55 protein-coding genes and 1 tRNA gene (2 of these 56 cut by a window edge) are annotated in these 56141 nt (G+C 66.9%); 35 read left to right on the top strand and 21 right to left on the bottom strand.

Going from position 1 to position 56141, the window contains the following annotated elements:
• A protein-coding gene (locus ACKY0W_RS19210) for a WS/DGAT/MGAT family O-acyltransferase (RefSeq protein ID WP_409435382.1) crosses the window boundary here: on the top strand, positions 1–181 show its 3' portion. The gene continues 1235 nt to the left of window position 1, outside the view; 181 of the gene's 1416 nt are visible here — the last part of the coding sequence; its start codon lies off the left edge, out of view; the stop codon is at positions 179–181.
• Positions 182–184: 3 nt separating this feature from the next.
• On the opposite strand, the gene ACKY0W_RS19205 is transcribed toward ACKY0W_RS19210, so the two are convergent.
• Complete coding sequence (locus tag ACKY0W_RS19205) at positions 185–1738, bottom strand: succinic semialdehyde dehydrogenase (protein ID WP_409435381.1); 1554 nt, start codon at positions 1736–1738, stop codon at positions 185–187.
• Between the two features lie 42 nt (positions 1739–1780).
• Positions 1781–2530: a hypothetical protein gene (locus tag ACKY0W_RS19200; RefSeq protein ID WP_409437854.1), complete on the bottom strand. Its 750-nt coding sequence runs from the start codon at positions 2528–2530 to the stop codon at positions 1781–1783.
• A gap of 161 nt (positions 2531–2691) precedes the next feature.
• On the opposite strand from ACKY0W_RS19200, the gene ACKY0W_RS19195 reads away from it, so the two are divergent.
• Positions 2692–3126 (top strand): DUF6636 domain-containing protein, encoded by a 435-nt coding sequence (locus ACKY0W_RS19195; RefSeq protein ID WP_409435380.1) that lies wholly within the window; start codon positions 2692–2694, stop codon positions 3124–3126.
• A 52-nt stretch (positions 3127–3178) separates the two neighbouring features.
• The gene (locus ACKY0W_RS19190; protein WP_409435379.1) at positions 3179–3673 is read left to right on the top strand and encodes a ricin-type beta-trefoil lectin domain protein; all 495 of its coding nucleotides are present in this window, start codon (positions 3179–3181) and stop codon (positions 3671–3673) included.
• Positions 3674–3700: 27 nt separating this feature from the next.
• Here the strand turns inward: ACKY0W_RS19190 and fadD17 are convergent, their stop codons facing one another.
• Entirely contained in the window at positions 3701–5218 is a 1518-nt protein-coding gene (fadD17, locus tag ACKY0W_RS19185) for a long-chain-fatty-acid--CoA ligase FadD17 (protein ID WP_409435378.1), read from the bottom strand.
• 29 nt (positions 5219–5247) lie between these two features.
• Here fadD17 and ACKY0W_RS19180 point away from each other — a divergent pair, with 29 nt between their 5' ends.
• Positions 5248–5748: a nuclear transport factor 2 family protein gene (locus ACKY0W_RS19180; protein ID WP_409435377.1), complete on the top strand. Its 501-nt coding sequence runs from the start codon at positions 5248–5250 to the stop codon at positions 5746–5748.
• 69 nt (positions 5749–5817) lie between these two features.
• On the opposite strand, the gene ACKY0W_RS19175 is transcribed toward ACKY0W_RS19180, so the two are convergent.
• Complete coding sequence (locus tag ACKY0W_RS19175; RefSeq protein WP_409435376.1) at positions 5818–6915, bottom strand: acyl-CoA dehydrogenase family protein; 1098 nt, start codon at positions 6913–6915, stop codon at positions 5818–5820.
• A gap of 35 nt (positions 6916–6950) precedes the next feature.
• A complete protein-coding gene (locus ACKY0W_RS19170) occupies positions 6951–8129 on the bottom strand; it encodes an acyl-CoA dehydrogenase family protein (protein ID WP_406759652.1) in 1179 nt (392 codons plus the stop codon).
• A 193-nt stretch (positions 8130–8322) separates the two neighbouring features.
• On the opposite strand from ACKY0W_RS19170, the gene ACKY0W_RS19165 reads away from it, so the two are divergent.
• The 13 genes from ACKY0W_RS19165 (at position 8323) to ACKY0W_RS19105 (ending at position 20575) form a co-directional block, all read left to right on the top strand.
• Positions 8323–8517 carry a ferredoxin gene (locus ACKY0W_RS19165; protein WP_024442226.1) on the top strand — a complete coding sequence of 65 codons (195 nt, stop codon included), beginning with the start codon at positions 8323–8325 and terminating at the stop codon, positions 8515–8517.
• 79 nt (positions 8518–8596) lie between these two features.
• Positions 8597–9508, top strand: a complete 912-nt coding sequence (locus tag ACKY0W_RS19160) for a 3-oxoacyl-ACP reductase (protein ID WP_409435375.1) — start codon at positions 8597–8599, stop codon at positions 9506–9508.
• 240 nt (positions 9509–9748) lie between these two features.
• A complete protein-coding gene (locus ACKY0W_RS19155; protein ID WP_046286802.1) occupies positions 9749–10513 on the top strand; it encodes an ABC transporter permease in 765 nt (254 codons plus the stop codon).
• Positions 10510–11352 carry an MlaE family ABC transporter permease gene (locus ACKY0W_RS19150; RefSeq protein WP_406759650.1) on the top strand — a complete coding sequence of 281 codons (843 nt, stop codon included), beginning with the start codon at positions 10510–10512 and terminating at the stop codon, positions 11350–11352. Before ACKY0W_RS19155 ends, ACKY0W_RS19150 begins: the two co-directional genes overlap by 4 nt.
• Before the next feature lie 12 nt (positions 11353–11364).
• On the top strand, positions 11365–12564 hold the full coding sequence (locus tag ACKY0W_RS19145) for an MCE family protein (RefSeq protein ID WP_409435374.1): 1200 nt from the start codon (positions 11365–11367) through the stop codon (positions 12562–12564).
• Positions 12564–13601 (top strand): MCE family protein, encoded by a 1038-nt coding sequence (locus tag ACKY0W_RS19140; RefSeq protein ID WP_409435373.1) that lies wholly within the window; start codon positions 12564–12566, stop codon positions 13599–13601. Before ACKY0W_RS19145 ends, ACKY0W_RS19140 begins: the two co-directional genes overlap by 1 nt.
• Positions 13588–14646 carry a virulence factor Mce family protein gene (locus ACKY0W_RS19135; RefSeq protein ID WP_409437853.1) on the top strand — a complete coding sequence of 353 codons (1059 nt, stop codon included), beginning with the start codon at positions 13588–13590 and terminating at the stop codon, positions 14644–14646. The genes ACKY0W_RS19140 and ACKY0W_RS19135 overlap by 14 nt, the downstream gene beginning before the upstream one ends.
• Positions 14643–15977, top strand: coding sequence for an MCE family protein (locus tag ACKY0W_RS19130; protein ID WP_409435372.1), 1335 nt, complete (start codon positions 14643–14645; stop codon positions 15975–15977). The genes ACKY0W_RS19135 and ACKY0W_RS19130 overlap by 4 nt, the downstream gene beginning before the upstream one ends.
• Positions 15974–17161, top strand: coding sequence for an MCE family protein (locus tag ACKY0W_RS19125; protein WP_409435371.1), 1188 nt, complete (start codon positions 15974–15976; stop codon positions 17159–17161). The genes ACKY0W_RS19130 and ACKY0W_RS19125 overlap by 4 nt, the downstream gene beginning before the upstream one ends.
• 6 nt (positions 17162–17167) lie before the next feature.
• On the top strand, positions 17168–18865 hold the full coding sequence (locus tag ACKY0W_RS19120) for an MCE family protein (protein WP_409435370.1): 1698 nt from the start codon (positions 17168–17170) through the stop codon (positions 18863–18865).
• On the top strand, positions 18862–19533 hold the full coding sequence (locus ACKY0W_RS19115) for a mammalian cell entry protein (RefSeq protein ID WP_409435369.1): 672 nt from the start codon (positions 18862–18864) through the stop codon (positions 19531–19533). Before ACKY0W_RS19120 ends, ACKY0W_RS19115 begins: the two co-directional genes overlap by 4 nt.
• Positions 19512–20018, top strand: a complete 507-nt coding sequence (locus ACKY0W_RS19110) for a mammalian cell entry protein (protein ID WP_409435368.1) — start codon at positions 19512–19514, stop codon at positions 20016–20018. Before ACKY0W_RS19115 ends, ACKY0W_RS19110 begins: the two co-directional genes overlap by 22 nt.
• 17 nt (positions 20019–20035) lie before the next feature.
• Entirely contained in the window at positions 20036–20575 is a 540-nt protein-coding gene (locus ACKY0W_RS19105; protein WP_409435367.1) for a hypothetical protein, read from the top strand.
• Between the two features lie 82 nt (positions 20576–20657).
• On the opposite strand, the gene ACKY0W_RS19100 is transcribed toward ACKY0W_RS19105, so the two are convergent.
• Positions 20658–22226, bottom strand: coding sequence for a trehalose-6-phosphate synthase (locus ACKY0W_RS19100; protein ID WP_409435366.1), 1569 nt, complete (start codon positions 22224–22226; stop codon positions 20658–20660).
• Complete coding sequence (locus ACKY0W_RS19095; RefSeq protein WP_109403096.1) at positions 22227–22400, bottom strand: hypothetical protein; 174 nt, start codon at positions 22398–22400, stop codon at positions 22227–22229.
• 99 nt (positions 22401–22499) lie between these two features.
• On the opposite strand from ACKY0W_RS19095, the gene ACKY0W_RS19090 reads away from it, so the two are divergent.
• On the top strand, positions 22500–23432 hold the full coding sequence (locus tag ACKY0W_RS19090; RefSeq protein WP_409435365.1) for an enoyl-CoA hydratase: 933 nt from the start codon (positions 22500–22502) through the stop codon (positions 23430–23432).
• A 159-nt stretch (positions 23433–23591) separates the two neighbouring features.
• The gene (locus tag ACKY0W_RS19085) at positions 23592–24470 is read left to right on the top strand and encodes an SDR family oxidoreductase (protein ID WP_409435364.1); all 879 of its coding nucleotides are present in this window, start codon (positions 23592–23594) and stop codon (positions 24468–24470) included.
• Between the two features lie 20 nt (positions 24471–24490).
• Here ACKY0W_RS19085 and ACKY0W_RS19080 read toward each other — a convergent pair whose 3' ends face one another.
• On the bottom strand, positions 24491–25366 hold the full coding sequence (locus ACKY0W_RS19080) for an NAD(P)-dependent oxidoreductase (protein WP_409435363.1): 876 nt from the start codon (positions 25364–25366) through the stop codon (positions 24491–24493).
• Between the two features lie 61 nt (positions 25367–25427).
• On the opposite strand from ACKY0W_RS19080, the gene ACKY0W_RS19075 reads away from it, so the two are divergent.
• Positions 25428–26288: an SDR family oxidoreductase gene (locus ACKY0W_RS19075; RefSeq protein WP_409435362.1), complete on the top strand. Its 861-nt coding sequence runs from the start codon at positions 25428–25430 to the stop codon at positions 26286–26288.
• 1 nt (position 26289) lies between these two features.
• Here ACKY0W_RS19075 and ACKY0W_RS19070 read toward each other — a convergent pair whose 3' ends face one another.
• Positions 26290–27306, bottom strand: coding sequence for an Lrp/AsnC family transcriptional regulator (locus ACKY0W_RS19070; RefSeq protein ID WP_409435361.1), 1017 nt, complete (start codon positions 27304–27306; stop codon positions 26290–26292).
• 98 nt (positions 27307–27404) lie between these two features.
• Here ACKY0W_RS19070 and ACKY0W_RS19065 point away from each other — a divergent pair, with 98 nt between their 5' ends.
• Positions 27405–28835, top strand: coding sequence for a M28 family peptidase (locus tag ACKY0W_RS19065; RefSeq protein ID WP_409435360.1), 1431 nt, complete (start codon positions 27405–27407; stop codon positions 28833–28835).
• A complete protein-coding gene (locus tag ACKY0W_RS19060; protein ID WP_409435359.1) occupies positions 28832–29845 on the top strand; it encodes an alpha/beta hydrolase in 1014 nt (337 codons plus the stop codon). The genes ACKY0W_RS19065 and ACKY0W_RS19060 overlap by 4 nt, the downstream gene beginning before the upstream one ends.
• Before the next feature lie 42 nt (positions 29846–29887).
• On the opposite strand, the gene ACKY0W_RS19055 is transcribed toward ACKY0W_RS19060, so the two are convergent.
• Complete coding sequence (locus ACKY0W_RS19055; RefSeq protein ID WP_409435358.1) at positions 29888–32125, bottom strand: molybdopterin-dependent oxidoreductase; 2238 nt, start codon at positions 32123–32125, stop codon at positions 29888–29890.
• Between the two features lie 178 nt (positions 32126–32303).
• On the opposite strand from ACKY0W_RS19055, the gene ACKY0W_RS19050 reads away from it, so the two are divergent.
• The 3 genes from ACKY0W_RS19050 (at position 32304) to ACKY0W_RS19040 (ending at position 35036) form a co-directional block, all read left to right on the top strand.
• Positions 32304–33149 carry a histidine phosphatase family protein gene (locus ACKY0W_RS19050; RefSeq protein ID WP_409435357.1) on the top strand — a complete coding sequence of 282 codons (846 nt, stop codon included), beginning with the start codon at positions 32304–32306 and terminating at the stop codon, positions 33147–33149.
• A gap of 41 nt (positions 33150–33190) precedes the next feature.
• A complete protein-coding gene (locus tag ACKY0W_RS19045) occupies positions 33191–34120 on the top strand; it encodes an alpha/beta hydrolase (protein ID WP_409435356.1) in 930 nt (309 codons plus the stop codon).
• 100 nt (positions 34121–34220) lie between these two features.
• The gene (locus ACKY0W_RS19040; protein WP_409435355.1) at positions 34221–35036 is read left to right on the top strand and encodes a 2-keto-4-pentenoate hydratase; all 816 of its coding nucleotides are present in this window, start codon (positions 34221–34223) and stop codon (positions 35034–35036) included.
• Between the two features lie 67 nt (positions 35037–35103).
• Here ACKY0W_RS19040 and ACKY0W_RS19035 read toward each other — a convergent pair whose 3' ends face one another.
• Positions 35104–36702, bottom strand: a complete 1599-nt coding sequence (locus tag ACKY0W_RS19035) for a flavin-containing monooxygenase (RefSeq protein WP_409435354.1) — start codon at positions 36700–36702, stop codon at positions 35104–35106.
• Positions 36703–36844: 142 nt separating this feature from the next.
• On the opposite strand from ACKY0W_RS19035, the gene ACKY0W_RS19030 reads away from it, so the two are divergent.
• The gene (locus tag ACKY0W_RS19030) at positions 36845–37621 is read left to right on the top strand and encodes an SDR family oxidoreductase (RefSeq protein WP_409435353.1); all 777 of its coding nucleotides are present in this window, start codon (positions 36845–36847) and stop codon (positions 37619–37621) included.
• 129 nt (positions 37622–37750) lie between these two features.
• Positions 37751–38602 carry an IclR family transcriptional regulator gene (locus ACKY0W_RS19025; protein ID WP_409435352.1) on the top strand — a complete coding sequence of 284 codons (852 nt, stop codon included), beginning with the start codon at positions 37751–37753 and terminating at the stop codon, positions 38600–38602.
• Positions 38603–38617: 15 nt separating this feature from the next.
• Here ACKY0W_RS19025 and ACKY0W_RS19020 read toward each other — a convergent pair whose 3' ends face one another.
• A complete protein-coding gene (locus tag ACKY0W_RS19020; RefSeq protein WP_409435351.1) occupies positions 38618–39697 on the bottom strand; it encodes an acyl-CoA dehydrogenase family protein in 1080 nt (359 codons plus the stop codon).
• A 157-nt stretch (positions 39698–39854) separates the two neighbouring features.
• Here ACKY0W_RS19020 and ACKY0W_RS19015 point away from each other — a divergent pair, with 157 nt between their 5' ends.
• Positions 39855–40892 (top strand): hypothetical protein, encoded by a 1038-nt coding sequence (locus tag ACKY0W_RS19015; protein ID WP_409435350.1) that lies wholly within the window; start codon positions 39855–39857, stop codon positions 40890–40892.
• Here ACKY0W_RS19015 and ACKY0W_RS19010 read toward each other — a convergent pair.
• Complete coding sequence (locus tag ACKY0W_RS19010; RefSeq protein WP_409435349.1) at positions 40872–42290, bottom strand: wax ester/triacylglycerol synthase family O-acyltransferase; 1419 nt, start codon at positions 42288–42290, stop codon at positions 40872–40874. The two genes, ACKY0W_RS19015 and ACKY0W_RS19010, sit on opposite strands and share 21 nt — an antisense overlap.
• Positions 42291–42559: 269 nt before the next feature.
• Here ACKY0W_RS19010 and ACKY0W_RS19005 point away from each other — a divergent pair, with 269 nt between their 5' ends.
• Genes ACKY0W_RS19005 through ACKY0W_RS18990 form a run of 4 tightly spaced genes read left to right on the top strand, consistent with a single transcriptional unit; the run spans position 42560 to position 46036 of the window.
• A complete protein-coding gene (locus ACKY0W_RS19005; protein ID WP_409435348.1) occupies positions 42560–43567 on the top strand; it encodes an alpha/beta hydrolase in 1008 nt (335 codons plus the stop codon).
• Positions 43564–44361 carry an SDR family NAD(P)-dependent oxidoreductase gene (locus tag ACKY0W_RS19000; RefSeq protein ID WP_409435347.1) on the top strand — a complete coding sequence of 266 codons (798 nt, stop codon included), beginning with the start codon at positions 43564–43566 and terminating at the stop codon, positions 44359–44361. Before ACKY0W_RS19005 ends, ACKY0W_RS19000 begins: the two co-directional genes overlap by 4 nt.
• Entirely contained in the window at positions 44361–45119 is a 759-nt protein-coding gene (locus ACKY0W_RS18995) for a glucose 1-dehydrogenase (protein ID WP_409435346.1), read from the top strand. Before ACKY0W_RS19000 ends, ACKY0W_RS18995 begins: the two co-directional genes overlap by 1 nt.
• Positions 45120–45175: 56 nt before the next feature.
• On the top strand, positions 45176–46036 hold the full coding sequence (locus ACKY0W_RS18990; protein ID WP_409435345.1) for an alpha/beta fold hydrolase: 861 nt from the start codon (positions 45176–45178) through the stop codon (positions 46034–46036).
• A 34-nt stretch (positions 46037–46070) separates the two neighbouring features.
• Here the strand turns inward: ACKY0W_RS18990 and ACKY0W_RS18985 are convergent, their stop codons facing one another.
• The 3 genes from ACKY0W_RS18985 to ACKY0W_RS18975 all read right to left on the bottom strand — a co-directional run bounded on the left by ACKY0W_RS18985 (position 46071) and on the right by ACKY0W_RS18975 (position 48438).
• Positions 46071–47324 (bottom strand): hypothetical protein, encoded by a 1254-nt coding sequence (locus ACKY0W_RS18985; RefSeq protein ID WP_409435344.1) that lies wholly within the window; start codon positions 47322–47324, stop codon positions 46071–46073.
• A gap of 242 nt (positions 47325–47566) precedes the next feature.
• Positions 47567–47641 (bottom strand) — tRNA-Thr (locus tag ACKY0W_RS18980).
• A 53-nt stretch (positions 47642–47694) separates the two neighbouring features.
• Positions 47695–48438, bottom strand: a complete 744-nt coding sequence (locus ACKY0W_RS18975) for a hypothetical protein (RefSeq protein WP_409435343.1) — start codon at positions 48436–48438, stop codon at positions 47695–47697.
• A gap of 108 nt (positions 48439–48546) precedes the next feature.
• Here ACKY0W_RS18975 and ACKY0W_RS18970 point away from each other — a divergent pair, with 108 nt between their 5' ends.
• Both ACKY0W_RS18970 and ACKY0W_RS18965 read left to right on the top strand, forming a co-directional pair.
• Positions 48547–49266, top strand: a complete 720-nt coding sequence (locus ACKY0W_RS18970) for a response regulator transcription factor (protein ID WP_406759622.1) — start codon at positions 48547–48549, stop codon at positions 49264–49266.
• Between the two features lie 63 nt (positions 49267–49329).
• Positions 49330–50793 (top strand): sensor histidine kinase, encoded by a 1464-nt coding sequence (locus ACKY0W_RS18965; RefSeq protein WP_409435342.1) that lies wholly within the window; start codon positions 49330–49332, stop codon positions 50791–50793.
• A 3-nt stretch (positions 50794–50796) separates the two neighbouring features.
• On the opposite strand, the gene ACKY0W_RS18960 is transcribed toward ACKY0W_RS18965, so the two are convergent.
• Entirely contained in the window at positions 50797–51201 is a 405-nt protein-coding gene (locus ACKY0W_RS18960; protein ID WP_409435341.1) for an HIT family protein, read from the bottom strand.
• Between the two features lie 111 nt (positions 51202–51312).
• Between ACKY0W_RS18960 and ACKY0W_RS18955 the strand changes: the two genes are divergently transcribed.
• The gene (locus ACKY0W_RS18955) at positions 51313–51843 is read left to right on the top strand and encodes a YceI family protein (RefSeq protein WP_409435340.1); all 531 of its coding nucleotides are present in this window, start codon (positions 51313–51315) and stop codon (positions 51841–51843) included.
• A gap of 126 nt (positions 51844–51969) precedes the next feature.
• Here ACKY0W_RS18955 and ACKY0W_RS18950 read toward each other — a convergent pair whose 3' ends face one another.
• From ACKY0W_RS18950 to ACKY0W_RS18935, 4 genes are all read right to left on the bottom strand, one after another.
• The gene (locus tag ACKY0W_RS18950; RefSeq protein ID WP_409435339.1) at positions 51970–53097 is read right to left on the bottom strand and encodes an NDMA-dependent alcohol dehydrogenase; all 1128 of its coding nucleotides are present in this window, start codon (positions 53095–53097) and stop codon (positions 51970–51972) included.
• 144 nt (positions 53098–53241) lie between these two features.
• The gene (locus ACKY0W_RS18945; protein WP_409435338.1) at positions 53242–54483 is read right to left on the bottom strand and encodes a cytochrome P450; all 1242 of its coding nucleotides are present in this window, start codon (positions 54481–54483) and stop codon (positions 53242–53244) included.
• Between the two features lie 78 nt (positions 54484–54561).
• Positions 54562–55302, bottom strand: a complete 741-nt coding sequence (locus ACKY0W_RS18940; protein ID WP_409435337.1) for a glucose 1-dehydrogenase — start codon at positions 55300–55302, stop codon at positions 54562–54564.
• A 44-nt stretch (positions 55303–55346) separates the two neighbouring features.
• Positions 55347–56141, bottom strand: partial view of a diacylglycerol kinase gene (locus ACKY0W_RS18935; protein ID WP_409435336.1) — the 3' portion only. The gene runs 288 nt beyond the window's last position; only the last 795 of its 1083 coding nucleotides appear in the window; its start codon lies off the right edge, out of view; it ends in the stop codon at positions 55347–55349.

Raw genomic sequence — 56141 nt, 5'->3', positions numbered from 1 at the left:
GGTCATGGACGTGGCGCTGAACATCACCTGCTTCTCCTACCGCGACCATCTCGACTTCGGATTCGTGACCACGCCGGAGGTCGCCGAGGACATCCACAAGATGGCCGACGGGATCGAGCCGGCGCTGGCCGAGTTGGAGCGCGACATCGACCGGGGGAAGAACCGCACCGGCCGGCGCTGACCGCTAACGCCCGGGCAGCGCCTGCACCACGCGGATCATCGGGGTCAGCATCTTCTGCCACAGCGGGCCGGAAATCCCCAGCGGCGGGTCCAGATTCAGGATCCGGGCGGTGGAGACCGTCTGCGATTCGGTGTACTTGAGGATCCCGTCGGCACCGTGGCGGCGGCCTACCCCGGAGGCTTTCATGCCGCCCATCGGCGCGGCGACGCTGCCGAAGGCCAGGGCGTAACCCTCGTCGACATTGACCGTGCCGGACTTGATCCGCGCGGCGATCGCCTCACCCTGGGACTTGCTGGCGGCCCACACGCTGGCGTTCAGCCCGTATTCGGTGTCGTTGGCCTTGGCGATGGCCTCTTCGACGCTGTCGACGGGGTAGATGGAGACGACCGGGCCGAACGTCTCGTTGCGCCCGCACTCCATCTCGTCGGTGACATCGGTCAGCACGGTCGGCTCGTAGAACAGCGGCCCGATGTCGGGGCGGGCATTTCCGCCGGCGATGACCTTGGCGCCCTTGGCCTTCGCGTCGTCGACGTGGTTGGAGATGGTCTTGATCTGGTCTTCGGAGATCAAGCTGCCCATGTCGGCGGTGAAGTCGTAGGCGGCCGAGAGCTGCATGGCGCGCACCTGCTCGGCGAACTTCGCGGCGAACTCGTCCGCGACATCGCGCTCGACGTAGATCCGCTCGATCGAGATGCACAACTGCCCGGCGTTGGAGAAGCAGGCGCGGGTGGCGGCTTTCGCGACCTCCGACAGGTTGGCGCCCTTGGTGACGATCATCGGGTTCTTGCCGCCCAGTTCGGCGGAGAAGCCGATCAGCCGGGAACCGCATTGCTCGGCCAGGGTGCGGCCGGTGGCGCTGGAGCCGGTGAACATCAGGTAGTCGCACTGCTGCACGATCGCGGTCCCGACCACCGACCCCGGGCCGGGCACCACCGCGAACAGGTCGCGCGGCAGGCCGGCCTGATACAGCAGTTCGGCGTTGGCCAGCGTGCAGTACGGGGTCTGGCTGTCCGGCTTGACCACCACCGCGTTGCCCGCCAGCAGTGCGGGGATGGCGTCGGAGATCGACAGCGTCATCGGGTAGTTCCACGGCGCGATCACGCCCACCACGCCCTTGGGGTGGTGGTTGACCACGGTCTTGACGACGGCGGGCAGCAGCCCCGGCACCCGCTTGGAGGCCAGCAACTTGGTGGCCTGGCGCGCGTAGTAGCGCGCGTTGAGCATGATGTCGAGGATCTCTTCCTGGGCAGCCGAACGTGCCTTGCCGGTCTCGGCCTGGCAGACGTCCATCAGGAAGTCCCGGTTGGCGATCACCAGATCGCGGTAGCGCTCGATGATCGCGCTGCGCTCCTTGACACCGCGCGCCGCCCAGATGCGCTGGGCCGCGCGGGCCTTGGCGAATGCCGCCGTCACGTCCTCGGCGTTGCCGACCGGGATGGTGGTCAGCGGCTTGCCGGTGAAGACCTCGTCGATGGTCTTCGACTGCCGCGCGTCGATGTCATCGATGGCGGACAGTTGGCGCAGCCGGTCGAAGTCTGCGGCGGATGGGGCGGGCATGGTGAACTCCTACTGGCGGGTAACACGTGGTTAGCGGCCAACCTACCCCGCGCAGCGGCCACCCGGTAGCTCGGCGGCATGGGCACTGAGCCACTGGGTCATCTGGTTGAGCGCCGCGATCCCGGATCCGAAGCTGCCGTCTTTGGGCTCGGCGGCCAGCGCCACCGCGAGCGACCCGGCCGGCGTGCCGACGATGCCGAACTGCCGCACCAGATACCCGCTGCCCTGGCCGGGACCCCAGCCGCCCTTGGTCGGCGCGCCGATGCTGGCCAGCCCCCAGCGCTGGTCGGGAACGGTGTTGCGCATCAAGCTGTAGACGGGCGCGGCGGCGGGCATGCACGGCAGATGGGCGGCGAACACCGCTTGACGAGCCAGCGGCCACTGCGTCTGGCCGAAGGCGCTGAATTCGGGACGCAGCCGTCGGGATTCGACCGCGGTGCCGGTGTCTCCGCCGGCCCGCAGAACGGCCTGCACCTGCTGGGCGGCCTGGGGCGCCGGCCCCAGCGAGGACCACAACTGCTCGGCGGCATCGTTGTCGGATGCCGTGACGGCCTTGGCGGCCAGGTCCTGGGCGTTCGGGCGGTTGGCGTGCAGCGCCGCGATGGCCAGCGGGACCTTGATGGTCGACCAGGCGACGCCGTTCTGCAGGGAACCGAGCGTGCCTACCTGGTTCTGGCCGACCGGGGCATAGGCGATGCCGACGTTGGCCGGGATGGTGTTGGCCAGCTGCGCGAAGCTGGTCTGTAACGGCTCTGCGGTGGCGGGGGAGGCCAGGGCCAGGGGGAGGGCCATGACGGTGGCCAGGACTGCGACGAGCACGCGGCGGGCAGCAGGCATTGATTCAGTATTGCGCGCCGGGTGGCCGGAATGGGGGCGGCGCGGCGGGTGGCCGCTGAGGTGAATCATCGGACGAAATCGCGTACTTTTTTCCCGCACGCGGATATCGTCGCGGCATGCGACCTTCCGTCGGCGCCATCGCGGTAGCAACCGCGGCTCTGACCTCAGTGATTATCGGCGGTGCCCCTGCGGTCACCGCCCAGCCGGACATGCACTTCTTCGAGTCCCCCAGCGGAAACATCGCATGCCTGGCGGATTCGGACTCGGTTCGCTGCGACATTCAGGACCGTGATTGGTCGCCGCCGCCGCGACCGTTGGACTGTGCCAGCCAGACCGGGTACGGGCAGGGCATCGTGCTCGAGGTCCACGGCAAGCCCAAGTTCGTCTGCGGCGGCGACACCACCTTCGGTGGTGACGCCCGCGTCCTGCAATACGGCGATCGTGACGCGACGACCGCCTACACCTGTGTCAGCGAGAAGTCCGGTATCCGCTGCGAAAACCGTGACGACCACGGATTCGCGATCAGTCGCCAGTCCTACGAACTGTTCTGATCGCGGTTGGTTGCGGCGCTCGGTGGCCGGCGCCAAACAGAGGGAGCGAACAATGCATCGGCTGCAGCGAATGGGCGGAGTCGGTCGGGTTTTTGCCGTGGTCGCCGCGGTGCTGTGCGTCGCGGTGGGGATCGCTGGTGTGGCGGCCGCCGACGACACCGTCCGACTGAGCAGTCGGCTGGGCGATTTCTGTCTCGACGCTCCCGGAGCGGACTACTTCACCGCGGTGGTGATCAACCCCTGCGAGGACTCTGACTCCCAGCGCTGGTATCGCAACGGCCGGCAGCTGCAGAACGTCGCCTTCCCGGGCGGATGCCTGATCAATCCGGCGGTCACTGTGAATCCGTCGGGCGAAGGTATGTTCGCGCACCTCGGTCCATGTGTCGCAATGGCGCCCCAGAACTGGAACGTCGACCCGAATGGCCAGGTGAAAAACGACACGGGCTGGTACTGCCTCACAGTCCTCGGCGGACCAGGGCCGGGAACGTGGGTCTCCGCCCGCTACTGCAACGGCGATCCGAATCAAGGCTGGGACGTCATCTCCTGACCCGGCTGGCAGGGGGTCGGACTGCCGCTACCGCGAGATCCGGAACACCGGATCGGCGCACCCGGTGCCCTCGGCGGTCAACACCCGCTTGAGCACCTTGAACGTCTCGGTGCGCGGCAATTCCTCGGCCACCCGCACATACGACGGCCACTGCTTGGGTCCCAGGTCGGGCTGCTCGGCAAGGAACGCCTGAAACTCGTCGGCGTCGAACGAGGTCCCTCGGGCCAAGACCAGCGCGGCCATCACCTGATCACCGACCGTGGGGTCCGGGATGGGATACACCGCGACCTGCGCGACGGCATTGTGGCGCAGCAGGATCCGCTCGATCGGTGCGGTGCCCAGGTTCTCGCCGTCCACCCGCATCCAGTCGCCGAGCCGGCCGGCGAAGTAGGCGTAGCCGGCTTCGTCCCGATAGGCCAAATCGCCGGAGTGGTAAATCCCGCCGGCCATCCGCTGCGCCTCGGCCTCGGGATCGCGGTAGTAGCCGCGGAATTGGCCGCGCCCACTGGCATTCACCAACTCGCCGACCACCCCGGGCGGACACTGCACGCCGGTCTCGACGTCGATGATGGTGTTCCCGTCGATCAGCGGCCCCAGCGCGCCGGCCGGGGTGTCCGGAGTGCGTCCGATCGCCACCCCGCCCTCGGTGGAACCGAAGGCGTCGATCACCGTGCACCCGAACCGAGCCGCGAAGCGCTCCAGGTCCCGGGGTGCACCCTCGTTGCCGTAGAGCAGTCGCAACGGGTTGTCGGCGTCGTCGGGCTGTGCCGGAGTGGCCAGCACGTACGACAGCGGTTTGCCCACGTAGTTGGCGTAGGTTGCGCCGAAGCGGCGCACGTCGGGAATGAACCCCGAAGCGGAGAACTTGCGGCGCAACGCGATCGACGCGCCGGCGGCCACCGCCACCGACCAGCCCGCCATCACCGCGTTGGAGTGAAACAGCGGCATCGACAGATAGCAGACATCCGAGGTTCCCAGGCCGAACCGCTGCGAGAGCATCAGCCCCGGGAACGCCGCCTTCCACTGGGTGCAGCGCACCGCCTTCGGGTCACCGCTGGTGCCCGAGGTGAAGATCAGCATGAACAGCTCGTCGGGGCCGGCCTGCCGGAAGGTCACCGGTGTGTCGGCATGACCGGCCAATTCCGATTGCCACGAGGGTGATTCGACATCGATCATGCCGGGAACCGTGACGTCGGTGGTGTTGTCGGCCAGCACCAGCTGGCAATCCGCATGGGCTACGTCGCGCTCCAGGGCCGCGCCCCGGCGGGTGGGGTTCAAGCCCACCGGCACGATGCCGGTCAGCGCCGCCGCCACCAGCATCATCGAGAAGAACGGCGTATTGCCCAGCAACACACCGACATGCGGTGGCTTGTCCGGATCGAGCCGGGACCGCAGCGCAGCACCGAGCCGGGCGCCCGCCGTGATGTGGTCTCGCCAGCTGACGAACGTGTCCTCGTAGAAGACACCGCGATCGTCCACCTCGGCCAGCGCGGCCAGCATCGCTGTGACGGTGGACTGTTCGTCAATTTGGGTGGGTGCTGACATGGTGATCAGATTAGTGTTGCAATAGAGCGGTGACTGACTTCGACGCCATAGCAGCCCTGAAAACCATCGCCGACATCGACGCCATCAAGGGAGTCAAGTACCGCTACATGCGGGCATTGGACACCAAGCACTGGGACGACTTCGCAGCCACCCTGGCCGAGGACGTCACCGCCGCCTACGGCCAGTCGATGGGCAGCAAGCACACCTTCGCCGACCGTGACTCGCTGGTGGAATTCATGCGGAACTCGCTTCCCGGCAACGTCATCACCGAGCACCGCGTCAACCATCCCGAGATCACCCTCACCGGCCCGGACACCGCCACCGGTATCTGGTACCTGCAAGACCGCGTGATTGTGCCCGACGTCAACCTGATGCTGATCGGGGCGGGTTTCTATCACGACACCTACCGCCGCACCTCCGACGGCTGGAAGCTCAGCCACACCGGCTACGACCGGACCTACGACGCCACCGTGGCCCTGACGGACCTGCCCGGGTTCAAGGTGACGTTCGGAGATGCGCTGAACCGCTGACGTACCCCCGCCCGCTAGGTACATGGCGGCGACCCGCGGCGCGTGACTTCGTCGCGCTTGCGATCGCCGCTAGGCCGGGGTTTCGGCCAGTTCGCGGCCGATCGCCAGCAGCGCTCCGGTGGCGCCGCCAAGCGCGAATTCAGTCTGCTTGGCGGCCAGGAAGTAGCGGTGGATCGGGTGGTCGATGTCGATGCCGACCCCGCCGTGAATGTGGACGATGCTGTGCGCCACCCGGTGACCGGCCTCGGCCGCCCAGAATGCGGCGGTGGCCACCTGGGTGGTCGCGGGCAGACCCTCACTGATCCGCCACGCCGCCTGGGTCAGCGTCAGGCGCAGCCCCTTGACGTCGATGTAGCCGTCGGCCAGCCGCTGCGACACCGCCTGGAAGCTGCCGATCGGCTTGTCGAACTGCTCGCGCTCGCGGGCGTATTCGGCAGTCAGGGCCAGGCCGCGCTCCAGGACGCCCAGCTGGTAGGCGCTGTGGCCCAGGGCCGCCACGCTGATCAGGTGGTCGAGTACGTCGGCGCCGCCGACCAGGCGACCGGCCTCCACCGTGACCCCGGACAGCTCCAGATGGCCAACGCTGCCCCGTCCGGTGGTGGCCAGCGAGGTCACCGTCACGCCAGGGTCGGAGGCGGCGATCAGGAACACCGCTGCGCCGGAATCGGTTTCGGCCGCCACCAGGAAGGCGTCAGCGATCGAAGCGAAACCGACCTGGGTGCGGGTGCCGGTGAGGCGGTAGCCGCCGTCGGCCGTCGCCGCCCGGACCGGGCCCTCGCCCATGTCGCCGTCGAGGGCGACGGTGAGGATCTTCTCGCCGGCCACGGCCGGGACGCCCCAGGCCTGCTGCAGTTCGGCTGAGCCGAACTTGGCCAGCGTCTCGGCGGCCAGCACCACCGACTCCAGGTAGGGCACCGCGGCCAGTTGACGGCCGAGTGCGGTCAGGATCGCCGTCTGCTCGAGCACGCCGAAACCACCGCCGCCCAGCGACTCGCTCGCCGCACTGGACACGACGTCGGCGTCGATCAGCTTGCGCCACAGCTCGGTGTCGAAGCGCTGCTCCAACGCGTCGAGCTCACGCTGGCGCTCCGGCGTGCACACCGCGTCCACGATGGTGCTGACCAGACCCGAAAGGTCGTCAGATGCTTCGGTAGTGGTGAAGTCCATGGGTACTTGCCTCCAAAGTCCTTGGGGTAATTGGGTCAGCGGTTACGGGGCAGGCCCAGGGCGACCATGCCGATGATGTCGCGCTGCACCTCGTTGGTGCCGCCGCCGAACGTCAGGATCAAGCAGGCCCGGTGCATCCGCTCCACCCGGCCGCGCAGCAGTGCGCCGGGGGAGTCCTGGCGCACGGTGGCGGCGGTGCCGAGCACCTCCATCAGCAGGCGGTAGGCCTCGGTGGCCAACTCGGTGCCGAACACCTTCGCCGCCGAGGCGTCCGCCGGGGACGGCGCAGCCTTGTCAGTTGAGGCCAGCTCCCAGTTGATCAGCTTGAGCACTTCGGCCTTGGCCAGCACCCGGGCCAGGTTGAGCTGAACCCACTGTGAGTCGATGATCCGGTTGCCGTGGGCGTCTTTGGTGTTCTGCGCCCATTCGCGGACCTCTTCGAGAGCCAGCAGGATGGGCTGCGCCGAGACCAGGGCAACGCGCTCGTGGTTGAGCTGGTTGGTCACCAGCTTCCAGCCCGCGTGCTCTTCGCCGACCAGGCTGGTCACCGGCACCCGCACGTCCTGGTAGTAGGTGGCGCTGGTGTCCGGGCCGGCCATGGTGTGGACCGGGGTCCACGAGAAACCCTCGGCGGTGGTGGGCACGATCAGCATTGAAATCCCGCGGTGCTTCTTGGCTTCCGGGTTCGTCCGTGCCGCCAGCCACACGTAGTCGGCGTAGGCGATCAGCGACGTCCACATCTTCTGGCCGTTGATCACGTAGTCGTCGCCGTCACGGACCGCGGTGGTGCGCAGCGAGGCCAGGTCGGTGCCGGCGCCCGGCTCGGAGTAGCCGATCGCGAAGTGCAGCTCGCCGGCGGCGATCTTGGGCAGGAAGAACTTCTTCTGCTCTTCGGTGCCGAACGCCATGATCGTCGGCGCGACGCTGTTGATGGTCAGGAACGGCACCGGGGCACCGGCGATCGCGGCCTCGTCGGTGAAGATCAGCTGCTCCATCGGCGAACGCGCCTGGCCGCCGTACTCCTTCGGCCAGCTCAGCGTCAGCCAACCGTCGTGCCCCATCTGGGCCACGGTCTCGCGGTAGACGTTGCCGGTGCCGTACTCGCCCTGGGTCGAGCTGAGGGCTTCACGACGCTCCGGCGTCATCAGCGTGGTGAAGTAGGACCTCAGTTCGCTGCGCAGCTCTTCTTGGGCCGGCGTGTAGCTGATCTGCATCAGGGGAGTCCTTCGCTGGTGATCGGTGTCACGATAAGATTCTGGTTCGACAGCCCGTTGTAACACGTTCTAGTCCCGGGGTCCAACGGCCCTAGCGGCTCGTGTGGGAACGCTGTCGGATCGTATGGTGACACTAGTGGATGACGGCGGCCGGAAACGCTCGGTCGGCGCAGGGCTTTTACAGGAGAATGTCATGCGAGTTGAGGTAGATCTGGATCGTTGCGAAGGCAACGCGATTTGCGTCGGAATCGACCCCGACCTGTTCGATCTGAACGATGACGAGCAGGCAGAGGTGAAACTCGCCCCGGTCCCCGCCGACCGGGAAGCCCACGCTGAGCAGGCCATCGCCGAGTGCCCGCGGGCCGCGCTGCGCCGCGTCGACGACTAGCCTCCCCCTAACAACGACTAGAGGTATTCATAACCGCCGGTGACGATGAGTGCGCCGGTGACGCAAAGGAGCGGCGTACATGACTGACAACGCGATCGATCTGACCGGCAAGGTCGCAGTGGTGACCGGCGCAGCCGCCGGCCTTGGCCGAGCTGAGGCGATCGGGTTGGCCCGCTCCGGGGCGACGGTGGTCGTGAACGACATCGCTCCGGCGCTGGAGTCCTCCGACGTCATCGAAGAGATCGCCGCGGCCGGCGGTAAGGGCGTGCCGGTGGCCGGTGACATCAGCCAGCGGTCCACCGCCGACGAGCTCGTCAGCACCGCCGACGGGCTGGGCGGGCTGAACATCGTCGTCAACAACGCCGGGATCACCCGCGACCGGATGTTGTTCAACATGTCTGACGACGACTTCGATGCTGTTATCGCAGTGCACCTTCGTGGACACTTCCTTTTGACCCGCAACGCGGCCGCCTACTGGCGTCAGAAGGCCAAGGACTCCGAAGGTGCCGTGTACGGCCGCATCATCAACACCTCTTCAGAGGCCGGCCTCATGGGTCCGGTCGGGCAGGCTAACTATGGCGCGGCCAAGGCGGGGATCACCGCGCTGACGCTCTCGGCTAGCCGGGCGCTGAGCCGCTACGGCGTCTCTGCCAACGCGATCTGCCCGCGGGCCCGCACCGCGATGACCGCCGATGTGTTCGGTGACGCCCCGGAAGGCGCTGCGGGAGATGTCGACCCCTTGTCGCCCGAGCACGTGGTGACCTTGGTCCGGTTCCTGGCATCCCCGGCCTCGGCTGCGGTCAGCGGTCAGGTTTTCGTGGTCTACGGACCTGAGGTAACCCTGATGGCCGCGCCGACCGTCGAACGTAAGTTCAGCGCCGATGGGCAGGCGTGGGATCCGGCCGGACTGTCCGACACGCTGGCCAATTACTTCGCCGGCCGCGATCCGGCGCGGACTTTCTCGGCGTCCGAACTGATGTCCGGCGATTAGAACAAAATTAGAACGCGTTATAGCGAGGCGTGGGTCACAATGCACTGTGACCAGGGCGGATATCTCAGGAATCTCGCTGAAACGTGTCCTTTGACACTGAGAACGTGTTCTAGTTAGTATGATCCGGCTCACGTGAGGCGGCGTCTGAATTGCACGAATGACGCCGATCGCACGAGGTTGCCGGATACAGTTTTGCGACCACCGATGCCCCGGAAGCCCGACCTGAGGGAAGGACGTGTCTTGATCGAACAACTCACGGTTCCGGCTCGGGCCGTGGGCGGGTTCGTTGAGATGTCCCTGGAGACGTTCCGGGCCATGTTTCGCAGGCCCTTCCAGTACCGCGAATTCCTCGACCAGACCTGGATGATCGCCCGGGTGTCGCTGCTGCCGACGGTGCTGGTCGCGATCCCATTCACCGTGCTGGTGGCGTTCACCCTCAACATCCTGCTGCGTGAGATCGGCGCTGCCGACCTGTCCGGCGCCGGTACCGCGTTCGGCACCATCACCCAGCTGGGCCCGGTGGTGACCGTGCTCGTGGTGGCCGGCGCAGGCGCGACCGCCATCTGTGCTGACCTGGGTGCTCGCACCATCCGCGAAGAGATCGACGCGATGCGGGTGCTCGGTATTGACCCGATCCAGCGGCTGGTGGTACCTCGGGCCCTGGCGTCGACGTTCGTCGCATTGCTGCTCAACGGGTTGGTGTGTGCGATTGGTCTGGTCGGCGGCTATGTGTTCTCGGTCTTTCTGCAGGGCGTCAACCCCGGTGCCTTCATCAACGGGCTGACCGTGCTCACCGGGCTCGGCGAGCTGGTGATGGCCGAGATCAAGGCGCTGCTGTTCGGCACGGCAGCCGGCCTGATCGGCTGTTACCGCGGACTGACCGCCAAGGGCGGCCCTCAGGGCGTAGGCAACGCGGTCAATGAGACCGTCGTCTATGCCTTTATTTGTCTGTTCGTCATCAACGTCGTCATGACCGCGATCAGCGTCCGGGTGTTGGTGAAATGAGTTACGACGCCACGTTGCGGTTCCGGCGGCTGTTTCGCGGACTGCCCAAGGCCGTCGACAACTTCGGCGAGCAGGCGCTGTTCTACGCCGAATCGATCCGGTACGTCCCCAACGCGCTGACCCGGTACCGCAAGGAAACCGTCCGGCTGATCGCCGAGATCACCATGGGAACCGGCGCGCTCGCCATCATCGGGGGCACGGTGGGGGTGGCCACCTTCCTCACCCTGGCCTCCGGTGGCGTGATCGCGGTGCAGGGCTTCTCGTCGCTGGGCAACATCGGCATCGAGGCGTTGACCGGCTTCTTGTCGGCGTTCCTCAACGTGCGGATCGTGGCGCCGGTGGTTGCCGGGATCGCACTGGCCGCCACCATCGGGGCCGGCACCACCGCCCAGCTCGGCGCCATGCGCGTCGCCGAAGAGATCGACGCCGTCGAATCGATGGCAGTACATGCGGTGTCCTATTTGGTGTCCACGCGTTTGGTGGCAGGTCTGATCGCGATCATCCCGCTGTATTCCCTGTCAGTGCTGGCCGCGTTCTTCGCTGCCCGGTCCACCACGGTGTTCATCAACTCGCAGTCACCGGGCCTCTACGACCACTACTTCGACACCTTCTTGATCCCCACAGATCTACTGTGGTCCTTCCTGCAGGCGATCATCATGTCGATCGCGGTGATGCTGGTACACACCAACTACGGCTTCAACGCGGCCGGCGGCCCCGTCGGCGTGGGCATCGCGGTCGGTCAAGCCGTGCGGACCTCACTGGTCGTCGTCGTCGTCATTACGCTGTTCGTTTCACTTGCCGTCTACGGCGGCTCCGGCAACTTCAACCTCTCGGGATAGCAGGGATCAAGCGTGGACACGGGATCGAGGCGTACCCAGGTACGGATTGCTGCGGCAGTCCTCGGTGCGATCTTGCTTGCCGCCACCGTGTTCACCTACCTGTCCTACGTGTCGGTCTTCAGCTCCACCGACAAGGTCACCGTCACCTCACCGCGCGCCGGCCTGGTGATGGAGCAGGATGCCAAGGTCAAGTACCGCGGGATCCAGGTCGGCAAGGTCAAGTCGATCAAGTACCAGGGTGACCAGGCCAAGCTCCTGCTGTCCATCGACAGCTCCGCGATGCATCAGATCCCGTCGAACGCAGCGGTTCACATTGCCGGCAATACCATCTTCGGGGCCAAGTCGGTGGAGTTCGTTCCGCCGCCGGTGCCCTCGGGTGCGACGCTGCGCAACGGCGCGAACGTTCAGGCGTCCGACGTGCAGCTGGAAGTCAACACGCTGTTCCAGAAGCTGACAAACCTGCTGGACAAGATCGACCCGGTTCAGCTCAACGGGTCGGTCAGCGCGCTGGCCGAAGGATTGCGGGGCAACGGCGACAACCTGGGCGGGCTGCTGTCGGGGCTGAACAGCTACCTCGGAAAGCTCAATCCGAAACTGCCCCAGCTGCAGTCGGGCTTCGCCAAGACCGCGATCGTCGGCAACATCTACGGAGATGCCGCCCCGGACCTTGCGACGACCTTCGACAACATCCCGACGATCAGCAAGACGCTGGTCGACCAGCGGGAGAACCTGAGCAAGGCGCTGCTGGCAACGACCGGACTGGCCAACAATGGTTACGACACCTTCGCTCCAGCGGCCGACGATTTCATCGCCGGTGTCCAGCGCTTCCGCGCCACGAGCAGCCTGTTGGCCGAGTACTCCCCGGAGTTCGGCTGCCTGTTCAAGGGAATTCAGAAGGCCCTCGAGCGTTTCGGCCCGTCGCTGGGTGGCACCAAGCCGGCGCTGTACGTGCAGTCCAGCTTCATCCCGGGCGCACCGGCCTACACCTACCCGGAGAGCCTGCCGGTGGCCAACGCGACCGGTGGACCTAACTGCCGCGGCTTGCCGGACATCCCCAGCAAGCAGTACGGCGGCTCCTGGTTCCGCTCACCGTTCCTGGTGACCGACAGTGCCTACATCCCGTTCCAGCCCAACACCGAGGTCCAGTTCGACGCACCCTCCACCGCGCAGTTCCTCTTCAACGGCGCCTTCGCGGAACGGGATGAATACTGATGAACTCGCGCGGCACGCTGATCAAGGTCACCGTCTTCACCATCGCCATGCTGCTGGTGTCGGCCGGTCTGGTGGTGGTGTTCGGCGAGTTCCGCTTCGCCTCGAATCACACCTACCACGCGGATTTCTCCAACGCCTCCCGGCTCAAAGGCGGCGAGGACGTGCGGATCGCCGGCATCCCAGTGGGCACGGTGAAACGCGTCGAGTTGACGCCGGACAACAACGTCAGTGTCACCTTCGACCTCGACAAGCGCTACCAGCTCTACGACTCGACCCGCGCGGTGATCCGGTACGAGAACCTGGTCGGTGACCGGTACCTGGAGATCGCCTCGGGCGCCGGCGAAATGCGTAAGCTGCCGCCCGGCAGCACGATCGCACGGGACCACACCCAGCCGGCCTTGGACCTCGACGCGCTGCTGGGCGGGATGCGTCCGGTGCTCAAGGGGCTGGACGGCAAGAAGATCAACGAGATCAGCAGCGCGCTCATCGAGCTGCTGCAGGGTCAGGGTGGTGCGCTGTCGCAGATGCTGGCCAGCACCAGTTCGTTCACCACCACGCTGGCCTCCCGTGACCAGCTGATCGGCGACGTGATCAACAACCTGAACACGGTGCTGACCACTGTCGACGACAAGAGCGAGCAGTTCGACGCCACCGTCGACCGACTGCAGCAGCTGATCACCGGTCTGGCGCAGGGCAAGGATGCGATCGCCGGGGCTATCGGCCCGCTGTCCTCCGTGGAGAACGACCTCGCCGACACGCTGCGCCGCACCCGGCGGCCGCTGCAGGGCGTGATCGAGAACGCGCGGCCGCTGGCTACCGTTCTGGACAAGCGCAAGCAAGAGCTGAACGACGTCATCGACCCGTTGGAAGAGAACTACCTGCGGCTCAACGCGCTGGGCGCCTACGGCTCCTTCTTCAACATCAACTACTGCACAGTCGCGCTGAAATTCAACGGTCCGGCCGGCAGTGACATCACCTTGCCGATGGGTGGCCAGAACGACACGAGCAAGGGGAGGTGCTCTCCTGTCAAAAATTGACGGCGTAAACCCGGTTCGCACGGGTCTGCTGGGCATCGCACTTGTGGCCTGCCTGGTCTTGGTGTCGTTCGGTTACACCAGCTTGCCGTTCTGGCCGCAAGGCAAGACGTATCATGGCTATTTCGCCGATGCCGGTGGCATCATCCCCGGTAACGACGTGACGGTGTCCGGGATCCGGGTGGGCAAGGTCAAGTCGGTGGCGTTGGCCGGGGCCAGCGCGAAAGTGGACTTCACCGTCGACCGCAAGGTCCGGGTAGGGGATCAGTCGCTGGCCGCCATCCGCACGGATACCGTGCTGGGCGAGAAGGCACTGTCGATCACTCCCGCTGGTGCCGGCTCGGTCACCTCGATCCCGCTCGAACGCACCCGGGCGCCGTACACGCTCAACAACGCGCTGCAAGACCTGGGCGGCGATGCTCGTGATCTCGACAAGCCACGATTCGAAGAGGCCCTGCAGGTGCTCACCGACTCGATGCGCGACGCGACCCCGCAGCTGCGGGGAGCCCTGGACGGCGTCACCGCCCTGTCGCGCAGCATCAACCGCCGCGACGAAGCGTTGGGTCAGCTGCTGACTCACGCCAAGGTGGTTACCGGTGTGCTCAATCAGCGTGCCGACCAAGTCAACCGGCTGGTGCTCGACGGCAACCAGTTGTTTGCTGCCCTCGATGAGCGCCGGCAGGCCCTAGCCGCGCTGATCGGTGGCATCGACGATGTGTCGCAACAGCTTTCCGGATTCGTGACCGATAACGAGAAAGAGATCGGTCCGACCCTGAACAAGCTCAACCTGGTGCTGGACAACATGATCGAGCGCAAAGACCGGATCGCCGGCGCTCTGGAGAGGCTGCCCGGGTACGCCACCACGCTCGGCGAGGTGGTGGCCTCGGGTCCGGGCTTCCAGATCAACCTGTACGGCCTACCACCGCCCACCATGTCGGAGGTCATGGTCGACATGTTCTTCCAGCCCGGCAAGCTCCCCGACAGCCTGGCCGACTACCTGCGCGGGATGATCTCCGAGCGCACGATCATTAAGCCGAAGTCACCATGACGCGCCGAACTTCACGTCTCGTCCTTGCCGGGCTGCTGGCGGTACTGCTGGCCGGCGCCGCATACGTGGTGCTGCCCGCGCAGCGCAGTTACCGCATCACCGGCTACTTCGCCTCGGCGGTGGGCCTCTACCCTGGCGACGACGTCCGGGTGGTTGGGGTCCCAGTGGGGCGCATCGAGTCCATCGAGCCGCGGGCCGAGAACGTCAAGATCACCATGACGGTGAACAAGGACGTTCCGCTGCCCGCCGACGTGCGTGCCGTGTTGATGGCGCCAAATATCGTGTCGGCGCGCGTCATTCAGCTGGCCCCGGCCTACACCGATGGCGAGAAGCTGGCCAACGGTGCGGTGTTGGGCGAAGACCGCACCGCCGTGCCGGTCGAATGGGACGAGGTCAAGCAGGAGCTGACCCAGCTCAGTGCGCAGCTGGGACCCGAGGGGGGCAAGCTCAACGGCGCACTGAGCGCATTCGTCAACCAGGCCGCCGACACCTTCGACGGCAAGGGTGACTCCTTCCGCAACGCCCTGCGCGACCTGTCGGCTACCACCGGCCGGCTCGGGGACTCGCGCACCGACCTGTTCGGGACCGTGAAAAACCTGCAGGTTCTGGTGGACGCGCTGTCGGGCAGCAACGAGCAGATCGTGCAGTTCACCGACCATGTCGCCGGCGTGTCGGCGGTTTTGGCAGACAGCTCGAAGGATCTGGACGTCACACTGGGCACCCTCAACCAGGCATTGCGTGATGTTCGGGGCTTCCTGCACAACAACAACGACGCATTGGTCGCACAGGTCAACAAGCTTGCGGAGTTCACCAAAACACTGTCGGATCAGAGTGAGAACTTCGAGCAGGTTTTGCATATCACCCCGCACGGCCTGGTCAATTTCTACAACATCTACAACCCGGCTCAGGGCACGCTCGCCGGCCTGCTCTCGCTGCCCGACTTCGCCAACCCGGTGCAGTTCATCTGCGGCGGTGTCTTCGACATCGGTTCGGTGCCGGACAACTTCAAGCGGGCAGAGATCTGCAAGGAGCGGATGGGGCCGGTCATGCGTCGCTGGTCGATGAACTTCCTGCCGTTCTTGTTCCACCCGATCAACTCCATAACCGCCTACAAGGGCCAGATCATTTACGACACGCCTGCCACCGAGGCCAAGGCCCAGACTCCGGTGCCCTACCTGAAGTGGCTGCCCGCGCCGGGCGTCACACCGCCGAGCACCGAGGACGTCGCCGCACTGTTCCTGCCGCCGCCTGCGCCGGGGCAGCTGGGCAAGGCGCCCGGCCCGACGGGGCCGGCGCAACCCGGTGCCGGCGCACCACGGGAGGGCGGATGAGCGTGAAGTCTCTTCCCGGCGCGCTGCGACGGGTCGGCAGGCGAGGCGCGGTGCTCGGCGCCGGGGCGCTGGTGTTGTCCGGTTGTCAGTTCGGCGGGCTGAACTCGCTGAACATGCCGGGAACCGCGGGCCACGGCCGCGGTTCCTACAGCATCACGGTGCAACTGCCGGATGTCACTACGCTGCCGCAGAATTCGCCGGTGATGGTCGATGACGTGACCGTCGGCAGCGTCTCTGGCATTCGGGCGGTGCAACAGCCCGACGGCAGCTTCTATGCCGCGGTCAGGCTGTCGCTGGATGGCAATGTGCAGCTGCCGGCCAATGCCACCGCGAAAGTGGCCCAGACCTCGTTGCTGGGTTCCCAGCACATCGAGCTCGCCGAGCCGACCGACCAATCTCCGGTTGGCAGACTCGTCGCTGGCGATGAGATTCCGCTCAGCCGTACCGGGCGCTACCCCAGCACCGAAGAGGTGTTGTCGTCACTGGGTGTGGTGGTGAACCAGGGCAATCTCGGTGCGGTGCAAGACATCACCGAAGAGGCCTATGCCGCGGTCGCCGGTCGGGCCGGTACTTTTGCCGAGCTGGTGCCCCGGCTCGCCGAACTCACGGCGTCGCTGGATCACCAGGCGCGCGACATCATCGCCGCCGCCGATGGTCTGAATCGGGTTGGGGCCACTCTGGCCCGCAGCGCGCCCAGCCTGGCGCGGGCCCTGGACACCATGCCCGCCGCGCTGCAGGTGCTCAACGACAACCGCAGCAATATCGTCGATGCGTTCGGTGCACTGCAGAGATTGGCCGTGGTCGGGTCTCGGATCTTGAGCGAGACCAAGGAGGACTTCACGGCCGACATCAAGGACCTTTACCCGGTCATCAAGGCGTTCGCCGACAACGCCAACGAATTGGTGACGGCGTTCCCGTTCATCCCGACCTTCCCGTTCCCGTCGATGTATCTGCGCAACGCCGTGCGCGGCGACTTCCTCAACGTCTATGTCACCTTCGACATGACCCTGCGGCGCTTCGGCGAAACCGTGTTCACCACCGGCGGTTTCGACCCGAACATGCCGCACATGCATGACGTCCTGAACCCGCCCGACTTCTTGATCGGTGAGATGGCGAACCTGTCCGGACAGGCGGCCGATCCGTTCAAGATCCCGCCCGGAACGGCTGTCCACTATGAGGAATGACCTACGATGCTGACCCGCCTCGTCCGAATTCAGCTCGGGATCTTCGCCGTGGTCACCGTGCTCGCCGTCGGTGCGATCTCGATCCTCTATCTGCATGCGCCGAGCCGGCTGGGCATCGGCACCTACAAGGTGACGGCCGACTTCATCGGCGGCGGCGGTATCTACAAGAGCGCCAACGTCACGTACCGCGGCGTGACCGTGGGCCGGGTGGGCGACGTCCGCCTCACCGACCACGGTGTCGACGCCGAAATGCGGCTCAACAGCAGCACCAAGATCCCTGGCAACGTCACCGCCACCGTCAAGAGCATGTCCGCGATCGGCGAGCAGTACATCGACCTGGTGCCGCCGCCGGAGACCACGGCAGCCGCGGCGCTGCGCAACGGCGCGCGCATCGGCCAGGACCGCACCGCGATCGGCCAGGACATCGCCGGATTGCTCGACCAGGCTCAGTCGTTGGTCAACAGTGTCGCCAACAGCCGCCTTCGTGATCTGCTGCGCAGCGCGTTCGACGGGTTCAACGGCTCCGGGCAGGAGCTGGCCCGGATGATCGCCTCGTCGCGGCAGCTGATCGACGAGGCCAACGCCAACTTCGATGCGACCTCGAAGCTGGTCGACCAGGTCGAGCCCTTCTTGGACGCCCAGATCCGCGGCGGCGATGGCATCAAGAAGCTGGCCCGGTCGCTGGCGGCGGTCACCACCGAGGTGCGCAACGCCGACCCGCAGCTCCGCGAGGTGCTGCAGACGCTGCCCAGCGTCGCCGACGAGGCCAACACCACGTTCGACGGAATCCGCGCTTCCTTCCCGACATTGGCCGCCAGCATCGCCAACTTCGGCCGGGTCGGGGTCATCTACCGCAATTCCATCGAACAGGCGCTGGTGGTTTTCCCCGCGCTGATGGCGGCGCTGATCACCGTGGCCGGCGGTGTGCCGATGGAAGAAGGCGTGAAGCTGGACTTCAAGATCGACATGCACGACCCGCCGCCGTGCACGGTCGGCTTCCTGCCATTCACCGAGATGCGAACACCGGCCGACGAGACCGTGCGCGAACTGCCCAAGGATCTGTACTGCAAAGCCGCGCAGAACGACCCGTCTGCGGTCCGCGGTGCGCGCAACTACCCGTGCATGGAACATCCGGGTAAGCGGGCGCCGACCATCCAGCTCTGCCGCGACCCGCAGGGCTACGTCCCGGTCGGCAGCAACACCTGGCGCGGCCCGCCCGTCCCGTATGACACCCCGATCACCGATCCGCGGATGCTGACGCCGATGAACAAGTTCCCCTACATCCCGCCGTCGACGGACTACGACCCCGGCCCGCCGGTGGTGGCACTGCCGCCGGGTGTGCCCGCCGGCCCCGGTCCGGCGCCCAACCCGCCGTTCCCGCTGCCATACCCGCCGAATCAGCTCGGACCCAACCCCCCGGCGCCGTGGCCCTACTACGCGCCACCGGACCAGAACCTGCCGACTGGCCCCGGGGGCAACGGTGGCCTGCCCGCCTACGGGCGTGACTCCGCGCCGGGACCGGCTCCCGCGCCCGCTCCGGGTCCGCTGCCCGCCGAGGCCAACGGCGTCGCCTACAGCAGCTACGACCGGTCCGGAAAGTTCGTGGATCCGGCCGGCAACAGCGGAGTGTTCGTCTCCGGCTCCGACAAGTGGCTGCCCGCGGAGAACTGGGCTGATCTGATGCTCGCGCCGAGGCAGACGTGACGGGACCCGACGACGCGAAGGTCCGGCGCCGGGCCTCGCGAGCCGCGGGCCCAGCGGGTGATACCGCCGAAACAACGCCGGCCACGGTACGGATTCCGGCACCCAGCAAAGCCGCCGTACGGGCGGTTCGGCCGGCGGGACCGCCACCGCGCCGGCGGCCCAACGCCCGCAAGACCGCGCAACTGGCGGGCGCCGCCGGGCTGGCGGCATCCGTCCTACTGGGCGGGATGGTCGGCGCGCTCGCGCTGCAACACCGGCATGCCGACGCGACGCAGCAGCGGGACCAGCGATTCGTCGACGCCGCGGTCCAGACCGTGCTGAACATGTACACCTATACGCCCGACACCATCAGCTACCAGGTGGACCTGTTCGTGGCAGGCACCAGCGGCCCGCTGCGCGACACGATGGCAGCCAATTCCGAGAACCTCAAGGCGCTGCTGCGGGAGACTAAGCACAGCTCCGAAGCCGTCATCAACGCCGCGGCCCTCGAAAGCGTCGACAACATCGCTGCCAACGCGTCGGTGCTGGTGGCGATGCGGGCCACGGCCACCGATGTCGATGGCGTCAACAAGCCGTCGCAGCCCTACGCATTGCGGGTGATCGTGCACGAAGACGACGCGGGCAATATGACCGCCTACGACCTCAAATGGCCGGACGGCAGCCGATGACGCGCCAGTGGATGTGGCTTGCGGTCCTGGTCGGGGTGCTCGGCGCGTTCGTGGGTCTGGGTGCCGCGGCGGGATCGCTGTACTGGAGCCGGGTCGAGGTGCGGGGTGAACAGTCGGCCCGTACCGAGTTGGTCCAACTGGCGAAGGACGAGATCCCCAAAGTTCTCGGCTACGAGTACAAGACGGTGGAAGGCAGCCTGACCGAGACGTACTCGATGTTCACCGGGGACTACCGTCGCGAGTTCGAAGCCCGGGTGGTCAACGACATCATTCCGCAGGCCCGCGCGCAGCAGTTGGTGAACCAGGTCGACATCGTCGGCATCGCCGCCTTGCCGTCGCATCGGACTTCCGGCTCGGTGCTGGTGTTCGTCAACCGCACCGTGACGGGCAAGTCCAAGGAGAAGTACTACGAGGGCAGTCGTCTGCGGGTGGACTTCCGCAAGATCGACCGCAAGTGGCTGATCAGCAATATTGTGCCGATCTAGCTGAAAGGATGAGCACCATGGGCAAACTCGTACGTGGTCTGGTCGCCTTGGCTGCGGCGATGACGGCAGCCACCGGGCTGGCAGTCCAGGCCGGTGCCGACGACGATGCGATTCCAGAAGGCACGGTCGAGGGCGTCTACACCTACAACGACGGTGCGAAGACCGCGACCTGGACGATCTATCCGCTGTGCGTCCCGACCGTCGGTGACGGCCGAGTGCCACTGCACCTGGCCGTGGGCTGCAAGCTGCAGGTCGAAAGCAACGGGCCGCCCGGACAGGCCGGGGCCTACCGGCTGTCGAACGGCCAGTGGACCTACAAGACGCCGCTACTGGCGGGCACCCGATGCTCCGATGGCAGCACCGCCGGCAGTGACGAGATGTACCAGTTCGACACGTCTCTGCACGGTACCTACACCACTGCGCACAATGCGGTGTGTGGGCTGCAGCCCGGGTTGAGCAAGCGCGCTTTCACGCTGACGTTCGTCTCGCCGCTGCCGAACCCGGTCATCCACTACCCGCTGAACTGCCAGGACAACCCGCAGCACCTGTGCAGCTAGCGTCGATCGCAAGCGCGGCGTCAGCCGGGGCGCTGGGGGGCACCACCCGCTTGCGGGGGACGGGTCGGCGCCGTCGGCTGAGCTACTCCGCCGAGTCGGCCAGCGCGCCGAGGAACGATCGGGCCCAGCGGTCCACGTCGTGGGCCAGCACCTGACGGCGCAGCGCACGCATCCGTCGGCGGCCTTCCTCGGGGGTCTGGTTGACCGCTGCCTCGATGACGTCCTTGACGCACTCCAGATCGTGTGGATTGACCAGGTAAGCCTGGCGTAATTCCGCTGCCGCACCGGTGAATTCGCTCAGGACCAAAGCGCCGCCCAGGTCGCTGCGGCAGGCCACGTATTCCTTGGCGACCAGATTCATCCCGTCGCGCAGCGGGGTGACCAGCATGACGTCGCTGGCCACGAAGAAGGCGATCAGCTCGTCGCGGGGGACCGGGCGGTGCAGGTAGTGCACCACCGGATGGCCGACCTCGCTGTACTCACCGTTGATATGGCCGACTTGACGTTCGATGTCGTCGCGCAGGATCTGGTAGCTCTCCACCCGTTCCCGGCTCGGAGTCGCCAGCTGCACCAATACGGTGTCGTCCCGTTTGGCGCGTCCCTCGGCCAGCAGCTCGTTGAACGCCTTGAGCCGGACGTCGATGCCCTTGGTGTAGTCCAGCCGGTCGACGCCGAGCAAGACCTTGCGCGGATGGCCCAGTTCGGCGCGAATCTCCTTGGCGCGTCGACGGATCCCGCGTTCCCGCGCCTTGCGGTCCAGTTCGCCTGAGTCGATCGAGATGGGGAAGGCGCCGACCCGCACTGTGCGATCGGTCAGCCGCACCTCGCCGAACCGGCTGCGCACCCCGACTGAGCCTCGCGAGGTGACGGCGCCGGCCAGGTTGCGGGCCAAGAACAAGAAATTCTGAGCGCCGCCGGCCAGGTGAAAGCCGACCAGGTCGGCGCCGAGCAGTCCGTCGACGATCTCGGCCCGCCATGGCAGCTGCATGAACAGCTCCACCGGCGGGAACGGGATGTGCAGGAAGAAGCCGATGGTCAGATCGGGGCGCAGATCCCTCAGCATCTTGGGTACCAGCTGCAGCTGATAGTCCTGGACCCAGACCGTGGCGCCCGGCGCGGCAGCTCGCGACGCGGCCTCGGCGAAGCGGCGGTTGACGTCGAGGTAGCGGTCCCACCACTGCCGGTGGTAGATCGGTTTGACGATCACGTCGTGATACAGCGGCCACAGAGTGGCGTTGGAGAAGCCCTCGTAGTACTCGGCGATATCGGTGGTGTCCAGCGGGACCGGATGCAGCCGTAGATCGTCGATGTCGATCGGCCCGTCGGGAGCCTCCAGGCTGCCGGGCCATCCGACCCAGGCGCCGCGGCGCTTACGCAGCAGAGGCTCTAGTGCGGTGACCAATCCGCCGGGGCTGCGCTTCCACGCCGTCGTACCGTCCGGGAGCACCTCGATATCGATCGGCAGCCGATTGGCCACCACGACGAAATCGGACTCGCCGGGCTCATGCGGCGGTCCCAGCTTCGGCTCTCCTTCGTCGAGCCTCGCTGAACCGCCGGGCTCGTGCGGCGGTCCCAGCTTCGGCTCTCCTTCGTCGAGCCTCGCTGAACCGCCGGGTTCATGCGACGTGGCCGGGTCCCCCGACTCCGGCATTTACGCCCCGTTCTTGTCGGGTGTCGCGGGCCCGATCCCCAGCATGGACAGGAACACCCGACACTCGTCGGCGTCCTCGGCATAGGCGGCGACCACTCGCCGGGCCTGGCGCGCGGTGCTGTCGGCCAGCGGTTCCACGTCCTCGATGTCGGCGTGTTCGGATTTAGCAGGCATGCATTGACTCTAGCGAAGTGCGCGCTGTGTCACACCTGGCTCGGGCAGCTCAGGCCCGCCGCCGTAGCCTGTGATGCGAAGACGACGAGGGCGGAGGCAATGGTCACATCGGACACCGCATCGGAGCAGGCTGGCGATACTTCGGATCGCCTGGTCGACTACGAATTGCTGGACGACGGGCGCATCGCCCGGATCTGGCTGAACCGCCCCGACGTGCACAACGCGCAGAATCGCACCCTGCTGGTGCAGCTCGATGAGGCTTTCGGCCGCGCCGAGGCCGATGACACCGTCCGGGTGGTGATCCTGGCCGCGCGAGGCAAGAACTTCTCTGCCGGCCACGACCTGGGTTCGGAGGCCACGTTGCTCGAGCGGCGCCCCGGTCCGGCGCAGCACCCGACGTTCCAATCGCACGGCGCCACCCGCGAGCCGGTCGTGGAGAAGACGTATCTGCAGGAGTGGCACTTCTTCTTCCAGAACACTTGCCGGTGGCGGGACCTGCGCAAGATCACCATCGCGCAGGTGCAGGGCAACGCCATCTCTGCCGGGCTGATGTTGATCTGGGCCTGCGACCTGATCGTGGCCGCGGACAACGCCCGGTTCTCCGACGTGGTCGGGGTGCGCCTCGGCATGCCGGGTGTGGAGTACTACGCCCACCCGTGGGAATTCGGCCCCCGCAAGGCCAAGGAGTTGCTGCTGACCGGGGACTCCCTGGACGCCGACGAGGCGCACCGGCTGGGCATGGTGTCGAAGGTGTTCCCGACCGATGAGCTGGCGGACAAGACGCTGGAGTTCGCCCGGCGTATCGCGAAGCTGCCCACCATGGCCGCGCTGCTGATCAAGGATTCGGTGAACGGCGCCGCCGACGCGATGGGCTTCACCGAGGCGTTGCGGCACGGCTTCCACATCCATCAGCTGGGTCACGCGCACTGGTCTGCCCACAACGAAAACCGGGCCCCGTTGGGGTTGCCGCCTGATGTCGAGGATTGGCGCACCGCCAGGCCCACCGCCGTGGCCCGCCGCGACCAACCCTAGGCGCGCACCGCCTCGGTCTTGTTCTGTCGTCCCTCTTTCGCCGAATGTGTTCTCAGCCCGGGAATTCGGCCCGAATTTCGTGCTGAATGCACGTTGGGCGATGACGGCGCCATGGTTCCATAGGTAGAACCTGTTTCAGTTTCGACGTGAGGGGTCGGTGTGCAGCTTTCCTTTGAAGACCGCAGCTACCTGGTCACCGGTGGTGGCAGCGGTATCGGCAAGGCCGTGGCGGCGGGGCTGGCTGCCGCTGGGGCCGACGTCCTGATCGTCGGGCGAGACGCCGATCGACTGGGGAAGGTAGCCGCAGAACTCGGCGGTTCAGCGAGGCTCGACGGAGGAGAGGTGAAGCTGGGACCGCCGGATGGACCCCGCGGTACGGTCCGTCACCTGCCGACCGACGTCACCGACGAGGACAGCGTGATCGCCGCCGTCGATGCCGCCGTGGCCAAGCACGGCCGGTTGCACGGGGTGGTGCACTGCGCCGGTGGATCACAGACCATTGGACCGATCACCCAGATCGACTCGGAGCTGTGGCGGCGCACCGTCGACCTCAACGTCAACGGCACCATGTACGTGCTCAAGCACGCCGGCCGAGCGCTGGTGCGCGGCGGCGGGGGCTCGTTCGTCGGGATCTCCTCGATCGCGGCCAGCAACACCCACCGGTGGTTCGGTGCCTACGGCCCGACCAAGTCGGCGCTGGACCACATGATGCAGCTGGCCGCCGACGAGCTGGGTGCCTCCTGGGTGCGGGTCAACAGCATCCGCCCCGGCCTGACGCGCACCGAACTGGTCGCCCCGATCCTGGACTCGCCCGAGCTCAGTGAGGACTATCGCGTGTCGACACCGCTGCCGCGGCCCGGCGAGGTCACCGATGTCGCCAATCTGGCGCTGTTCCTGCTCAGTGACGCGGCCGGCTACATCACCGGTCAGGTCATCAACGTCGACGGCGGGCAGATGCTGCGCCGCGGCCCGGACTTCTCATCGATGCTGGAGCCGGCGTTCGGGGCCGACGGGCTGCGGGGAGTGGTCGGGGGTTAGCTGTAACAGCTAGCCGGGGCTCAGAGCCCCGCGTCGCGTTCGGCCAGGGTGGTGATCGCCGACCAGTCCAACTGTCCGCCGCCGTTAGCGATCAGCGTCAGGAAACGGTCGCGCAGCAGGCTGCCCAGCGGCAGCGGCACGGTCAGATCCTCGGCGGCCTGCAACGCCAACCGGACGTCCTTGAGGCCGAGGGTGGCGGCGAAACCGGCCGGTTCGAAGCTCTTGCGGGCGATCAGGTCGCCATAGGTGGCATACGCCGGGGCGTTGAACAGCGTCGAGGTGAGGATGTCGACATAGTTCACCGGATCCACGCCGGCTTTCTCCACCAGCGCGATGGCCTCACCGAGCGACTCGATCACGGTGGCGAGCAGAAAGTTGCCGGACAGCTTCACCAGATTGGCGGTGTACGGCTGCTCGGACACCACAAAGGTCCGCTGGCCGATCGCCTCGAAAAGCGGCGTCACCAAATCCAGCACCGCTGGTGCCCCGGCTGCGATCACGAAGAGCTTTGCCGCCGCGGCGGCCTCAGGTCGGCCGAAGACCGGTGCGGCGACATAGGACTGCCCCGCGTCGGCGTGCGCGGCGGTGAGCCGTCGGGCGAGCGCCACGCTGATGGTGCTCGACGAGATGTGGGTGCCGCCCGGCGGCAACGACGCCACGATGCCGTCCGGCCCGAGCGCGACGTTCTCGACGGCGTCGTCGTCGGCCAGCATCGTCTGCACCACGTCGCCGCGGCAGGCGTCGGCCACCGTGCGCGCCGCCGTGGCGCCCTGCTGGGCCAGGGCGTCTACCTTGGCCGGTGACCGGTTGTAGGCGGTGACGGCGTGGCCTGCCTTGAGCAGGTTGGCGGCCATCGCGTTGCCCATGTTCCCGAGTCCGATGAATCCGACGTGCATGGTGTCCACCTTGCCCTGTATGTCTGTATGACGGAACGCAACGGCCAGAGGAGGACGTCTCGTGGGTGTGTACGCGGTGACCGGGTCGGCATCCGGGATGGGACGCCAGGCGGCGGAGAAACTGCGGGCGGCCGGTCACACCGTGATCGGGGTCGACCTGCGCGAGGCCGACGTCGTTGCCGACCTGTCCAGCCCGACCGGCCGCGCCGCCGCAGCCGAGCAGGTGCTGGCGCAGTGCGGCGGCCGCCTCGACGGCGCGGTCATGGCGGCCGGGCTGGGCCCGAAGCCGGGACCGAGCATGCCCCGGACCATCTTCGAGGTGAACTTCCGCGGGGTGGTGGATCTGCTCGACGCGTGGCGGCCGGCGCTGGCCGCCACCGCCCGAGCCAAGGTGGTGGTGATCGGTAGCAATTCGTCGACCACCATCCCCGCCGTTCCCCGTCGGGCGGTGCGTGCCCTGCTCGCCGGCAAGACGGCACAGGCGGTGCGAACGGTGAAGCTGCTGGGCCCCGCGGCGCCGTCGATGGCCTACGGCGCGTCGAAGATCGCGGTGACCCGCTGGGCGCGCCGGCGCGCGGTCACGCCGGCGTGGGCCGGCGCCGGGATCCGGCTCAACGTGCTGGCGCCCGGGGCGATCCAGACCCCGTTGCTTGACGAGTTGTTGGCGATACCCCAGCAGGCCAAGGCTGTTCAGTCGTTCCCGGTGCCGGTCGGTGGGTACGGCGATCCGGCGCAGCTGGCCGACTGGATGATGTTCATGCTTTCGGATGCCGCGGAATTCCTGTGCGGCAGTGTCATTTTCGTCGACGGCGGCACCGACGCGTACTTCCGCGGTGACGACTGGCCGCGCAGTCTCGGATTGTTGGGAGTGCCGCGCTACCTGCTGCGGTTGAGGTCGTTCACCAAGACGCGTCAGGTGTAGGTCAGTCGCTGCGCACTCGACCGTCCGCATCGAGTAGCCGCCCCTGACGCTTCACCGGGTGCGTGACGGTGGCGCGGTCACGGACCTGCCAGCCGGGAGCCAGGGCGGACGCCGCGGACTCGAACTCCGCCAGGTTGGCCAGGGACACGAATCGCGCCACCAGCACGAGGTTCGCCGGACCGACGACCGTGGCGCAGCGCAGCACCGGTGGAAGCGCGGCTATCGCCCGTCCGGCACCGTGCGGATCCTCGACCTCGACCTCGAGCAGGACGGCCCGACCCGCGCCCACCGCCGGTGCCACGACGTCACAGCCCAACCGGATCGACTGGGTCCGCAATGCCCGATCGAGCAATCGCCGGGCGGTGACCTCGGAGGTCCCCAGGCGTCCGCCGAGGTCAGCCAGACTCATCCGGGCATCTTCGCCGAGGGCTGCGGTCAGGTCGGCGACGACCTCGGGACGTGGTGGCCGCCCGCGGTCGACCGTGTTCGTGTGGGGGCTCGTGAGGTGGGCCTGCTGGGCCGGGGACAACACCCGAAGCCGCCATTGGGCATCCTCGCGGTGCACGGCGGTGAGGAAGACCGTGCGCGCCCCGGTCACGTCGGGGTGTTCGGCGGCGAGCCGTTCGACCTCGTCGTGCAGCGGAGCAAGGCCACGGCCGAGCAGGATCGCGGCGACGGCATCCGTTCCCGCCAGCACGTCGACGGCCAGGACGTCCCCGCGTTCGGCGATCCCGGTCGCCACCGCCGCCGCTGAGCCCGGGCGGCAGGCCAGGCGGACCAGCGTCGCATCGCGATCGGGGGCCAACTGCTGCGCGCTCGGGCGGATGACGAGCCACGCGAGCCGGTCGTCGACGAGTCGCTGCCATCGGCGCGCCGCGGTCGCGGGGTCGATGCCGAGGGCTGCTCCGATCGCACGCCAGGGAGCCCGCGGCCATACCTGGAGGGCGTGAATGAGAGCGAGGTCGATCTCGGCCAGGGGTTCGGGGGGTCGCCACGCCGCAGGCAAGGGCCCATTCACGGGCTCGAGAATAGCGGAATCCTGCATCAACGGTCATTTTTCTGTTAGAAGAGCGCATAATTTCATGTAAAAACGTCGGATCATCTTAAGGTCGCAAGGTGATCCGCACCGACGAACTCGTAGCCACCATCGTCGACCTCGTCGACCTCGCCCCCCGCGCCACCGGCACCCCGGGCGGCGTCGCGGCGGCCGAGTATGTGCGCGACCGGCTGACCGCCGCCGGCCTCGATGAAGTCTGGATCGAGCCGGACGACGCCTTCCGCTGGCAGGCGCCGCGCGTGGGTGTGCGCGTCGGGCATGAGCAGGTGCCCGCAGCACCCGTGCGGCACTGCCAGTTGCCGGCCCACGACGCCGTGGGGGCGTGGTCGGCCGGACCCGACGGGCTCACCGCAGAGGTCGTCGACGCACGCTCCGACCGGGTCGCACGCCACGACGTGCGGGGACGCCTCGTGCTGTTCGATCTGCGGTTCACGATGAGCCAGGCCAGCCTGTTGCCGCTCACCGAGTACGTCCACGATCCCGGTCGGCGGATGCTGCGCCGCGAGGTGCTCACGTCGCGCAACCCCTACGTGACGACGCTGACCCGGGTCATGACGGAGGCGAAGGCAGCTGGTGCCGTCGGCGTGATCGGCGTGCTGGCCGAGTACCCGGAGTCACTGGCCTACCACAACGAGTACTACCGGCGCACGCTCATGGAACTGCCGGGCGTCTGGGTCACCCGTGCCGGCGGCGCGCGGTTGCGCACCCTGTTGCGCGAGGAACCGCGTGCGACGCTCACCCTCGATTCGACCCGCGAACGCGTCCGATCGTCGACGGTCGTCGGCGTCCTGCGGGGCCGCTCCGCCGAGACGATCATGGTGCAGTCGCACCACGACTCGGTCGGTCCCGGCGCCGTCGAGGATGCCAGCGGCACCGCTGAGGTCATCGCCATCGCCGAGGAGGAGGTCGCTCGTGCCCGACGCCACGGCCGCCGCGAGAAGACCCTGATGTTCGTCACCTTCGACACCCACTTCACCGGCTACCAGGCCCACCAACGCTTCGCCCGCCAGTACGCCCTGGACCCGCAGAGCCCCTTCCCGCTGGCCCTCAACCTCACGGTCGAGCATGTGGGCCTGCGGTCTCGTGTCGGCGCCGGTGGCGGGTTCGAGACGCTGCGCGACACCGAGCCACGCGCCTTCTTCGAGAACGTCGGTCCCGCGTTGAAGTGGCAGTTGGTCCGCACCATCCGCCGCCGCGGACTGCACTCCACCTCGGTGCTCAACGCGACGGCCCTGGAGTTCCTCGTCGGCGGCATCCCCACGGACGCCTCGTTCACTCTCGCGGCGGGCGTGCCCACGATCAGCCTCGTCTCGGGCCCCTTGTACCTCTACGACGATGCCGACACCATCGAGCAGGTGGACGTCGACCAGCTCGAGGCCGTGGGCCGGGCCTTCGTCGACCTCATCGATGCCGCCGACCACCGGCCAGCGGGCCGGATCGGCCTCGTCCCGCGGCGTCTACGTCGACTGCTCCCGCGGGGCCGCTGGTGATCGTCGACTCCGTCGCGTTCGGGTCGACGTCGATCGATGGCGAACCGATGACGCAGACCGGACTGGTGTGGCTGCCGGACGGTCCGCCACCGGCATCCGGCTGGCCGGTGGTGACGTACGGTCACATGACGACCGGCGGTTCGGACCGGGCCGCGCCGAGCCTGGCCACGACTGGCCATCCCGAGTCGCGCCGCATCCATCAGGGTGACGCGTTCGTCTCGCGGCTGGCCGACGCCGGCGCGGTGGTCCTTCAACCGGACTACGAGGGCCTTGGCAGCCCCGGCCCGCACCCGTACCTGCGCGGCGCCTCCCTCGGGCGCAGCGTGCGTGACCTGCTGGCGTGGGCCCGCGAGCAATGGCCGCTCGACGGTCGGTGGATCAGCGCCGGCCACTCCGAGGGCTCGCTCGCGGCGTTGCACGCGGTCGCGGTCGGACCCGTCGAGGGGTTCGACCTGCGCGCCGTGGTCGCCTTCACGCCCGTGACCCGGATGGGCCAGACGATCGGGGCAGCCCTGCGACTGCCGGTCGTGCTGCCCGGATTTCAGGTGGTGACGGCGCTCATCGCCCTGATGATCGACGGCGCAGCGACGACGAGGGAGCCGTTGCGGACGTTGTTGGCGGACGGCGGGCTGAGCCGCGAGGCGCTGGCCCGATGGCCGCACCTGGGCGACCGCAGCCTGAGCGAGCTGTGCAAACGGGATTCCTTCGGCGCGCTCGCGCCTCGCGCCCTGCTGGGGCCGCGGGGCGCCGAGGTGCGCCGGCACCTGCTCGACTCGTTCCGGACCGACGAGGTGGCCGACCTGCGTCTGCCCGCCGGCGTTCCCCTGCGCATCGACGCCGGCCGGTTCGATGAAGTGGCGCCCTTCTGGCTCTCCCACCGCCTGGCCCGGTCGCACCGTGGACGCGGCACCGATGTCGAGCTGCACTGGTGGAACGGTATGCACTCGCGCACCGTCGATCTCGCCGCGGCGGACGCCGCGGATTGGTGTCGGGGGAAGCTCTGGCAGTGACGGACCGTCGCAAAGACGGTTGCGCCGTCCTGGCCGCAGGCCTCAGGCCCGCTGGACGCTGACCGGGATGCCGTTCACCGCGCCGTTGCCCGACGGTTCGTCGATGAACGTGGGCGGCGCCAGGATGTTGTTGTTCACCCCGGGAGAGCCGTTGGCCACCGCCAGGCGGGTGCCGGCGCGGCCGTGACCCCAGCCGTGCGGCATCGACACCACGCCCGGCTTGATGGCATCAGTGACCTCGACGGGAACCTCGACGCGCCCGGTCGCCGACGCGACAACGGCGGTGTCCCCGGTGCGCAGGGCGCGTGCCGCGGCGTCGTCGGGGTGGATCAGCAGCGTGCAGCGGTCCTTGCCCTTCATCAGCGGCCCGAAGTTGTGCATCCAGGAATTGTTGGAACGCAGGTGGCGCCGGCTGACCAGGACCAATTCATCGGACTCCCGCTCCAACCTCGCCGCCAGCCGCGGCAGGTCGTCGAGCAGATACTGCGGTGCCAGCCGAACCTTCGCCTCCGGCGTGGTCAGGATTTCGGGCACCTGCGGCACCATCGGGCCGAAGTCGATGCCGTTGGGCTGGGATTTGACCATATCCAGCGTCAGACCGTCGGGCTTCTCCCCGTAGCGGTCGCCGAACGGCCCGGTCCGCAGGGTCAGGTCGAGGATCCGCTCCGGGCCGCCGTGGTCGTACTGCGCGCGGATCTCCGGCCCGGTCAAGCCCTGCAGGTAGCAGAGGACGTCGAAGAAGCCGTCGTCGAGCGCGGTGACGTCGACGTCTTCGGCCGGCGTCCCCGTGCACAGGCCGGTCAGCCGGATCAGAATCTCCCACTCGTCTGGGCGGTCGGGGTCCTCGGGGACGAACACCGCCGGTGAGTAGTTGCTGATGCTGCTGATCGCGAATTGCAGCAGCAGGTCGTCGTGATGCGGTTGCTCGAGCGGCGAGAGGCCGGGCAGGAACACGTCGGCGTGCCGCGTCGTCTCGTTGAGCCAGCAGTCCACCGCGATCATCGCGTCCAGCCTCGGCAGTACCGCGTCGAGGTCGTGACCGGCCGGGCTGGACAGCACCGGATTGCCCGCGACGGTGATCAGCGCTTTGACCTGTCCCTCGCCCGGGGTGGCGATCTCTTCGGCCAGGCATGACACCGGGGTCTGGCCCAGCACTTCCTTGGCGCCGCGGACTCGGCTGCTCCACCTGCCGAACTCGGGCCGACCGCCTTCTAGGCCGGGCAGTTGCTGTGTGGTCAGCGACCACGCTGTGGCGCGCGGGAACATCGCGCCGCCCGGGGTGTCGAAATGTCCGGTGAGGATATTGACCACGTCGACCAGCCAGCTGGCGAGAGTCCCGAACTCCTGCGTGCACAAGCCGATTCGGCCGTACACCACCGCCTTGTCAGTGGCGACAAGTTGTCGCGCCAACCCGCGGATCCGATCGGCACTGATCCCCGTCGCCGGGGCCACGCGCTGAGGCGGCCAGTCCGCGGCGATCGCCCGCAACGTGTCGACACCATCGATGTACTCGCCGGCGACGCCCAGCCGGACCAGGTCTTCGTCGAACAAGGTGTGGATAACCGCGAGCAGCAGTGCTGCGTCGGTACCCGGCGTGATCGGCAGCCATTCGTCTGCCTTGGCGGCGGTCGCGGTGCGCACCGGGTCGATCACGATCACGGTGCCACGGCTGCGGATGTCGCTGATGATCGCGTTGATGTTCGGCGCGGCCAGCAGCGAACCCTGCGACACCGCCGGGTTGGCGCCCATGATCACCAGCAGGTCAGTGCGTGCAATGTCCGGGACCGGGATAGCCCACCAGCTTCCGTACATCAGGTGGGAGGTCACGTTCTTGGGCCACTGGTCCACCGTGCCCGATGAGTAGCTGGTCGGGATGCCGGACATTCCGAGCAGCATCCCGATGTAGCGGCCCAGGGAGAACGTGTGCGCAGTCGGATTGCCGACGTAGGAACTCACGGCAGCGATGCCGTGTTCGGCGATGATCGGTTGCAGCAGTTCGGTGCAGCGGCGAAACGCGGCATCCCAGCTGACCTGGCGCCACTCGCCGTCCACCTTGATCATCGGCACTCGGATGCGATCCGGGTCCTCGTGGACCGCGCCGAGCGAGGCGCCTTTCGGGCAGAGGTGACCGCGGCTCCAGACGTCGTCGCGATTGCCGCTGATCCGGACGACTCGACCGCCGTCGACGTGAATCTCTAAGCCGCACATGGCTTCACAGAGCGGACAAGTGAGCAGGTGGCGACCGTCTTCGCCGGTGTCGGCCAATGACCCAAGCGTCATGTCGGCGATGTTAGGAGCATCGCGGTCAGGACGGCTGGGCTCGTCCCGCTCAGTGGACAAACTCTATTATCCCATTCACTGAGACAACTGGTTCTTTCCTCACGTTTCCATCAGCTAGCGTCCGGCGCTGTGAGTCCGATCACAGCCCAGCGCTGAAACGCTAGAAACGGAGACTGCCATGCCTCACGTTGTCGCCCGCTCTTTGATCACCGCCGGTGTCGCCCTGGCAGGCGCCGGCATGGTCGCCGCCACCCCGGTAGCCGCACCACAGCCGGGGTCCACGGTCGCGGATGTTCGGCTCACCGCCGGTGGGGCCCAGGACATCCTGCTGGAGTTCGTCCGACATGGCACCTCGACGGACAACGTGAATCTCATCAACGGGACCCTCGCGCCCGGGGCGCACCTGACCGGTGACCCGTATCCGGCCGCCTACAACGGGCAATTTCAGGCAGAACAGGTCGGGCAGCAACTCTACGACCAGTACGGTGCGACGGGTGTGGACGGGATCTTTGCATCCGGGCTGGTCCGCACCCAGGAAACCGCCGCTCCGTTCGCCGATCTGATGGGCATGAACGTCACCAACCTGTCCGGCCTCAACGAGATCAGCGCCGGCATTTGGGAAGGCATCCAGGCGTCGACCGGGGATGAGTTCAAGAACATGGCCTTCATGTATCTGGCTGCCCCGATCGCGTGGACCTACGGGCTGTATTGGGTGCCGCTGCTGGGCTCCTCGGACTACAACGGGATGGCGTTCGAGGACCGCTTCAGCGGGGCCGTTCAACAGATCTACGACACCAGCATCAACGCCGACGACCCCACCTACCAGGATGTGGCGTTCTCGCATGGCGCGGCGATCATGGCGTGGGTGCAGATGAACGTCGACAATCCCGACCCTTCGCTGATCTGGACCCATCCGCTGACTAACACCAGCCAGGTGGTGCTGGAGGGCAACCCCACCGACGGCTGGACGCTGGTCAGCTGGAGACGGCCGCAGCAGGTTGCCGACCTCGCCGCCGCGATTTGATGGCTCTGCGTTTCTCGGGCCGGCCTGCCGACGAGCTGCCCGTGAACCTCGATCCTCAGATCGCCGAACTTTTGCCGGCGCTCAATGCGGGCTTCCCGCGCGTCGAGACGATGACCGGTCCGCAGGCACGGGCGGCAATTCGCGACCGCCGGCAGCTGCCCGGCGAGCCGGAGCCGGTCGGCGGTGTCGCCGAGCGCAGCGTGGCCGGCGCCGGGGGGCTGATCCCGGTCAGAATCTACCGGCCCGCAACGGCAGCTGATGCGGTGTTGCCGGTAGTGGTATTCGCGCACGGCGGTGGATTCGTGTTCTGCGACCTGGACTCTCACGACGGACTCTGTCGGGCCATGGCGAACGGGCTGGGCTCGGTGGTGGTGTCGGTCGACTACCGGCTGGCGCCGGAGGCGCGCTGGCCGGCGGCTGCCGACGACGTGTACGCGGCGACCGCTTGGGCGGCGCGCAACGCCGAGCGGTGGGGCGCGGATCCGGGTCGGCTGGTGATCGCCGGGGACAGCGCCGGCGGGAATCTTGCCGCGGTCACCGCGATGATGGCCCGCGACCGTGGCGGACCGGAGATCGCTTGTCAGGCACTGATCTACCCGGTGATCGCCGCGGACTTCTCGACCGCGTCCTACCGGAGGTTCGGGGAAGGCTTCTACAACACCGCCGCGGCCATGGCTTGGTACTGGGATCAGTATCTGCCCGGCAGCACCGACCGCACCCACCGCTACGCCTCGCCGATCCAGGACGTACGCGTCGGGCTACCCCCGGCCGTGGTGATCACCGCGGGCTGCGACCCGCTGTGCTCTGAGGGGCAGGCCTATGCGGCGGCCCTGGCATCCTCGGGCGTTGCGACCACCCACCGCGACTATCCGGGTGCCATCCACGGGTTCTTGACCATGCCGATGTTGCAGCTGGCGCGGCGCGCCCGACAGACGTTGTGGGCCGACATCGCGGAGTTCTTGAGGGGCTGAGGTTCGGCCCTGCCCGCGTACCGCTCAGCGGGACTTCCGCTTGAACCGTCCCGCCGTGCTTCGCACACTTGACCCACTGACCGTTCAGGGGAGAACCATCGTGTCGCCAGTGATCAGCATCGCCGAGGCGTCCGGACGCGCGGCCGCGGCAACCTCGTTGTGGCGCGCGGAACGGCTGGGCCGTCCTATCGAATCCCTGCGAGATATGTCCCCGGGGCTGAACATCGATGACGCATATGCGATTCAGCGGCGCAACATCGCGCGCAGAGTCGACGCCGGCTCGGCGATCTGCGGGCACAAAGTCGGACTGTCCTCCCCGATGATGCAGCAGACGGTCGGGGTGTATGAGCCGTGCTACGGCCACCTGCTCACCGACATGATGGCCCACGACGGCGATACCGTGAAACTGTCCGGACGGTACCAGCCCCGGATCGAAGTCGAGGTCGCATTTGTGCTCGGTGACCGGCTTCCTGGGCACGGTTGCACTGAACGCGATGTGCTCGCCGCCACCGACTACGTCACCGCAGCGATCGAGGTGATCGACAGTCGCATCCAGGATTGGCGTATCGGCATTGTCGACGCGATCGCGGACAACGCCTGCGCCGCGCGATTCGTGCTGGGCTGGCAGGGCTGTTCGCCGTCAGCCGCGGACCTGGCCGACATCGATGCGGTGCTCTACTCCGGTCACGCGGGACGCGAGGTCGTCGTCACGCGGGGTAACACCGGTACGGTGCAGGGCAATCCGGCGGCCGCGGTGGCCTGGCTGGCTCGCACTGTCGCACGATCCGGGGTGCGTCTGGAAGCGGGCCACACCATTCTGTCGGGGGCGTGCACCGATGCCTTCGATGTCGGTGTGGGCGATCGATTCCGGGCCGAATTGGCCGGCATCGGCAGCGTCTCTGTCGAATTCTGGTGAACCGCCGGTCTTAATGCGGCGGTTCCAGTTTCGCCTCTCCTTCGTCGAGGCTCGCTGAACCGCCGGCTCAGGATTCGATAACGTCGAATCCCTTGTAGCCGGCCTCGGCAACCGCGGCGATGATCTGACCGTATACACCGAATCCACCGATGAAGGGCATGAAGACCCGCGGCCGGCCCGGGATGTTGGCGCCCAGATACCACGAGTTCGCTTGCGTCATAAGGGTCCCTGCCGCACGCTGCGAGCATTCGGCACCCCACTCGGCGGCCGCGTCCCGGCGCGCTTCCAGAGCGATCGCGTCGTGGGCGACCAGATAGCCGATAGCGTCGGCGATCCAGTCGACATGCAGCTCCGAATGCAGCACCATGTTGGCCAACACCGAGGGGCTGCCGGGTCCGGTGAGGTTGAACAGATTCGGGAAGCCCGGAATCCCCAATCCCAGATAGGTGTTCGGGCCGTCGGCCCATGCCTCATTGAGGGTCTGACCGTCGCGGCCCACGACCCGCAACTTTTCAACCGATCCGGTCATCGCGTCGAATCCGGTCGCGAACACCAGGGCATCGAGCTCGTAGTGCGCGTCGGACGTGTGCACACCCGTGGCGTCGACCCGTTCGATTGGCGTAGACCGAAGATTCACCAGGGATACGTTGTCCCGGTTGAAGGTCTGAAAATAGTTCGAGTCGGTGCAGATTCGCTTGGTGCCGATCGGATGATCTTTGGGAATCAACAGTTCCGCCGTCGCCGGATCGTCGATGACAGCACGCACCTTCTCCTCCCAGAACGCCCGTGCGGTGTCGTTGGCCTCGATCGTGGTGGATTGGTCGGCGAAAGTCTTGGCGAACAGCACGCCGCCGAGCTGCCAGCGCTTCTCATAGGCGTCACGAAGTTCTTCGGGGGAGGCTTCAACGGCCAGTTTCGGGTGGGGCCGGTGCGGTGAACCGCCGCCGCTGTCCATCGACAGCCGCCGGCGTTCGGCATAGCCGGCCTTCTGGGCCTGCCTAGTGGCGTCATCGAGCGGGATGTTGCCGGCCGGCACACTATAGTTGGCGGTGCGCTGGAACACGTTCAAATGGGCCGCTTGCGCAGCGATAGGCGGAATCACCTGAATGCCGGACGAGCCGGTACCAATGACGCCGACCCGCTTGCCGGTGAAGTCGACGCCTTCGTGCGGCCACCGTCCGGTGTGATAGATCTGCCCGCCAAAGGTGTCCAGCCCATCGATCGCCGGGATGTTCGCATTCGACAGCGGGCCGACCGCCAGCACACAGAATTTGGCTGACACCACGTCGCCACTGTCGGTGCGGACCTCCCAGCGCAGCGCAGTCTCGTCGAGGGCCATGTCGGTGACCCGGGTGGCGAACCTGATGTGCCGCCGCAGGTCGAAACGGTCCGCGACGTGATTCAGGTAGGCCAGGATCTCCGGCTGGGTGGCGTACTTTTCGGTCCAGTCCCATTCCTGTTGCAAGTCTTGGTCGAACGAGTACGAATAGTCGACGCTTTCCACGTCGCAGCGTGCCCCGGGGTAGCGGTTCCAGTACCAGACGCCGCCCACACCGTCGGCGGCCTCGAACGCCTGTACCGACAGACCGTCGCGGCGGAATCGGTGTATCGCGTAGAGCCCGCCGAAGCCGGCACCGATCACTACGACATCAACGGAGCTCGTCATGCAAGGAAGCTACCGACGCGGCCAGAGCCTGGAACAGGGGTTGTCCCGCTGGGTGGGAATTGAGGCGGGCGCTATTTCCCGCTGTGGTTGTGTGCAGTAGATGAGCCTGGCTTGCGGCAGGTGGGAAAAGGAGATTGTTGCGATGAAACCGGATTCGGACCGACTCTCGGCGGTGGTAGCCCTGGTCACCGGCGGTGCTCGAGGGCTCGGCGCAGCATTCGCCCACCGCATCGCCGGCCTCGGCGGCAAGGTGGTCATCGCCGACCTGCTCGACGATGAGGGGGGCCAGCTGGCCAAGGAGCTCGGTCCGAATGCGCGTTACATCCACCTGGACGTCACCGATACCGCGCAGTGGGCCGATGCGGTGTCCTATGCGAGTGCCGAATTCGGATCGCTCAACGGTCTGGTCAACAACGCCGGCATCGCGACCGGACAGTTCATCGAGCATGAACCCGTCGACCACTTCCGTACGGTGCTGGAGGTCAACCTGGTGGGCGGGTTCAACGGTATTCAGGCTGTGATCGGGTCGATGAGGGCCGCCGGTGGTGGCTCGATCGTGAACATCTCCTCTGCGGCCGGTCTGATGGGGCTCCCGCTCACGGCGGGCTACGGAGCCTCCAAGTGGGGCGTGCGGGGGCTGACGAAGATCGCGGCGGCCGAACTCGGCACCGACCGGATCAGGGTCAACTCGGTACACCCCGGAATGACATACACCCCGATGACCGCCGAAGTCGGTATTCAACTCGGCGAGGGCAACTACCCCAACACCCCAATGGGACGGGTCGGTGTCCCCGACGAAATCGCCGGTGCGGTCACTTATCTGCTCTCGGATGACGCCGCCTACGTGACCGGGGCCGAGATCGCCGTGGACGGCGGCTGGACGGCCGGCCCCACAGTGAAATACGCGATGGGCCAATAGGAGATGAGCCGGTCGGCCGACAATCTGGTCCTGTTGGCCGGCGCGGCCGCCGCGGGCTCCGACGAGGGCGCGTACATCACCGGCTGCGAAATCCGTATCCGCGGGGTCGTGCACGCTTAGCGTGGAACTATGGCAGCTGCTGGCCGCGGGGACCCGCCGACGTCGATGGTTGCTCGGGTCGCGCTGATCATGAACGTGTTCGAGCCCGGCGAGTGTCTGCGGCTCGATCAAGTGGTGTCGCGCACGCAGCTGCCACGCTCCTCGGTTCATCGCATCCTCAACCAGCTGCATTCCGCCGGGTTGCTGCGTCACCGCTCCGACGGATACACGCTGGCGGCCTCATCACTTCCGGTGACCCGGATGGTCGAGTACTCCCAGCTACGTGCCGTCGCCTCGCGGACACTCGAACGGCTCCACGCAGATACCGGATTGGTGGTCCACCTCGGCGTGCTGCTCGGCGGTGAAGTCGTATATCTGGACAAGGTGGCCGGGCGCAGCGGAGTCGTGCTGCCGACCCGGATCGCCGGCCGTACCCCCGCGAATGCCAGTGCGCTGGGCAAGGCGATGCTCGCGCAGCTCCCGGCTGAAGAGGTCGACTCGGTGTTCAGCGGGCCGTTGACCAGGCTCACCCGGACCACGATCGTGGAACTGGCCACCCTGCACCAAGAGTTGACCCGAATCCGGTCCCGGAACGGCCTGGCCTACGACAACGAGGAACTGACCGTCGGTCTGTGCAGTGTCGCCGCCCCGATCCGCACCAGCGACGGGGAAGTGGCTGGTTTGTCACTGACAGGTACGTTGCCGATGCACCGGTTGCAGCGCACTGCGCCGTTCGTGATGCGCGCTGTCGGCCGTATCTCCCACTATCTGGGCAGAGCTGATCCCGAAGCGGCGGTGCGGGGTTCGCAAGCTTCGGTGAGCGAAACCGACACCATGCTGTCCCGGGTACTGCGCACCCTGACCTCTGATGCGTGGGTGTAGCTCAGCGGGTGCGGCTCACAAGATGAATTCGTCGACTTTCAAACCGAATGCGAACTGACCCACGACCGAAAGCACCCGCTCGGAGTCGTTGGACACGTGCATGCGGGCAGTCTGTACATCGCGCCAGACCCGCTCCACCAGCCCGTCGAGATCCGGTCCGGACCGCTCGACGAACCATCGGATCACCTGCGCCGCGCGTTCGAACGCCATCACCTGGTCGCGTCTGCCACGCAACAACAGCGCGGCGTCCGGGAATTGATCGCCGGTCGCGCAGATCATGAATTCGTCTATATTGCGTGCGATTTGCCGTATCGACAGCTGCACGCCGGTACTCGCGAGCGCTATCGCGTCCAGGGGGCCGCTGAAGGCCGGGCGGCGCGCAGCAAGCAGCCCGAGCGCGGCACCAATCACCGGCACGGTCCCGGCATGTGTGTACAACACTGTCTGTGGAAGTCGGTAGAGCGGCGCCAGGCCGGGGCGTGGCTGCTGGCTGACACCAAAGGTGCGGTAGTGCGGCACTATCGCACGGGAGACCACCACTTCGTCGGCGCCGATACCGCGTAGACCCAGGCCATTCCAGTTCGACTCGATCGTGAAGTCCTCACGGGGCACCAGAGCGACAGTGAAGTCCTGGGCGGCGCCGTCCTCGCCGACCAGCACCGCCCCGGCCATCAGCCACGACGCGTGTTGCGCGCCCGCGCAACGGCTCCACCTGCCGGACAGGCGAAATCCCCCGCTGGTCTGTTCCAGCCGCCCAGTGGGCGCGTAGGACTCGCAGAGCAACGCTCGTGGGTCGTCGGCCCAAACATCGCGCTGAGCCCGCTCGTCGAACAGTGCTAGGTGCCAGGCGTGCACGCCCAACATCGCGGCCAGCCAACCTGTCGAGGTACATGCCGCCGCGATGTCGCGGCTGGCGGTCAGATACTCGTCCGGGTGGGCCTGCATCCCCCCGAATGCGGCGGGCCGCAGCATCGCGAAGAACCCGGCTTCGTGCAGGCCGTCGATAATGTCGTCGTGGACAGCGCCGTTGCGGTCGACGTCGGCCGCCGCCTCGGCGATCGCCGGAAGTAGCGCGCGGACCGCCTCGACGGTCATGCGACGCCGCCGACGCGTTCCAACTCTGCGGCGTTCGGGCCCAGCGCGTCGACACCCGAAAGCCGTTTCATACGATCAGCCTAATGAACTGCGGCACAACAGCCGCTTCGTTTCGGTCAAACTTGGATACCATTCCTCATCGCACAAGGAGGTGGGAGTGGCCCGGCCGTCTACCGTGCACAGCGTCGCGCGCGAGATCCTCGATGCGGTGGCGCCGATCCTTGCTGTTGAGGACGAAAAGCTGCCGTCGACACCACAATTGACGGCAGTGCTGCAGCAGTGCGGCGGATGGCGAATGTTGCAGACGGTGCGCTACGGAGGCCCGGCGGTGGCGGCCGAAGAGTTCGTCGAGGCGGTCTCGGAACTTGCCGCGCTGGACGCTTCGCTGGGATGGCTTACCGCGATGTTCAACTCGGCCGCCCACGAGGTCGGCAGCCTGCCTGGCGCTGCCGCCGACGAAGTGTGGGGCGCTGACAGCACGGCGTTGATCGCGCCGGGCTACTGCTCGGAAGGACGCCTGGTACTCGCCGGTGCGGAATCCCGACTGACCGGCTGTTGGCACGCGGTCGGCGGCGCGGATCTTGCGGATTGGCTCCTGTTGACCGCTGACGACGACGGCGGCCGTTGCCGGGTGCTACTGCCCCGTGAGCAGGTGAGCGCCCAGCCGACGCGCAATCCGTCCGGACTGTTCGGACCCGACATCTGCGACGTCACCGTGTCCGACGTTGCCGTGCCGGCACACCGAATCTTCCAGTCTTTCGCGTCGATGTTGCCCGGCGCGGGGGCGGCCGCGACGGTGATCGGGGCAGCCGATGGAGTCTGGCAGCGGCACGTCCGGGAGATCCGCCAGCGACTGTCGGCCTCTTACGGCAGCGAGGAGGTGATGGACCGGCCATCGTCGACCGCGCATGTGGGTCGTGCTGCCTGCGATATCGACGCGGCCAGACTGCAACTCAGTGCAACGCTGCCGCCGCTCGGCGGCTCCGCCGACGCTGCAGCGCTGCGCGCGGCGGCATCAGAACAGTTGCAGGCCGCTGCACGAGTACGTGATGCGGCCGACGATCTGCTGGCCAGCAGCCGGAGGCATGCACTGGCCGCCTCGGATCCGGTTACGCGTTTATGGCAGGGCACGCACGTGTGCTTCCGGCTGACGGCGCGGCTGCTGGACGGCCTGTCAGACGGCTTCGTCGACTGACTCGGGTGCGGCCGGTGCCAAAGCCGCCAACTCGGCGAGCGCCCGGGGAAGGCCATCCGCGATCTCCCATGCGTTGGAGACATGGTCCCCGCAAGCGAGCGTGCAGATGGTCATCTGGTCCTCATAACTCCACCCGGTGAAGTTCAGGCCCATGGGGAACACCACCGGGCCCGTCGAGATGAGTTTTTCGATCGGCGCTCCAGCCCAGTACAGGCGGCGCTGAGGGCCCCGCATGTTCGATGCGATCAAGCTGAAGGTCGGCCGGCGGGTCATCCGCTCACTGACCAGTGGCAAAGCGCGGGAATAGAACCAGAACAGCGGCCAGTACTCCATCCAGTCGTGCTGCAGCAGGGCATCCCGCTCTGCCTGTACTTCGCGGGCCGTCTTCGTGGCGTCGGCGATCGCACGCAGACGTTCGACTGGATCGGCGATATCGGTCGCGAGCACCACGTTCCACCGCGCTACGTGGTTACCCCACTCCGTCTCGGCCCCCGGCGGCCGCATCGACACCGGGACCACCGCGGTCAGTGTCTCGACGGGCAGTTCACCGTTGCGGTCCAAGAAGTCGCGCAGCGCGCCGCTGCAAACGGCTAGGAAAACGTCGTTGACCGTGACGCCGAAAGCCTTGCTGAGCCGTTTGATGGCCGGCATGTCGCAGCTGTGATAGGCAAACCTGCGGCTGGTCGTCAGCGGTGCGTTGAACCGGGTTCCTGGTGCGGAGAATGCAGCGGCGTAGCCGGGCCTACCGGACTTCTGGCGACGGCGCATGATGCCGGCGACCCGCACGCTGCGGGCAATGATGCGGGGGAAGTTGAGTGCCGCGTCAGTCTGGTGGCGCAGCACCATCGGCAGCCATGTCGACAGCGCCGGGCGCTGCTCCACCGCCGGCGGTGTGGACGGCGGTAGGGGAACCGAAGCGTCGGGATCGGTGCTGTAGATGGTCTCGAGGAGCCGCAGGGAGGCCATGCCGTCGGCAATGGCGTGGTGAACCTTCAAGACGAAGGCGACCCGGCCGTCGGCGAGACCATCGACGTACCACAGTTGCCACGGTGGGCGGTGCCGCTCGGTGTCGGATTCCAGGATCTCGCCGATCACCGCCGCCAGTTCGCAATCACCGCCGGGCGCCGCCGCTGTCGTGTGCTTGACGTGGTAATCCAGGTCGATGCTGGGGCGCGCGACCCACCAGGGCCGGCCGAACCCCAAGCGCGGCATCAGCAACTGCCATTGCAGCGGTTCGACGTGTTGCACCAACGCCGGAACGGCGGCCCGGACCGTGTCCAGGGTGACCGCCTCACGCCCCTTGCTCGGGTCGAGCACGACTGCCTTGATCGTGTACTGCGGCTGTACGTCGTTCTCCCATGCGAAGAAACTGTTGTCCTCGCCCTTCAGGCGGCGCATTTCTCACCTCACTGGCTGCATTGGCTGGCACGCACGTCGCTTTCACGGCGCTCCGGCGTGTGGCTTGAGTCACTGTGGCATGCGGCTGTGTCGGGGAAGACCGTTTGTCTCACCCAGTGAGACGCAGCGGCTCGGAAGCGGCCCGTGCCGCCATATGGTGCAGCTTGTGAAGCCAGAGAAACCCCCTGGACCAGGGCGACTGGCGTTGTGGACCGCTTACTCGCTCCCGGTCGGGGATGTGGTCTGCAGCCACTCGAAGGGAGTGCCCCATGAGCCGACCGACCCCCGACTCGATGAAGCGCGAGACCGCCGGCCGGATGGGTGCGGCGTTCGCGTCGATCGCTGCTGGAAATGGCAACGCAGCTGAGGTACGGGCCAACTTGAAAGCCAGTCGCCGGCCGGCCGTCCCGGTTCCGGTGGCGCGCATCGAGGAGCGCCTCATTCCGGGCCCCGTTGGGGCGACGTCGCTGCCCGTGCGGATCTACTACCCGGCCGGTGCGGGCGAGTCCGGTGAACGGCCGCCGGTGCTGGTCTACTTCCACGGCGGCGGATTCGTGTTGTGCGACCTCGATTCTCACGACTCGTGCTGCCGGCGGCTGGCGAACGGAACGGGGGCCGTGGTGGTGTCAGTCGACTACCGGTTGGCGCCCGAACACCCGTTCCCGGCGGCGGTACAGGACGCCTGGTCTGCCACCGAATGGGTGGCCGGCCATGCCGAGGAACTCGGCGCTGACTCGGCGCGGCTGGTGGTCGCCGGGGACAGTGCGGGCGGCAACCTTGCCGCGGTGGTGGCCATGGTTGCCCGCGATCGAGGCGGACCGGAGATCGCATTCCAAGTGCTGATCTACCCCGTCGTCGACCAGCGGCGCAAGTCGTCGACGGCCAGCCGGCACGCTAAGAACGGCGTGCTCACCGGGTCGCATATGCAATGGTTCACCGAGCAATACCTGGGCAGTGACGGCGACCGCAGCAATGTGCTGGCCTCGCCGATCCTCGGCGAGTTCGCCGGACTGCCGCCTGCGCACGTGGTGACGGGAACGCAGGACCCGCTGTGCGAGGAGGGCGAAGACTTCGCGGGCCGGCTGCGCGGCGCTGGAGTTCCGGCCACGGTACGGCGCTACGACGACGGCTTTCACGGCTTCTTCAATCTGGCCGACCACCTGCCGTTGGCTCGTGAAGCCAACGAGGACGTGTGCGCCGTCTTGCGCAACGCCTTGGGCACCAAGACATCCCGACCATCCCTCACCGACTCAGCAGAAGAAGAAAGGGCGCGATGAAACTGCAGAACAGCCGAGTGCTCATCACCGGCGCCAGCCGCGGGCTCGGCAGACGCATTGCCGAAGTGCTGACTGCGCATGGCTGCGCTGTGGCTCTGGTGGCGCGCGACGGTGCTGCCCTCGAGGAGTTGGCCAAGGAACTGGGCGGCAAGGCCTACCCGACCGACCTGTCCGACCCGGCGGCGGTGGAGGCGCTGATCGGCCGGGTCGAAGCCGACGGCCCGCTGGACGTGCTGATCAACAATGCCGGCGTCGACCATGTCGGCCGGTTTCACGAGGCAACCCCTGCGCAGATACGCAACCTCCTGCAGATCAACCTGGCAGCGCCGATGGAACTGTGTCGCCAGGTGATACCGGGCATGGTGGCGCGTGGTCGCGGCCATATCGTCAACGTGTCGTCGATGGGCGCCATCTCGCAGGGGCCCGGACTAACCCTGTACGGGTCGTCGAAGGCCGGGCTGAGCCACTTCACCGCCGGTATCCGCGGTGAGCTACGGGGGAAGCCGGTCGGCACCACGCTGGTGCAGATCGGCGAGGTCAAGACGGACATGATCGACCACATTCGGGCATTCGGGCCGGCCCGGCGCACCATTGAACGGTCTATTCGGTGGCGGATGATTCCCCGCGAATCGCTTGACCCGGTGGCGGTATCGGAGGCCATCGCGGGGGCGATCGAACGCAACCGCCGGCACGTCATCATGCCGCGCAACATCGTTCCGATGGCGAAGTTCACCGAGTTCCCCCGGCGCGTTTCCGAACTGATGTTGACCGGTATCGATCAGGATCGCGACTGATGGCGGGCGTGGATCTGACCGGGAAGGTCGCAGTCATCACCGGAGCAGCGCGCGGTCAGGGTGCCGCCGAGGCCCGGTTGTTCACCGAGCTCGGTGCACGGGTGGTGCTGACCGATGTGCTGGACGACGAGGGGGAGCGGATCGCCACCGAACTCGGGGGCCGGTTCGTGCGGCACGACGTCGCGGACGAGGCCGGGTGGGCGGCCGTGGTTGAGACTGCGGTCAGCGAGTTCGGGCGCCTCGACGTGCTGGTCAACAATGCCGCGATCTGCCAGTCGGTTCCGCTCCTTGAGCAGTCCGCCGCGGGTTTCAAGGCGATGCTGCGGGTCAACCTCATCGGCGCGTTTCTGGGCGTCAAGGCGGTGGCCGAGCCGATGCGAGCCAGCGGTGGAGGGTCGGTGATCAACGTGTCATCGCAGGCCGGGTTGCAGGGCCTGGCCGGCTACAGCGCCTACGGGGCGTCGAAGTGGGGGCTGCGTGGCATGACCAAAGTCGCCGCAATCGAGTTGGGGCCCTATGGGATTCGCGTCAACTCGGTGCATCCCGGCATGATCGACACCCCGATGGTCGCGCACCTGGGCATCCAGCCCGGCCCGGGTGGGCATCCGGGAGCACCGCTGACCCGCATCGGGTTGCCCTCCGAAGTCGCCGATGTGGTCGCCTTCCTGGCCTCGGATGCCTCGGCGTATGTGACCGGAGCAGAACTGGCCGTCGACGGCGGGGCGAGCGCAGGCAAGATCCCTACCCCGACACCGTGACCGGCAACGTCCGGCGTTAGCGTGTCTAAAGAGTTTCGGGATCTTTGAGGAGACACATGCCGGCCGAGCTGAGCCACGACGAGACCCTGCGCGAGGTCACCACCGAGCAAGGGGTGCTGCGCTACCACGAAGCCGGGGACGGGCCGACGCTGCTGATGCTGCACGGCTCCGGTCCGGGCGTGACCGGTTGGCGCAACTACCGTGGCCTGCTGCCCGCGTTCGCCGAGCACTTCCGCTGTCTGGTGCTGGAGTTCCCCGGGTTCGGGGTCAGCGACGACTTCGGTGGGCATCCTATGGTGACCGCGTTCGGTGCGGTGCCGGCGTTCGTTGAAGCCCTCGGCCTGGACAAGTTCAGCATCGTGGGCAACTCGATGGGCGGCGGCGTCGGGATCGGCTATGCGATCGGCAACCCCGACAAGGTGAGCAAGCTGGTGACCATCGGTGGCATCGGCACCAACCTGCTCAGTCCGGGACCGGCCGAGGGCATCCGGTTGCTGCAGGACTTCGTCGACAACCCGAGCCGCGACGCGCTGGTGCGGTGGCTGCACTCGATGGTCTACGACCCGTCGGTGGTCACCGACGAACTCATCGAGGAGCGGTGGGCACTGGCCACCGACCCCGACACCTTGGCCAGCGCCCGGCGGATGTACGGCAAGGAAGCCTTCACCAACATGGTGAAGATGATGCAGGCGTCCAAGGGCCCGCTGCCGTGGGCGATGATGCACCGGCTCAAGACACCGACGCTGGTCACCTGGGGCCGAGACGACCGGGTCAGCCCGCTGGACATGGCGCTGATCCCGATGCGGACCATCCCCGACGCCGAGGTGCACGTGTTCCCCAACTGCGGGCACTGGACCATGATCGAGGCCAAGGACGCCTTCACCCGCGTGGTGCTGGAGTACCTGACGCGCGACTGACGCGGGTAATCCAGCCCCCCGGGGCAGCCGGTCTTTAGAAGCTGAAGCTGAACAGGGCGTGGTCGTAGAGGCCGAGCCCGTTGAGCAGGTCGTCGATGGTTGCGTCATCGGCGCCGACGTTGGTGAGCAGATCGTTCAGGCTGTCGTTGAGCAGGCTCAGCCCTGAACCGTTCAGTCCGGCGATCAGGGCGTCCAGGGTGGTGCTCGAGAGGCCGAGGGAATCGAGCATGCCGCCCACCGTGGCACCCAACGGAATCAGGCCGGAGCCCAGCAGGTCGCCCAGGGTGGTGTTGTCCAGGCCCAGCCCGCCCAGCAGGCTCTCGACCGACATGTTCAGCGGGAGCGTGGGCAGCAGCTGGCCGAGGGTGGCGCCATCCAGGCCCAGGACGTCGAGTGCGCTGCTGAGATCGATGCTGCCGATACCGGCGGCCGGGTCGGTCAGCAGAGTTGCCAGGCCGGGGAAGATGGCGGCGTCGCTGAGTCCGGCGACCTCCAGCAGCCCGCCCAGCGTGGTGATGTTGTTGAGGCCCGGGATCACCCCGACCCACTCCAGCAAGGTGTTGAGGAAGATGGCATTCCCGCCGAGGTCGGTGAGGATCGTGCTGAGTTGAACGTTGCTCATGCCCAGCCCGTTCACCACGTCACCGAACGTGACGTCGTTCAGGCCCGGCACGGCGGCGCCCAGGGCGGTCAGGATGGGCGCCAGGTCTTTCATCTCCATGTCGCCGAAGCCCAGGCCGGTCACCAACTGGTCCAGGGTGACGCCGCTCAGGCCCAGCCCGTCGACCAGGCCAAGGGCCAGGGCTCCGACGTTCTGGCCGCCCAGGCCCAGGCCGTCGACCAGGCTGCCCAGCGTGACATCGTCCAGGCCGAGCCCGTCGACCAGTCCGTTGAGCAGGCCGGCCAGCCCGACATCGGCGAGTCCGAGACCACCGACCAGCGTCCCCACCGTGGTGTGGCCCAGGCCCAACCCGTCGACCAGGCCGGGAAGCAGGGTGCTCAGTTGGTCGTCGCCCAGGCCCAGGAAGTTGACGATCTGCGCCAGCGTCACGTGCCCGAGGCCGAACATGTCGGCCATCGGGCCGAGGGGGAACAGGCCGACGGTGCCGTCGTCGATGACGATGAAGCCCAAGTTGGTGGCGTCCGCAGCGGACGCGGCGACCGCGGTGAGTTCGACCGCCCGGTTCTGGAGGGCCGGCAGTTGAGGCGCCGCGGGTGCGACGGCGACGAGGGCGGCGCTGGTAACCGTGAGGCTGCCGGTGATAAACGGATTCCGCGTGAGCTGCATAGTTGTTCTCCCCCAAGTCGAATGAACTGACTACAACCTGAGACCCTATACGGGTTTTCGTAAGAAAAAGCGCAGGAAACGTGAACCGGGATTCCCGGCGCCCACCTCGTGGGTGGTCCGCGTGTTTGCTGTACCAGCGTCCGATGTGGGGCAGAACCGACCACGCAATGCCGGCTGATTGCGGTATCCGGGGGTTGCCGCCGCGCGGGCCTAGGGTGGACCGACGAGCTCCGTCTGCGTTCTGGAGCCCCCTGTCAGGATTGAACTGACGACCTGCGCTTTACAAGAGCGCTGCTCTACCACTGAGCTAAGGAGGCGGGTCTAGCGCTGCCAGTTTAAGCGGCGGGCCGCCCCCAACTGCGCAGCGGGTTCAGCTCTGCGGATCGGTCGGGTCCTGGTCGATCACCCGTTGGGAGCGCACCGTCCGGGTCGACGAGCGGCGGCTGGATCGGCGCGGCAGCAACGGAATCCGCTCGGCGATGTTGCTCAGCGGATTGACCACCATGGTCAGCGCGATCACCGCCTCCTGCAAGGTCTCGATCGCCGGCTCCAGAGCCTCCATCCCGGGAGCGAGTCGGCTCAGGGTGTCGGCGACACCGGCGAGCTGCTCCAGGGGTCCGTTGCGGGCGGTCAGCTTGTCGATCAGTCCGCCCTCGGACAGCAGCCGGTCGGCCAGGCCGTCTTCGGCCAGCAGTCGTTCGATCAGCCCGTCTTCGTCGGTCAGTTGATCCACCAGGCCGCCGGGCTGTAAGGCCCGCTGCAGCCCGCCACCCTCGGCGGTGAGCCGGTCGATGACTCCGCCTGGCCCGGTCAGCTGGTCCACCAGGCCGCCCGGTGCCAGCAGCCGGTCGGCCGGCCCACCCGGCGCCAATGCACGTCCCAGGGGTGCGTCGTCGTCCATCAATTTGGCCAGCCGGTTGGCCCGGGCAATGGTGTCGTCCAGGCCCAGCATGTGTGCCATCGAGCTGTTCGACCCCTGCTTTCCGGCGTCGCCGAGGGCCTGGCGAGCCAGTCCGAGCGCCGTCGTGGCCACGCCCAGACCGGCGTCTGCGATCGACAGGCCGATGCGCGCCGGGGCGGTGGACACGGCAATCAGCTGCTTGACCAGGCTCACCAGGCCAGTCTAGGGGGCATTCGGAGCGGGCATCGGCTAGTTTGATTGACAGTAAACATGCAGCCGATATCCAGGTGGTTTTCACCGGACCGCGAGGGAATTGACGCTATGGGAGCAACAGCCGCGCATGACGCTGCACCGGAGGCCCGCGTTCTGGTCGTCGATGACGAGACGAACATCGTGGAACTGCTGTCGGTCAGCCTCAAATTCCAGGGTTTCGAGGTCTACACCGCTTCCAGCGGACCGGCGGCGCTGGACCGCGCGCGCGAGGTCCGGCCGGACGCGGTGATCCTTGACGTGATGATGCCGGGCATGGACGGATTCGGGGTACTGCGCCGGCTACGTGCCGACGGCATCGACGCCCCGGCGCTGTTCTTGACCGCCCGCGACTCGCTGCAGGACAAGATCACCGGGCTGACCCTCGGCGGCGACGACTACGTGACCAAGCCGTTCAGCCTGGAGGAGGTGGTGGCGCGGCTACGGGTCATCCTGCGCCGGGCGGGCAAGGGTGCCCAGGAACCGCGCAACTCGCGGCTGGCGTTCGCCGACATCGAACTCGACGAGGACACCCACGAAGTGTGGAAGTCCGGCCAACCGGTGTCGTTGTCACCCACCGAGTTCACGCTGCTGCGGTACTTCGTGATCAACGCCGGCACGGTGCTGAGCAAGCCGAAGATCCTCGACCACGTCTGGCGCTATGACTTCGGCGGCGACGTCAACGTAGTGGAGTCCTATGTCTCCTACCTGCGGCGCAAGATCGACACCGGCGAGAAGCGTCTGCTGCACACGCTGCGCGGAGTCGGTTATGTGCTGCGCGAGCCGCGATGAACGCGAGCCGCGACGAACGACGGCGGCCCGTGAAGGCCGGAAACGAGTTGTAGGTCGAAATTTATGGGGACGGTCAAACCCCTTCGGGACATCTTGCCGCTGAAAGTCAGCCTGGTCGCTGCCACCCTGGCCATGGTGGCCATCGGGTTGCTGGCGCAGGGGTACGCCGTGAACACGATCCTGCGGCATCGGCTGATCAGCAGGATCGACGCCACGCTCATCGACGCCGCCCACGGCTGGGCGCTGGAACAGCGCGGGCGGCTGCCGTCGAGGGAGGGGGAGGACCCCAGTCCCGGCCGGCCGCCGACGAGCTTCTACGTCCGCGACGTCGATCCCGACGGCAGCATCTGGACCGTCGTCAATGACCAGAACGCAGAGCCTTTGCTGCCGCCGGACAACGACGTGGGATCGGTGCCGATCACGATCGGCTCCGTGGACGGGTCGGGTGTGCAGTGGCGGGCGTTGTCGGTGCACGGCGAGAACGGCAGACTGATCACCGTCGCCCGGGATCTGTCCGATCCCCGGGCCACGTTGCGCTACCTGGCCTGGTCGCGGGTGGCGATCGACGTAGCGGTGCTGCTGGTGCTGGGCGCCGCCGGGTATCTGGTGGTCAATCGCAGCTTGCGGCCGCTCGCCGAGGTCGAACGGACCGCGGCGGCTATCGCTGCCGGTCAGTTGGGCAGTCGTGTACCCGAACGTGATCCGCGTACCGAAGTCGGACGGCTCACATTGGCGCTCAACGGCATGCTGGCGCAGATCCAAGAGGCAGTGGCCTCCTCAGCGGACTCGGCGGAGAGCGCGCGGATCTCCGAGGAGCGGATGCGGCGGTTCATCACCGATGCCAGCCACGAACTGCGCACTCCGCTGACCACGATTCGCGGCTTTGCCGAGCTGTATCGGCAGGGGGCTGCCCGCGATGTGGAGTTGTTGATGTCGCGCATCGAAAGTGAAGCGCGCCGGATGGGGCTGCTCGTCGAGGACCTGCTGCTGCTGGCCAGAACCGACGCGCAGCGTCCGCTGGAGCGGCACTGGGTCGACCTGTTGGTGTTGGCCACCGACGCTGTGCACGACGCGCGGGCCATCGCACCGAATCGGGCCGTGGAGCTCGAGGTGTTCGACGGCCCAGGAACTCCGGAGGTGCTCGGCGACGAAGCGCGGCTGCGGCAGGTGCTGAGCAACCTGGTCTCCAACGCGCTGCAGCACACCCCCGATGGGACGGCGATCACCGTGCGGGTCGGCACCGAGGGCGATGACGCCATCCTCGAGGTCGTCGACCAGGGGCCCGGGATGAGCGAGCAGGACGTGGAGCGGGTCTTCGAACGGTTCTTCCGGACCGACTCCTCGCGGGCGCGGGCCAGCGGCGGCACCGGATTGGGGCTGTCGATCGTCGACTCGCTGACCCGGGCGCACCACGGCTCGGTGACCGTCAGTTCGCCGCCGGGCCAGGGCTGCACGTTCCGCGTCTCGCTACCGCGTCTTGCCGACACCGCGGCCCGCTCGGCCGAGTTGCCCGCTGAGATCGTCTGATTCTCAGGCCAGTTCGGCCAGTGCGGCCTTGATCTTGGCCTGCGCTTCGTCGAGTGATTCCGCTGAAGGGTTGCGATCTACGCCAGCGAAACCGAAGTCGGACAGGCTGCGGGTCGGGAAGACGTGGACGTGCAGGTGGGGAACCTCTAGGCCGGCGATGATCATGCCGGCCCGCTCGGTGTCGAACGCTCGGCACACCGCTTTGCCGATCTTCTGCGCCACCGCCATAACCTGGGCGAAGGCGGCGCCGTCGATGTCTTGCCACTGGTCGATCTCGGTTCGGGGCACGACCAGGGTGTGGCCCTGGGTCATCGGCTCGATGGTCAAGAAGGCGACGACGTCGTCGTCCTCGTAGACGAATCGACCCGGCAGCTCCCGGTTGATGATTTTGGTGAACACGGTGGTCATGGGATCAGCATATGCGCCGAGTGCCAGATTAAACGGCCGCTGCTGCGTATTATCGAGGACGAGCTGATACCCATCGTGCGGGCTTGCCACGCCGGAGGCGGAGGAGATGAGATGTCATCTGTCGCAACATTTCTCAGCAGTCCTAAGGCAGTGGGAAACTGGAATCTGGATCCCGGGCAATCAAGCATCCGATTCGAGAACGGAACCATGTGGGGCGCGCTGAAGGTCCGCGGCGCGTTTACCGAATTCAGCGGCAGCGGCGAGATCAAGAACGACAAGACGGTGTCGGGCAGGGTCGATATCAAGGCCGCCTCGATCAACACCGGACTGGGCACCCGCGACCACGATCTGCGCCGATCGAACTTCTTCAACACCGACCACTACCCCGACATCACCGTCGTGGTCACCGGTGGGGAGCCGGCCGGAGGAGATGTCGCTCGGCTGGAGGCCGAACTGACCGTCAAGGGCATCACCGGGCCGTTGCCGCTGAAAGTCGAGGTGACCCCGATCGAAGACGGCGGGGTACGGCTGACCACCGAGACGACCGTCACCCGCAAGCAGTTCGCGGTGGAAGGGAACTTTCTGGGCATGGTCGGCAACCGGACCAGGCTCAGGGCCAGCCTGGTCTTTCGACCCGCTTAGTTCCTCGTTGACTCTGCGCTGAGGGCGGGTGCTTCTCGCACTTCTTCGCCCTCAGCGCAGAGTCAACTGGTGGGTTAGCGGTCGGCGGAGTCTTAACGCCGACCCGCTGCGCCCGGCTCCGCCACGCTAGCGGTCGGCGTCGGTGTAGCGGATGATGCCGCGAATGTTCTTGCCGTCCAGCATGTCCTGGTAGCCCTCGTTGATCTGCTCCAGCTTGTACTGGCGGGTCACCATGTCGTCCAGGTTCAGCTTGCCGACCTTGTACATCGACAGCAGCTGCGGGATGTCGTACTGCGGGTTTCCGCCGCCGAAGATGGTGCCTTGCAGGTTCTTCTGCAACAACGTCAGCATCGCCAGGTTGAGCGTGACCTGGTTGTCCAGCATGGAACCCATCGCGGTGAGCACGCAGGTGCCGCCCTTGGCGGTCAAGATCATGTAGTTGTCGACGTCGGCGCCGTGTACCTCGCCGACGGTGACGATCACCTTGCGGGCCATCAGGCCGGCGGTGACCTCCATCATGCCGCCCATCGCGGCGAAGATGTCGGGGTAGACGTGGGTGGCGCCGAACTTCAGCGCCTGGTCGCGCTTCCAGTCCACCGGGTCGATGACGAAGATGTTGCGGGCACCGGCGTTGACCGCGCCCTGCAGTGCTGACATGCCCACCCCGCCGACGCCGACGATCGCGACGTCTTCACCCGGGCGGATGTCGGCGCTGCGGACGGCCGAGCCGTAGCCCGTGGTGACACCGCAGCCCACCAGGCAGGCCACCTCGAACGGAATCGACGGGTCGATCTTCACCACCGAGGACTTGTGCACCACCATCCACGGCGAGAAAGTGCCCAGCAGTGTCATCGGGTAGACACCCTCGCCGCGAGCGGTGACGCGGAAGGTGCCGTCGCTGACCGCCACGCCATTGAGCAGCCCGGCGCCCAGGTCGCACAGGTTGCGCAGTCCGGACTGACAGGTCGGACACATGCCACACGACGGGATGAAGGACAGCACCACGTGGTCGCCGGGGGCGATGTCTTCCACCCCCGGGCCGACCTCGGTGACGATGCCGGCGCCCTCGTGTCCACCGAGGACCGGGAAGCCGGCCATGGGGATGCTGCCAGTCATCAGGTGGTGGTCGGAGTGGCACATACCGGCCGCCTCCATCTGAATCTTGACCTCGTCTTTCTGGGGGTCACCGATCTCGATCTCCTCGACCGACCACGGCTTGTTGAACTCCCAGAGCAACGCACCCTTTGTCTTCACCGCGAACCTGCTTTCCTTTTGAATTTCTCCGACGTCCGGCAGTCCCCTGCTCGGAGCCTATAACCGACTACGGGGCGGCGGGAAGGTTCGTTCGAACCCCTTCAAACCCCTGGGCCCGCACCGCCGAGTCGCGCTGCCGACGGCCTAGCCGTGGTAGGCGACCTGCAGATCCTTGACGCCGTTGATCCAGCCGGAACGCAGTCGCTGCGGCTCGGCCACCTTCGCGATATCCGGGAGCTGGTTGGCGATTTCGTCGAAGATCAGCCGGATCTCCATCCGGGCCAAGTTGGCACCGATGCAGTAGTGGGTGCCCTGCCCGCCGAACGCCAGGTGCGGGTTGGGATCGCGCAGGATGTCGAAACTGAACGGCCGGTCGAAGACCTCTTCGTCGTAGTTTGCCGAGCTGTAGAACAGTCCGACCCGCTGCCCTTTGCCGATGGCCACCCCGCCGAGCTCGGTGTCGATTTTCGCGGTGCGCTGGAAGCAGTGCACCGGGGTCGCCCAGCGCACGATCTCGTCGACGGCGGTCTCGGGCCGTTGCCGCTTGTAGAGCTCCCACTGATCGGGGTTTTCGGCGAACGCGTTGATGCCGTGCGTCATGGCGTTGCGGGTGGTCTCGTTGCCCGCCACCGCCAGCAGGATGACGAAGAACGCGAACTCGGTCTCGCCGAGGGATTCGCCGTCGATGTCGGCCTGGACCAATCGGGTGACGATGTCGTCGGCCGGACAGCGCCGCCGCTCCTCGGCCATGGTGTAGGCGTAGCCCATCAACTCGGCGTTGGCCATCGCCGGATCGGAATCGAAATCCGGGTCATCGGTGTTCATGATCGAGTTGGTCCAGTGAAACAGCTTCTCCCGATCGGCCTCGGGAACCCCGAGCAGATCGGCGATCGCCAACAGCGGCAGTCGCATCGCGATGTCGTCGACGAAATTGCCGCTGTCCTTCTCGGCCGCCGCGGCGACGATCTCGCGGGCCGACTGGGCCAGCTTCTCCTCCAGCGCACCCACGGAGCGGGGCGTGAACAGTCGCGACACCAGCTTGCGCAGCCGGGTGTGCTCGGGCGGGTCGTGGTTGATCAACAACGCCTTGGTCAGATCCAACTGGTCGGCGGTGATGCCGTCGGGCAGGCGCATGACCGCGCCCTTGGCATTGGTCGACCACACGTCGTTGTCGCGCGAGATCTCTTTGATGTGTTGGTGTTTGCTGATGACCCAGTAGCCGCCGTCATCGAAGATGTTGCTGTGTGCGGCCTGTTCGTTCCACCAGATCGGCGCTGTCTTGCGCAGTTCGGCGAACTCGGTGATCGGCATGCCGTGGAGTAGGACGTCCGGATCGGTGAAGTCGAAACCAGAACCGAACGGACAAGCTGATTGCGTTGATGTCAAGACGAACACCTTTGGTTTGTCACTGGAGCGCTAACCTCGCCCGGGCATACACATGATGGCTAGGTGTATGACCGGGTGTCAACCATTTTTGTGCGGAACATCGGTGACCAGACCGCCGTCCATGACGAACTCCGAACCCGTGGCGTAGGAGGACTCGTCGCTGGCCAAGAACAGCACGAAGGTGGCGACTTCGTCGGACGTACCGGGCCGTCCCAGCGGGATCGTCACCATGTCCTCGGGCAGGTGCTCGGTCATCGGGGTGCGGATGAAGCCGGGATGCAGCGAGTTGACCCGGATGTTGTGGCGGGCCAGCTCGAGAGCGGCGGACTTGGTCAGTCCACGCACCGCCCATTTCGAGGCCACGTACGGGTGCACCATCGGCGCGCCGCGCAGACCCTCGATCGAGGACACATTGATGATGGACCCGCCGCCGGCGGCGATCATCGAATCGATGGACGCACGCATGCCCAGGAATGTGCCGTTGAGGTTCACGTCAATGACGTTGTGCCACTGGTCCAGATCGAATTTGCGCAGTGGCCCGAGCGCGACGGTCCCGGCGTTGTTGACCAACACGTTCAGCTTCCCAAACGTGTCGACCGCGACGCTCACCGCGGCAGCCCACTGCTCGGGGTCCCGGACGTCGAGATGCACATACCGCGCGGCGTCACCCAGCTCAGCCGCGAGTGCTGCGCCCTCTTCGTCCAGCACGTCGCCGATGACCACTTTGGCGCCCTCGCCGACCAGCATCCGGGCATCGGCCGCGCCCATACCGCGCGCACCCCCGCTGATCAGAGCTACCTTGCCGTCTACACGCCCCATGTGCATTCCGCCTTTCGGTCTGGTGTTGGTTGTCGTCGGTGTCTTCAGTCGGTGGCTGTCGCGATGACGGCGGGTGCGCCGGCTACCGGCAGGTCGAGGGTGGTGACGATCCCGGCAGGTGCCGCGACGACGGCGGGAATCGCGTTGACCACCCGGCCAACGCCGACGGCGATCGCGGCGTAGTTGTGATCGCCGTGCCGGCTGGTCGGGCAGATGTCGACGCTGTAGGACGGCTCACCGGTGATCTCCACCCGATAGGAGCCGCCCGGCTGAGCCGGCTGCGCCCAGTCCGGTCGCAGGTCGCTGCGCAGCCGGGTTACGTGCTCGACCACGATCAAGGGTTTGCTGTCGACGATGCCGTTGATCTCGAATTTGAGTGCGGCGACACCGCCTTTGGGGATATGGCCGGCGGCGATGTCGAAGGCCTCGGGCGCCGGCTCGCGCTCCGATGAGTCAGTGATGGCGTCCAGGGTCACGCCCAGTCCGGCGGCCAGCTCGCGGATCGTGGCGCCCCACGCGATGCTCAAGATCCCGGGCTGCAGCAGCATCGGCACGTTGTCGAGCGAATTGCCGAAGCCCATCACATCGAACATGACTTCGGCGCCGTCGTAGGTCGCGTAGTCGGCGATCTCCAGGCAACGGATCTGCTCAATGTTCTGGCATGTGCTGGCGAAGGCCAGCGGCACCAGATCGGTGATGAATCCGGGGTCGACACCATTGACGTAGACGCTCGAATTGCCCTGCCGGGCTGCGTCTTCGATAGGCGCGATGAACTTGTCCGGGATGACGCCCCAGGGATACTGCAGCACCCCCGGGGCGGTCCCGATGACATTGATGCC

It is taken from the genome of Mycobacterium sp. SMC-14 (assembly GCF_046250075.1).
Taxonomy (GTDB): Bacteria; Actinomycetota; Actinomycetes; order Mycobacteriales; family Mycobacteriaceae; genus Mycobacterium.
This window is presented reverse-complemented; position numbering and strand designations above follow the sequence as displayed.

Coding starts and splice junctions, on each gene's coding strand:
- ACKY0W_RS19000 (WP_409435347.1), top strand. CDS start 43,564: ATGAAACTGCAGAACAGCCGAGTGCTCATCACCGGCGCCAGCCGCGGG.
- ACKY0W_RS18970 (WP_406759622.1), top strand. CDS start 48,547: ATGGGAGCAACAGCCGCGCATGACGCTGCACCGGAGGCCCGCGTTCTG.
- ACKY0W_RS19090 (WP_409435365.1), top strand. CDS start 22,500: ATGGTCACATCGGACACCGCATCGGAGCAGGCTGGCGATACTTCGGAT.
- fadD17 (WP_409435378.1), bottom strand. CDS start 5,218: ATGTCAGCACCCACCCAAATTGACGAACAGTCCACCGTCACAGCGATG.
- ACKY0W_RS18960 (WP_409435341.1), bottom strand. CDS start 51,201: ATGACCACCGTGTTCACCAAAATCATCAACCGGGAGCTGCCGGGTCGA.
- ACKY0W_RS19165 (WP_024442226.1), top strand. CDS start 8,323: ATGCGAGTTGAGGTAGATCTGGATCGTTGCGAAGGCAACGCGATTTGC.
- ACKY0W_RS18955 (WP_409435340.1), top strand. CDS start 51,313: ATGTCATCTGTCGCAACATTTCTCAGCAGTCCTAAGGCAGTGGGAAAC.
- ACKY0W_RS18990 (WP_409435345.1), top strand. CDS start 45,176: ATGCCGGCCGAGCTGAGCCACGACGAGACCCTGCGCGAGGTCACCACC.
- ACKY0W_RS19170 (WP_406759652.1), bottom strand. CDS start 8,129: ATGCAGATCAGCTACACGCCGGCCCAAGAAGAGCTGCGCAGCGAACTG.
- ACKY0W_RS18940 (WP_409435337.1), bottom strand. CDS start 55,302: ATGGGGCGTGTAGACGGCAAGGTAGCTCTGATCAGCGGGGGTGCGCGC.
- ACKY0W_RS18965 (WP_409435342.1), top strand. CDS start 49,330: ATGGGGACGGTCAAACCCCTTCGGGACATCTTGCCGCTGAAAGTCAGC.
- ACKY0W_RS19110 (WP_409435368.1), top strand. CDS start 19,512: ATGGCCGGACGGCAGCCGATGACGCGCCAGTGGATGTGGCTTGCGGTC.
- ACKY0W_RS18995 (WP_409435346.1), top strand. CDS start 44,361: ATGGCGGGCGTGGATCTGACCGGGAAGGTCGCAGTCATCACCGGAGCA.
- ACKY0W_RS19005 (WP_409435348.1), top strand. CDS start 42,560: ATGAGCCGACCGACCCCCGACTCGATGAAGCGCGAGACCGCCGGCCGG.
- ACKY0W_RS19035 (WP_409435354.1), bottom strand. CDS start 36,702: ATGACGAGCTCCGTTGATGTCGTAGTGATCGGTGCCGGCTTCGGCGGG.
- ACKY0W_RS19055 (WP_409435358.1), bottom strand. CDS start 32,125: ATGACGCTTGGGTCATTGGCCGACACCGGCGAAGACGGTCGCCACCTG.
- ACKY0W_RS19125 (WP_409435371.1), top strand. CDS start 15,974: ATGAGCGTGAAGTCTCTTCCCGGCGCGCTGCGACGGGTCGGCAGGCGA.
- ACKY0W_RS18985 (WP_409435344.1), bottom strand. CDS start 47,324: ATGCAGCTCACGCGGAATCCGTTTATCACCGGCAGCCTCACGGTTACC.
- ACKY0W_RS19175 (WP_409435376.1), bottom strand. CDS start 6,915: ATGGACTTCACCACTACCGAAGCATCTGACGACCTTTCGGGTCTGGTC.
- ACKY0W_RS19095 (WP_109403096.1), bottom strand. CDS start 22,400: ATGCCTGCTAAATCCGAACACGCCGACATCGAGGACGTGGAACCGCTG.
- ACKY0W_RS19105 (WP_409435367.1), top strand. CDS start 20,036: ATGGGCAAACTCGTACGTGGTCTGGTCGCCTTGGCTGCGGCGATGACG.
- ACKY0W_RS19120 (WP_409435370.1), top strand. CDS start 17,168: ATGCTGACCCGCCTCGTCCGAATTCAGCTCGGGATCTTCGCCGTGGTC.
- ACKY0W_RS19190 (WP_409435379.1), top strand. CDS start 3,179: ATGCATCGGCTGCAGCGAATGGGCGGAGTCGGTCGGGTTTTTGCCGTG.
- ACKY0W_RS19150 (WP_406759650.1), top strand. CDS start 10,510: ATGAGTTACGACGCCACGTTGCGGTTCCGGCGGCTGTTTCGCGGACTG.
- ACKY0W_RS19140 (WP_409435373.1), top strand. CDS start 12,564: ATGAACTCGCGCGGCACGCTGATCAAGGTCACCGTCTTCACCATCGCC.
- ACKY0W_RS19030 (WP_409435353.1), top strand. CDS start 36,845: ATGAAACCGGATTCGGACCGACTCTCGGCGGTGGTAGCCCTGGTCACC.
- ACKY0W_RS19160 (WP_409435375.1), top strand. CDS start 8,597: ATGACTGACAACGCGATCGATCTGACCGGCAAGGTCGCAGTGGTGACC.
- ACKY0W_RS19010 (WP_409435349.1), bottom strand. CDS start 42,290: ATGCGCCGCCTGAAGGGCGAGGACAACAGTTTCTTCGCATGGGAGAAC.
- ACKY0W_RS19100 (WP_409435366.1), bottom strand. CDS start 22,226: ATGCCGGAGTCGGGGGACCCGGCCACGTCGCATGAACCCGGCGGTTCA.
- ACKY0W_RS19080 (WP_409435363.1), bottom strand. CDS start 25,366: ATGCACGTCGGATTCATCGGACTCGGGAACATGGGCAACGCGATGGCC.
- ACKY0W_RS19195 (WP_409435380.1), top strand. CDS start 2,692: ATGCGACCTTCCGTCGGCGCCATCGCGGTAGCAACCGCGGCTCTGACC.
- ACKY0W_RS19200 (WP_409437854.1), bottom strand. CDS start 2,530: ATGGCCCTCCCCCTGGCCCTGGCCTCCCCCGCCACCGCAGAGCCGTTA.
- ACKY0W_RS19205 (WP_409435381.1), bottom strand. CDS start 1,738: ATGCCCGCCCCATCCGCCGCAGACTTCGACCGGCTGCGCCAACTGTCC.
- ACKY0W_RS19050 (WP_409435357.1), top strand. CDS start 32,304: ATGCCTCACGTTGTCGCCCGCTCTTTGATCACCGCCGGTGTCGCCCTG.
- ACKY0W_RS19130 (WP_409435372.1), top strand. CDS start 14,643: ATGACGCGCCGAACTTCACGTCTCGTCCTTGCCGGGCTGCTGGCGGTA.
- ACKY0W_RS19020 (WP_409435351.1), bottom strand. CDS start 39,697: ATGACCGTCGAGGCGGTCCGCGCGCTACTTCCGGCGATCGCCGAGGCG.
- ACKY0W_RS19025 (WP_409435352.1), top strand. CDS start 37,751: ATGGCAGCTGCTGGCCGCGGGGACCCGCCGACGTCGATGGTTGCTCGG.